Annotated in this window: 55 protein-coding genes and 1 pseudogene (1 of these 56 only partly in view); 30 read left to right on the forward strand and 26 right to left on the reverse strand. The window is 68.1% G+C overall.

Annotated elements, in window-relative coordinates:
* The 3 genes and pseudogenes from FV217_RS22670 to FV217_RS03290 form a co-directional block, all read left to right on the forward strand.
* Positions 1-460, forward strand: a pseudogene (locus FV217_RS22670) (translation initiation factor 2); the annotation flags it as partial.
* Between the two features lie 168 nt (positions 461-628).
* Positions 629-2,161 carry a heme biosynthesis HemY N-terminal domain-containing protein gene (locus FV217_RS03285; RefSeq protein ID WP_147814274.1) on the forward strand — a complete coding sequence of 511 codons (1,533 nt, stop codon included), beginning with the start codon at positions 629-631 and terminating at the stop codon, positions 2,159-2,161.
* 96 nt (positions 2,162-2,257) lie between these two features.
* Positions 2,258-3,361: a hypothetical protein gene (locus FV217_RS03290; RefSeq protein ID WP_147814276.1), complete on the forward strand. Its 1,104-nt coding sequence runs from the start codon at positions 2,258-2,260 to the stop codon at positions 3,359-3,361.
* Between the two features lie 59 nt (positions 3,362-3,420).
* Here FV217_RS03290 and FV217_RS03295 read toward each other — a convergent pair whose 3' ends face one another.
* From FV217_RS03295 to FV217_RS03305, 3 genes are all read right to left on the reverse strand, one after another.
* Positions 3,421-3,759: a DUF1491 family protein gene (locus FV217_RS03295; RefSeq protein WP_147814278.1), complete on the reverse strand. Its 339-nt coding sequence runs from the start codon at positions 3,757-3,759 to the stop codon at positions 3,421-3,423.
* Between the two features lie 49 nt (positions 3,760-3,808).
* Positions 3,809-4,510: a peptidoglycan-binding domain-containing protein gene (locus FV217_RS03300; protein ID WP_147814280.1), complete on the reverse strand. Its 702-nt coding sequence runs from the start codon at positions 4,508-4,510 to the stop codon at positions 3,809-3,811.
* Positions 4,511-4,571: 61 nt separating this feature from the next.
* Positions 4,572-6,461: a PAS domain-containing sensor histidine kinase gene (locus tag FV217_RS03305; RefSeq protein ID WP_147814282.1), complete on the reverse strand. Its 1,890-nt coding sequence runs from the start codon at positions 6,459-6,461 to the stop codon at positions 4,572-4,574.
* 364 nt (positions 6,462-6,825) lie between these two features.
* Here FV217_RS03305 and FV217_RS03310 point away from each other — a divergent pair, with 364 nt between their 5' ends.
* Complete coding sequence (locus tag FV217_RS03310; protein WP_147814284.1) at positions 6,826-7,110, forward strand: hypothetical protein; 285 nt, start codon at positions 6,826-6,828, stop codon at positions 7,108-7,110.
* Between the two features lie 19 nt (positions 7,111-7,129).
* Here the strand turns inward: FV217_RS03310 and dgcA are convergent, their stop codons facing one another.
* Together dgcA and dgcN are read right to left on the reverse strand one after the other, a co-directional pair.
* Positions 7,130-8,113, reverse strand: coding sequence for an N-acetyl-D-Glu racemase DgcA (gene dgcA, locus FV217_RS03315; protein ID WP_147814286.1), 984 nt, complete (start codon positions 8,111-8,113; stop codon positions 7,130-7,132).
* Between the two features lie 3 nt (positions 8,114-8,116).
* Positions 8,117-9,133 (reverse strand): N-acetyltransferase DgcN, encoded by a 1,017-nt coding sequence (dgcN, locus tag FV217_RS03320; RefSeq protein ID WP_147814288.1) that lies wholly within the window; start codon positions 9,131-9,133, stop codon positions 8,117-8,119.
* Between the two features lie 316 nt (positions 9,134-9,449).
* Between dgcN and hslV the strand changes: the two genes are divergently transcribed.
* The 3 genes from hslV (at position 9,450) to hslU (ending at position 12,848) form a co-directional block, all read left to right on the forward strand.
* The gene (gene hslV / locus FV217_RS03325) at positions 9,450-9,980 is read left to right on the forward strand and encodes an ATP-dependent protease subunit HslV (RefSeq protein WP_147814290.1); all 531 of its coding nucleotides are present in this window, start codon (positions 9,450-9,452) and stop codon (positions 9,978-9,980) included.
* A gap of 47 nt (positions 9,981-10,027) precedes the next feature.
* Positions 10,028-11,086, forward strand: a complete 1,059-nt coding sequence (locus FV217_RS03330; RefSeq protein WP_246682708.1) for a hypothetical protein — start codon at positions 10,028-10,030, stop codon at positions 11,084-11,086.
* A 448-nt stretch (positions 11,087-11,534) separates the two neighbouring features.
* Positions 11,535-12,848: an ATP-dependent protease ATPase subunit HslU gene (gene hslU, locus FV217_RS03335; protein ID WP_147814292.1), complete on the forward strand. Its 1,314-nt coding sequence runs from the start codon at positions 11,535-11,537 to the stop codon at positions 12,846-12,848.
* 158 nt (positions 12,849-13,006) lie between these two features.
* On the opposite strand, the gene FV217_RS03340 is transcribed toward hslU, so the two are convergent.
* From FV217_RS03340 to FV217_RS03355, 4 genes are all read right to left on the reverse strand, one after another.
* A complete protein-coding gene (locus FV217_RS03340) occupies positions 13,007-14,068 on the reverse strand; it encodes an MBL fold metallo-hydrolase (protein ID WP_147814294.1) in 1,062 nt (353 codons plus the stop codon).
* Between the two features lie 57 nt (positions 14,069-14,125).
* Positions 14,126-14,335, reverse strand: coding sequence for a hypothetical protein (locus FV217_RS03345; protein WP_238230464.1), 210 nt, complete (start codon positions 14,333-14,335; stop codon positions 14,126-14,128).
* 103 nt (positions 14,336-14,438) lie between these two features.
* On the reverse strand, positions 14,439-15,533 hold the full coding sequence (locus FV217_RS03350; RefSeq protein WP_147814296.1) for an aromatic ring-hydroxylating dioxygenase subunit alpha: 1,095 nt from the start codon (positions 15,531-15,533) through the stop codon (positions 14,439-14,441).
* A 382-nt stretch (positions 15,534-15,915) separates the two neighbouring features.
* A complete protein-coding gene (locus tag FV217_RS03355) occupies positions 15,916-16,284 on the reverse strand; it encodes a hypothetical protein (RefSeq protein WP_348641946.1) in 369 nt (122 codons plus the stop codon).
* Here FV217_RS03355 and FV217_RS23290 point away from each other — a divergent pair.
* The 6 genes from FV217_RS23290 (at position 16,283) to rimM (ending at position 19,958) form a co-directional block, all read left to right on the forward strand.
* A complete protein-coding gene (locus tag FV217_RS23290; protein ID WP_246682713.1) occupies positions 16,283-16,420 on the forward strand; it encodes a hypothetical protein in 138 nt (45 codons plus the stop codon). The two genes, FV217_RS03355 and FV217_RS23290, sit on opposite strands and share 2 nt — an antisense overlap.
* Positions 16,421-16,648: 228 nt before the next feature.
* Positions 16,649-16,870 (forward strand): glutathione S-transferase, encoded by a 222-nt coding sequence (locus tag FV217_RS03360; RefSeq protein WP_147814300.1) that lies wholly within the window; start codon positions 16,649-16,651, stop codon positions 16,868-16,870.
* Between the two features lie 14 nt (positions 16,871-16,884).
* Positions 16,885-18,450 carry a signal recognition particle protein gene (gene ffh / locus FV217_RS03365; protein WP_147814302.1) on the forward strand — a complete coding sequence of 522 codons (1,566 nt, stop codon included), beginning with the start codon at positions 16,885-16,887 and terminating at the stop codon, positions 18,448-18,450.
* Positions 18,447-18,782, forward strand: coding sequence for a chorismate mutase (locus FV217_RS03370; RefSeq protein ID WP_147814304.1), 336 nt, complete (start codon positions 18,447-18,449; stop codon positions 18,780-18,782). Before ffh ends, FV217_RS03370 begins: the two co-directional genes overlap by 4 nt.
* Positions 18,782-19,144, forward strand: coding sequence for a 30S ribosomal protein S16 (rpsP, locus tag FV217_RS03375; RefSeq protein WP_147814306.1), 363 nt, complete (start codon positions 18,782-18,784; stop codon positions 19,142-19,144). The genes FV217_RS03370 and rpsP overlap by 1 nt, the downstream gene beginning before the upstream one ends.
* 259 nt (positions 19,145-19,403) lie before the next feature.
* Positions 19,404-19,958 carry a ribosome maturation factor RimM gene (gene rimM / locus FV217_RS03380; RefSeq protein ID WP_246682709.1) on the forward strand — a complete coding sequence of 185 codons (555 nt, stop codon included), beginning with the start codon at positions 19,404-19,406 and terminating at the stop codon, positions 19,956-19,958.
* 12 nt (positions 19,959-19,970) lie between these two features.
* On the opposite strand, the gene FV217_RS03385 is transcribed toward rimM, so the two are convergent.
* Both FV217_RS03385 and FV217_RS03390 read right to left on the reverse strand, forming a co-directional pair.
* Positions 19,971-20,765: a DUF4239 domain-containing protein gene (locus tag FV217_RS03385; RefSeq protein WP_147814310.1), complete on the reverse strand. Its 795-nt coding sequence runs from the start codon at positions 20,763-20,765 to the stop codon at positions 19,971-19,973.
* A 65-nt stretch (positions 20,766-20,830) separates the two neighbouring features.
* Positions 20,831-21,586: a methyltransferase domain-containing protein gene (locus tag FV217_RS03390; protein ID WP_147814465.1), complete on the reverse strand. Its 756-nt coding sequence runs from the start codon at positions 21,584-21,586 to the stop codon at positions 20,831-20,833.
* Positions 21,587-21,672: 86 nt separating this feature from the next.
* On the opposite strand from FV217_RS03390, the gene trmD reads away from it, so the two are divergent.
* The 4 genes from trmD (at position 21,673) to FV217_RS03410 (ending at position 26,028) form a co-directional block, all read left to right on the forward strand.
* A complete protein-coding gene (gene trmD, locus FV217_RS03395) occupies positions 21,673-22,380 on the forward strand; it encodes a tRNA (guanosine(37)-N1)-methyltransferase TrmD (protein ID WP_147814467.1) in 708 nt (235 codons plus the stop codon).
* Positions 22,381-22,631: 251 nt separating this feature from the next.
* The gene (locus tag FV217_RS03400; RefSeq protein ID WP_147814312.1) at positions 22,632-23,804 is read left to right on the forward strand and encodes a phosphoserine transaminase; all 1,173 of its coding nucleotides are present in this window, start codon (positions 22,632-22,634) and stop codon (positions 23,802-23,804) included.
* A 171-nt stretch (positions 23,805-23,975) separates the two neighbouring features.
* Positions 23,976-25,568 (forward strand): phosphoglycerate dehydrogenase, encoded by a 1,593-nt coding sequence (gene serA / locus FV217_RS03405; RefSeq protein ID WP_147814314.1) that lies wholly within the window; start codon positions 23,976-23,978, stop codon positions 25,566-25,568.
* 268 nt (positions 25,569-25,836) lie between these two features.
* Positions 25,837-26,028 (forward strand): DUF1902 domain-containing protein, encoded by a 192-nt coding sequence (locus FV217_RS03410; RefSeq protein ID WP_147814469.1) that lies wholly within the window; start codon positions 25,837-25,839, stop codon positions 26,026-26,028.
* A gap of 192 nt (positions 26,029-26,220) precedes the next feature.
* Here FV217_RS03410 and FV217_RS03415 read toward each other — a convergent pair whose 3' ends face one another.
* The gene (locus FV217_RS03415; protein WP_147814316.1) at positions 26,221-26,535 is read right to left on the reverse strand and encodes a DUF2853 family protein; all 315 of its coding nucleotides are present in this window, start codon (positions 26,533-26,535) and stop codon (positions 26,221-26,223) included.
* A 179-nt stretch (positions 26,536-26,714) separates the two neighbouring features.
* Between FV217_RS03415 and mtnA the strand changes: the two genes are divergently transcribed.
* From mtnA to FV217_RS03460, 9 genes are all read left to right on the forward strand, one after another.
* Complete coding sequence (gene mtnA, locus FV217_RS03420; RefSeq protein WP_147814318.1) at positions 26,715-27,812, forward strand: S-methyl-5-thioribose-1-phosphate isomerase; 1,098 nt, start codon at positions 26,715-26,717, stop codon at positions 27,810-27,812.
* Between the two features lie 346 nt (positions 27,813-28,158).
* Positions 28,159-29,445, forward strand: a complete 1,287-nt coding sequence (locus tag FV217_RS03425; protein WP_147814320.1) for a flagellar hook-length control protein FliK — start codon at positions 28,159-28,161, stop codon at positions 29,443-29,445.
* A gap of 12 nt (positions 29,446-29,457) precedes the next feature.
* Entirely contained in the window at positions 29,458-30,123 is a 666-nt protein-coding gene (locus FV217_RS03430; protein ID WP_147814322.1) for a flagellar hook assembly protein FlgD, read from the forward strand.
* Positions 30,124-30,241: 118 nt separating this feature from the next.
* A complete protein-coding gene (locus tag FV217_RS03435; RefSeq protein WP_147045024.1) occupies positions 30,242-30,517 on the forward strand; it encodes a DUF1153 domain-containing protein in 276 nt (91 codons plus the stop codon).
* Between the two features lie 189 nt (positions 30,518-30,706).
* Positions 30,707-32,320 carry a flagellar basal-body MS-ring/collar protein FliF gene (gene fliF / locus FV217_RS03440; protein WP_147814324.1) on the forward strand — a complete coding sequence of 538 codons (1,614 nt, stop codon included), beginning with the start codon at positions 30,707-30,709 and terminating at the stop codon, positions 32,318-32,320.
* Between the two features lie 39 nt (positions 32,321-32,359).
* Positions 32,360-33,412, forward strand: coding sequence for a flagellar motor switch protein FliG (gene fliG, locus FV217_RS03445; RefSeq protein WP_147814327.1), 1,053 nt, complete (start codon positions 32,360-32,362; stop codon positions 33,410-33,412).
* Positions 33,409-34,017 carry a FliH/SctL family protein gene (locus tag FV217_RS03450; RefSeq protein WP_147814329.1) on the forward strand — a complete coding sequence of 203 codons (609 nt, stop codon included), beginning with the start codon at positions 33,409-33,411 and terminating at the stop codon, positions 34,015-34,017. The genes fliG and FV217_RS03450 overlap by 4 nt, the downstream gene beginning before the upstream one ends.
* 12 nt (positions 34,018-34,029) lie before the next feature.
* Positions 34,030-34,377: a flagellar motor switch protein FliN gene (gene fliN, locus FV217_RS03455; protein ID WP_147814330.1), complete on the forward strand. Its 348-nt coding sequence runs from the start codon at positions 34,030-34,032 to the stop codon at positions 34,375-34,377.
* Positions 34,378-34,423: 46 nt separating this feature from the next.
* Positions 34,424-35,788: a sigma-54 dependent transcriptional regulator gene (locus FV217_RS03460; RefSeq protein ID WP_147814332.1), complete on the forward strand. Its 1,365-nt coding sequence runs from the start codon at positions 34,424-34,426 to the stop codon at positions 35,786-35,788.
* Between the two features lie 9 nt (positions 35,789-35,797).
* On the opposite strand, the gene FV217_RS03465 is transcribed toward FV217_RS03460, so the two are convergent.
* Positions 35,798-36,082 (reverse strand): hypothetical protein, encoded by a 285-nt coding sequence (locus FV217_RS03465; protein ID WP_147814334.1) that lies wholly within the window; start codon positions 36,080-36,082, stop codon positions 35,798-35,800.
* Between the two features lie 134 nt (positions 36,083-36,216).
* Positions 36,217-37,554, reverse strand: a complete 1,338-nt coding sequence (locus FV217_RS03470; protein WP_147814336.1) for a capsule biosynthesis protein — start codon at positions 37,552-37,554, stop codon at positions 36,217-36,219.
* A 248-nt stretch (positions 37,555-37,802) separates the two neighbouring features.
* On the opposite strand from FV217_RS03470, the gene FV217_RS03475 reads away from it, so the two are divergent.
* A complete protein-coding gene (locus FV217_RS03475) occupies positions 37,803-38,171 on the forward strand; it encodes a (2Fe-2S) ferredoxin domain-containing protein (protein ID WP_187272415.1) in 369 nt (122 codons plus the stop codon).
* Between the two features lie 11 nt (positions 38,172-38,182).
* On the forward strand, positions 38,183-39,253 hold the full coding sequence (locus FV217_RS03480) for a lysylphosphatidylglycerol synthase domain-containing protein (protein ID WP_147814470.1): 1,071 nt from the start codon (positions 38,183-38,185) through the stop codon (positions 39,251-39,253).
* A 22-nt stretch (positions 39,254-39,275) separates the two neighbouring features.
* Here FV217_RS03480 and FV217_RS03485 read toward each other — a convergent pair whose 3' ends face one another.
* The 12 genes from FV217_RS03485 to FV217_RS03540 all read right to left on the reverse strand — a co-directional run bounded on the left by FV217_RS03485 (position 39,276) and on the right by FV217_RS03540 (position 53,599).
* Complete coding sequence (locus tag FV217_RS03485; protein ID WP_147814338.1) at positions 39,276-39,857, reverse strand: biliverdin-producing heme oxygenase; 582 nt, start codon at positions 39,855-39,857, stop codon at positions 39,276-39,278.
* Complete coding sequence (locus tag FV217_RS03490) at positions 39,854-42,472, reverse strand: histidine kinase dimerization/phosphoacceptor domain -containing protein (RefSeq protein ID WP_147814340.1); 2,619 nt, start codon at positions 42,470-42,472, stop codon at positions 39,854-39,856. The genes FV217_RS03485 and FV217_RS03490 overlap by 4 nt, the downstream gene beginning before the upstream one ends.
* Positions 42,473-42,568: 96 nt before the next feature.
* Positions 42,569-43,951 (reverse strand): dihydrolipoyl dehydrogenase, encoded by a 1,383-nt coding sequence (locus tag FV217_RS03495; protein ID WP_147814472.1) that lies wholly within the window; start codon positions 43,949-43,951, stop codon positions 42,569-42,571.
* Between the two features lie 5 nt (positions 43,952-43,956).
* Positions 43,957-44,763 carry an SDR family oxidoreductase gene (locus tag FV217_RS03500; RefSeq protein ID WP_147814342.1) on the reverse strand — a complete coding sequence of 269 codons (807 nt, stop codon included), beginning with the start codon at positions 44,761-44,763 and terminating at the stop codon, positions 43,957-43,959.
* A 195-nt stretch (positions 44,764-44,958) separates the two neighbouring features.
* Positions 44,959-45,741, reverse strand: coding sequence for an ethanolamine ammonia-lyase subunit EutC (eutC, locus tag FV217_RS03505; protein WP_147814344.1), 783 nt, complete (start codon positions 45,739-45,741; stop codon positions 44,959-44,961).
* Positions 45,738-47,120 carry an ethanolamine ammonia-lyase subunit EutB gene (locus FV217_RS03510; RefSeq protein ID WP_147814346.1) on the reverse strand — a complete coding sequence of 461 codons (1,383 nt, stop codon included), beginning with the start codon at positions 47,118-47,120 and terminating at the stop codon, positions 45,738-45,740. Before FV217_RS03510 ends, eutC begins: the two co-directional genes overlap by 4 nt.
* Positions 47,121-47,179: 59 nt before the next feature.
* Positions 47,180-48,040, reverse strand: coding sequence for a transglutaminase family protein (locus FV217_RS03515; protein WP_147814348.1), 861 nt, complete (start codon positions 48,038-48,040; stop codon positions 47,180-47,182).
* Between the two features lie 85 nt (positions 48,041-48,125).
* Positions 48,126-48,728, reverse strand: coding sequence for an LUD domain-containing protein (locus FV217_RS03520; protein ID WP_147814350.1), 603 nt, complete (start codon positions 48,726-48,728; stop codon positions 48,126-48,128).
* Positions 48,725-50,290 carry a lactate utilization protein B gene (locus FV217_RS03525; protein ID WP_147814352.1) on the reverse strand — a complete coding sequence of 522 codons (1,566 nt, stop codon included), beginning with the start codon at positions 50,288-50,290 and terminating at the stop codon, positions 48,725-48,727. Before FV217_RS03525 ends, FV217_RS03520 begins: the two co-directional genes overlap by 4 nt.
* Positions 50,287-51,030 (reverse strand): (Fe-S)-binding protein, encoded by a 744-nt coding sequence (locus tag FV217_RS03530; RefSeq protein WP_147814354.1) that lies wholly within the window; start codon positions 51,028-51,030, stop codon positions 50,287-50,289. Before FV217_RS03530 ends, FV217_RS03525 begins: the two co-directional genes overlap by 4 nt.
* Before the next feature lie 126 nt (positions 51,031-51,156).
* On the reverse strand, positions 51,157-52,917 hold the full coding sequence (gene poxB, locus FV217_RS03535; RefSeq protein WP_147814356.1) for a ubiquinone-dependent pyruvate dehydrogenase: 1,761 nt from the start codon (positions 52,915-52,917) through the stop codon (positions 51,157-51,159).
* An 82-nt stretch (positions 52,918-52,999) separates the two neighbouring features.
* A complete protein-coding gene (locus FV217_RS03540; RefSeq protein WP_147814358.1) occupies positions 53,000-53,599 on the reverse strand; it encodes a cysteine hydrolase family protein in 600 nt (199 codons plus the stop codon).
* Between the two features lie 205 nt (positions 53,600-53,804).
* Between FV217_RS03540 and FV217_RS03545 the strand changes: the two genes are divergently transcribed.
* Positions 53,805-54,698: a methyltransferase domain-containing protein gene (locus FV217_RS03545; RefSeq protein WP_147814360.1), complete on the forward strand. Its 894-nt coding sequence runs from the start codon at positions 53,805-53,807 to the stop codon at positions 54,696-54,698.
* 332 nt (positions 54,699-55,030) lie between these two features.
* Positions 55,031-55,821: the beginning of a glycosyltransferase gene (locus FV217_RS23190; RefSeq protein ID WP_210245117.1), read on the forward strand. Its footprint extends 2,533 nt past the window's final position; 791 of the gene's 3,324 nt are visible here — the first part of the coding sequence; its start codon is at positions 55,031-55,033; its stop codon lies off the right edge, out of view.

Consider the following 55,821-nt stretch of genomic DNA (forward strand, 5'->3'; position numbering starts at 1 on the left):
GGCGGGCCTCGCACCGCTCTCGGCCTTCGCCGACACGGGCGCCCCGACCGCCGCGGCGCTCGCCGAGGCGTTCAAGCCGATCGCCGAGAAGATCGCGGCGGCCCGCCGCTCGGCCCGCGCAGCCTCGCTCGCCTCCAGCGGCAGCATCGGCGACCGCCTGATGAGCATGGCGGAATCGGTGGTGCAGGTGAAGCGCGTGGCCCCGGGCGGCGGCTCGGCCGGCGGAACGGGGGCAGCGCCGGCAGCCGACGACGAACCCGAGGCCCGGGTTCAGGATGCGCTGGATGCCGGCCGTCTCGGTGATGCCGCCAAGGCCTTCGAGGCGTTGCCCGACGACGTCCGGGCTCAGGCCAAGGATTTCGGCGCCCGGCTGAAATCCGCTGCGGACGCCCAAGCAGCGGCGCGGTCGCTTCAGGCCGACGCGTTCAAGGCGCTGTCGGCGCCGGCGGCCGCTCGTTGAGCGTGATCTTGCCAGTTCGCAGCAGCGCTCCGATCGCGGGGCGGTGCATCACGGCAGGGGCCGAGGGGGCAAAAGCCGCCCCGCTCCCTGCCCATCATCCCATTCAAAGCCTCGGCGCCGACGATCCCGCGGGATCCGGCTCCCGGACGCCCAGGAGTTCTTGACCGAATGTGGCGCGCTCTCGTCTTCCTCGCCCTCCTGGCGCTCGCCGCCTACGGCGCCGTCTGGGTTGCCGACCATCCCGGCACGGTCACGATCGTCTGGAGCGGCTATCAGATCGGCGTCAGCCTCGCGGTCGCCCTCGTCGTCGTTGTCGTGGCGGCCCTGGTCATCGGTCTGATCCTGGCGGTGGTGCGCGGGGTGATCGGCCTGCCGTCCTTCCTCAGCCGCTCGACGCGCGAACGCCGCCGCGCCAAGGGCATGTCGGCGCTCTCGCGCGGCATGATCGCGGTGGGCTCCGGTGATCCGCTCGCCGCCAAGCGCCACGCGGGCGATGCCGAACGCCTGCTCGGCGCGCAGCCGCTGACGCTCCTGCTCAAGGCGCAGGCGGCCCAGATCTCCGGTGATCGCGATGCGGCCGAGACGGCGTTCCGGAGCATGGCCGACGATCCCGAGACGCGGGTGCTCGGCCTGCGCGGCCTCTATGTCGAGGCCCGCCGCCGGGAGGACGAGCCGGCGGCCCGCGCCTACGCGACGGAAGCGGCGCGTCTCGCCCCGAGCGTGACCTGGGCGAACGAGGCCGTGCTCGAGGCGCAATGCGCCGACGGCGACTGGTCGGCCGCCACCGAGACGGTGGAGCGCCGCGCCTCCCTCGGCCTGCTGGACAAGCAATCCGCCCGCCGCCAGCGCGCGGTCCTGCTCACCGCCTCCGCGCAGATCCACGAGGCCGGCGAGCCGGATACGGCTTTGGCCCAGGCGCAGAAGGCGGTGAGCCTCGCGCCGGAACTGGTGCCGGCGGCCTGCATCGCCGGGCGGCTGCTCGCCCGGAAGGGCGATCTGCGCAAGGCGGCCAAGGTGGTGCAGACCGCCTGGAAGGCCGAGCCGCATCCCGATCTCTCCAAGGTCTATCTCGGCCTGCGCCCCGGCGACTCGACGCAGGACCGCCTCGCCCGCGCCGAGACCCTGGCGCGGCTCTCGACCTGGCATCCCGAGGGCCGCCTCGCCGTCGCCCAGGCGGCGAGCGAGGCGCGGGAATTCGCCAAGGCGCGCGAAGCTTTGGCTCCCCTCGTCGCCGACCGCCCGACGGTGCGCACCTGCATGATGATGGCGCGGATCGAGCAGGCGGAGCACGGCGCCGACACGGGCCGTGCCCGCGAGTGGCTGTCGCGTGCCGCCCGCGCCCCGCGCGATCCGGCCTGGATCGCCGACGGCATGACCTCCGAGCGCTGGGCGCCGGTCTCGCCGGTCTCGGGCCGCGTCGACGCCTTCGTCTGGAAGACCCCGCCTGAATTGCTGGCCGGTCCGGAGGACGGCGACGAGGAGCACCAGCCGTCGCCGGGCTACGCCTCCCACGACACCAAGGCACTCCCTTCGGCCTCGGGCGGCATCGCGAGCGCCAGCTGGACGCCGAAGCCGAAGGCCGATCCGGTCTCGGGGAGCGCCTATCTGACCGACCGCGGCACGCCGCCGGTGCTGCCCGTCTTCAAGCAGGGTGAGCCGGCAGGCAGCGGGGAGGCTCCGCCGCTGCGCGGCCTGTCGTGAGTGCTGCCGGGACAGTCTCGATTCGGCGGGCTTAAAGCTCGATTCACGTAAACTCGCCTAACGTGAGCTTAGCGAGTTCTGCGTAATCGAAAGCCCATGACCTCATCCGTCATCGACGCGCCGGACGTGACCGGCCTCATCGAACTCTCGCGCGATCCGGGACTCGATCTGAAGCCGGTCATCCTGCGCGTGCAGACCGACCTGTTTCTGGCCGCACCGATCCGCGACCGGGCGGTGCTGTCCTCCTTCGCCTCCCTCGCGGGCGGGCTGATCCCGATCGTCGACGACGAGACGGCCCTGACCGTCGCGACGAAGCTCGCGCCCTGCCCCGAGACGCCGCAATCCGTCCTGGCCGCACTCGCCGCCCGCGGCAGCCCCGTCTGCGAAATCGTGATCGACACGGCCGTCGTCATCGGTCCGACCGTCATCACCGCCGCGCTCTCCTCGGGTGCCGACATCGGCAAGGCCATCGCCGCCCGCGAAGAGCGTGACCGCCTGAACGCACCGGATCCCGAGATCGCCGATCTCGAGCGCGCCCGTGATCCCCACGCCCGCCTCGATCGCGCGACCCTGGACCGCCTGATGGTCCGCGCCCGACGCGAGGCGGACCTCGCCGCGCCCCTGCTCGGCCGCCACGATATCGCCGCCGCCGACCTCGCGCCGCTCTGGCTGCACGCCGAGCCGCCGCAGCGCGCGAAGATCCACGAGGCCGCTGCCGCCACCGCCGCCCTGCGTTCCCACCCGCAGGCTCCGCGCGACATCGGCGTCGTGCTGACCGGGCTCTCGCGCGGCGGCGACGTGAAGGGATTCCTGGCGGCGCTCGCCGAAGGCCTCGGCTTGCCCGGCGGCTTCCTCGGCTCGGCCCCGAACCCGTCCTCACGCTACGATCTGCTGACCCTGGCCCTGCGCGCCGCCGATCTCAGCGAGGCGGAGGCCGTCTACGTCTTCCTCACGCTCAACCCCACCGTCGCCCGTTCGGCCGACCGGGTGTTCGAGCTGGTCCAGCTCTTCCGGTCGCTGACGCGCCCGGCCGCCCGCGATCTCCTCGGCGCGATCCTCGACGTGAGGCTGCCGGAACGGGTCTCGGGCGCGGAGCACCGGCCCTACTACGCCCCGGATGCCGCCAAGCCACGCCAGGCTGCCGAGCGCATCTCGTCGCGCAACATCATCCTGCCCGGACGCCTACGCCAGTCGGTCTGAGCATCGGCTCGAAACGTGGCCGCCGGTTTTCGGGACACGTCGACGGGTCCAGCGAAAGATCAAGCCATCAGTTCGAGCCCGTGGCGGCCGTCCCGGTCGTCGATCTCGATGATCCAGAGGTCCTCGTCGAAGCGGACCTCCTTGGCGATGCGGGCTTCGACGTCGGGGCTGTCCGCGCCCGTCAGCATCACGGAGAAGCGCCGTTCGCCGTCATCCGCCGCGATCAGGGCCTGAGGGGCCGGCCCGTAGAGGTCGGCGGTCCCGTCCAAGCGGTCGACCTTGACGAAGATCGCCCCGGCTTCGGGCGATCCACGCCGTCGCTGGACGGCGGGAATGCCCTCGACGCCGAGACGGCGCAGATGTGCGGAGACCCAGAAATCGGCGCGGAGGCGAGGCATGGCACGGCGATAGCGCGTCGCCGGCTGCGTTGCACGCCCCCAGGCGGGCTCAGCCCTTGGCCGAGCCGGCCTTGGAGGCGAGTTCGCGGAGCGTGCGGCCGGAGGCCTCGCCGGTCACCGGGATCTTGCGGTCGCGCTCGAACTTCTCGATGGCGGCCTTGGTGGCCGGCCCCATGACGCCGTCCGCCTTGATTGTGCCGTAGCCGAGCTTCGACAGGGCGCGCTGCGCCTGTGCGACCTTGTCGACGGCCTTCGGCGTCACCGACGCCGTGGTGTCGCCGGCGGAACGCAGGATGTCGCCGATGGCGTCGCGTGCGGGCGCCTTCTCGGCATGTTTGGGCTCCGGCTTGTCCTTCGATGCAGGCTCGGCGGACGTCTGCGCGACCTGAACAGGCGCTGCGGGCGCCTTCGCCACGGGAGCCGGCTCGGCCCTGGCGTGCTGCGCGACCGGCTGCGGCAGGATCGGAGCCGGATGGCGGCCCGCCTGGAAGCCCAAGGCATTCACCGTCACGTACCCGACGGCCGCCAGGGCCGCCAGGGAGCCGAGCGTCTCGCCCGGACGGGTCGTGCACACCCGGCCCGTCCAGCGGCCGAGCGCGACGACCGTCGCCAGGAACTCACTGGGCGTGGAGCCGGTCGCCGCCGCGCGGGAGGCCCGGCGCGGCGCGGCCTTGGCCGCCGACTTGCCGGGACGCATGTCGCGGGGGACGACGATCTCGCGCTGATCCCGCTGCGTGGTTGGTTCGCGCATCAAAGCGCTCCCTCGATGGTTCGGACAGCCGGGGCGGTGGATCGCCGTCGGCGCAGAATGGTCAACCGGCCCGCCTGAGGGGCATCGCGCCCGACAGTGGATCGTCGTCGAACAGGCCGATCGGCAGCCGCACCACGGTCGGAGCCGGGCCGGAGGACGGCGCCGCACCGCGGAGGGTGGTCCGGATCGGCGCGGGCTCCGACGGCGTCGCGCCCCGCCGTGGACCGAGCGGCAGCGTCACCGAGACCGTCGTGCCCTGGCCTGGCGCGCTCTCGATCGAGATCGAGCCGCCATGCAGGCCGACGAGGCCGCGCACCACCGAGAGGCCGAGGCCGGTGCCTTCGTGCGCCCGCTCGTAGCCGCCATTCGCCTGGAAGAAGGGGTCGCCGATACGGGGCAGGTCCGCCTCGGCGATGCCGCTGCCGGTGTCGCTCACCACGAGGTCCAGATAGCTCGCGCCGCGCCGCACGCCGACGTCGATCCGCCCGCCCTTGGGCGTGAACTTCACGGCGTTCGAGATCAGGTTGATCAGAACCTGCCGGCAGGCGCGGGCGTCGGCGTTGATGGCGCTGCCGCGCGGGATCGCTCCACGCACCAGCCGGACGCCGGCATCGTCGATCTTCAGCTGCATCAGGTCGCAGCAGCCGCCGACCAGTTCGCTGACGTCGAGCGTCTCGGGCTCGAACTCGAAATGACCGCTCTGGATGCGCGACATGTCGAGCAGCGTGTTCACGACGCCGAGCAGGTGCCGGCCCGAGGAGGCGATGATGTCGGCGTATTCCTTCCCGCGGTCGGCCGTGATCGTGCAGGCGCCCTCGCCCCCGAGTACTTCGGAGAAACCGATGATGGCGTTGAGCGGCGTGCGCAACTCATGGCTGACGGTAGCGAGGAAACGGCTCTTCACGGCGTCGGCGCGCTCGGCGTCGGCCCGGGCCTTGTCGAGCTCGGCGGCGTGGCGGTGATGCTCGGAGACGTCGCGGGTGACGGCGACGACGGTAGCCGCGTTGGCGCCGCCCTGGCCGGCCTCGATACGATGGGCGCGCATTTCCGCGAAGATCGAGCGGCTGCCGTCGGCACTCGGCGTGTCGAGATGCAGGCGGAAGGGCACCGTCGTGGGCTCGCCGCTCACCGCGACGTCGCTGATCGCCTTCAGCAGGGCCGGCCGGTCGCCGATATGGACGCGGTCGAGCAGGCCGAGACCGCGCAGGCGGCTGGGTTCGACGCCGACGAACTTCGCCGACGAGGCGCTTGCCTCCAGGACGCGGCCGTTGGCGTCGTGCCAGGTGACGAGGTCGTCGATGGCCGAGAGCAGCAGCCGGTCGCGCGCCTCGTTGTCGCGCATTCGTGAGCGCCACTCGCCTTCGCGGCGCAGGTGCTCGATCGCCTGGGCCGAGATGTGGCCGATCGCCGTGATGGCGAAGAGCGGCATGACGATCGCGCTCGGCCAGTCGATGGCCTGTGCCGTGAGATCGAACTGGCCCGAGAAGGCCACGGCGACGGCGCCGAGCGCCGCGATCACCGCTGCGGCGACGGTGGCGCGGATGGAGCCCGAGACCAGCGCTTCGAGCGGGATGGCCACGAGCCAGAGAGCCGCGGCCGAATTCGAGCCGCCCGTGAGTGCTGCAAGGCAGACCACGACGCCGGTGAGACCGGCCGAGGACAGGGCGTGGGCGATCCACAGGATGCCGGTTCGCGAGAGCACGGCGGCGGCCAGAACCGGTAGGAACAGCGAGGCGATCCCGAGCGCCTCGATGCCGCTCGGCACCCCGCGCCACAGCAGATACGGTGGCAGCGCCGCCATCATCACCGCGCCGGCCGCGAGCCGCGAGACGAGGAACCGCTCATGCCTGAAGCGCATGCCGGGCTCATCGAGAGCCGATTCATGGACGAGGCCCGCCAAGCGGGCATCGAACAATGATGCCAAGGTATTGTCGATACGCAAACTCGCCACGCGCAACGCTGTCGGCCGTGAACGACGACCGGACTCCGCGTCCCTCAAGCACATTGGTTCAACTGACGCAGACCGTCGCAGACCCGGTTTAAGTGACGATGAAGCGAAAGCGTTGGATCGAGTCGGCATGCCGCCGATGATGACTGCCGGAGGCTTCGGGACGATGTCGCCGCGGGACTTGTCCACAGCCACGCGCCTCGCTTTTCGGCGATTTCCGAAGGGCGATGCGATCCGGAGAAGGCTTCGTTCACCACGCCCGCGCTTTCCCGGCGGCGGATCGGATGGGCTTCACCGCCGGGTGAGATGGTGGCGCTCGAAACGGCCGTCGTCCGAGGGCGACACCCCGCATCCGGAAGGTGGCACCATGTCGTTCATCCTGCGCGCTGCCCTTGTGATCGGCGCGCTGTCCTACTTCGCGTTGCAGCGCGACGGCGGCGCGCGGCCGACCGAGGACCTCAAGGCGATGGCCGAGCGCCAGGGCGCGCAGCTCTCCGCGCTCGCGGGTTCGCTGCCGGCCGAGATGCGCGCCGCCGCGACCGAGGCCGTCACCGCCGAAGTGCTCAAGCGGCTTTCGTCCGAGACCGCCTCGCGCGACACGCTCCTCGCCGTCGACCGCCGCCCGGACTGGCGCGGGAGCGACCTGCGCTGACGCGGAGGGGCTCGACGCGCTACCCCCACAAGTCCGGCAGCGGCGGATGCACGAGGCTGCCCTCGTAGAGCAGGCCCGGCTCACGGTCGCGGGCCAGCAGCAGCGGGCCGTCGAGATCCACATAGGCGGCTTGGCCGGCGAGCAGCATCGCCGGGGCCATGGCGAGCGAGGTCCCGACCATGCAGCCGATCATCAGCGTCAAACCGCGCGTGCGCGCCTCCTCGGCCAGCAGCACCGCCTCGGTCAGACCGCCGGCCTTGTCGAGCTTGATGTTGATGGCGTCGTAGCGCCGGGCCAGCGCGTCGAGCCCTGCCCGGTCGTGCAGGCTCTCGTCGGCGCAGATCGGGATCGTGCGGTCGATGGCCTCCAAGAGCGCGTCCTCGCCCGCCGGCAACGGCTGCTCGATCAGCCCGACGCCCGCCGCCGCGCAGGCCGCGAGGTTTTCGGTGATGGTCTCGGGCCGCCAGGCCTCGTTGGCGTCCACGATCAGACGTGACTCCGGCGCGCCGCGGCGGACGGCGGCGATGCGGGCCGGGTCGCCCTCCCCGCCGAGCTTCACTTTGAGGAGTGGGCGATGCGCGGCCTTGCGCGCAGCCGCCTCCATGGAGGCGGGCTCGCCGAGGCTCAGCGTGTAGGCCGTCGTCACGGGTGACGGCGCGCTCAAGCCCAGTGACTGCCAGACCGGAGTGCCCGTGCGCTTGGCTTCGAGATCCCAGAGCGCGCAATCGAGGGCGTTGCGTGCGGCGCCCGGCTTCATCCGCTCCAGCAGGTCGTGTGGCGACAAGCCTTCGGCGACGGCGCTCGCCTGTTCCTCGATCAGCGCGCCGACGCTCTCCACCGTCTCGCCGTAGCGGGCATAGGGCACGCATTCGCCGCGCCCGCGAATGCCGCCGTCCTCGATCGTCGCGACGACCACGACGGCCTCGGTGCGGCTGCCGCGGGCGATGGTGAAGGCGCCGGCGATCGGGAAGCGCTCGACGGTGACGGTGAGGCGGCGTGCCATGGCTCAGGCCTTCACTGGAAACTCGGCTGCGATCCGGTCGACGATGCCGGCGACGCCGAAGCGGACCGGGTCGGTCGCCGGGAGATCGTGCTCCTTGCCGAGCGCGTCGAGGAGGCGGCGCGCCTCGGCCTCGTCCAGCGCCTGCGTGTTCACGGCGATGCCCACCGGCCGGATCCCCGGATTGGTCAGCCGCCCGCAGGTGATCGTCAGAGCGATGACGTCGGCGATCGACGGCAGCGGGTGCTCCACGCCGCGCATGGTGGTGCGGGTCGGCTCGTGGCAGATCACGAAGGCGTCGGGCTGCGCCCCGTGCAGCAGGCCGAGGCTGACGCCAGCGAAGGATGGGTGGAACAGCGAGCCCTGGCCCTCGATCAGGTCCCAGTGCTCCGGATCGGCGGCGGGCGCGATCCACTCGACGGCGCCGGAGATGAAATCGGCCACCACGGCGTCGATGGCGACGCCGCGGCCGGAGATGAACACCCCGGTCTGGCCCGTCGCACGAAAATCCGCATCGAAGCCGCGCTCGCGCATGCCGCGCTCCAGCGCCAGCGCCGCGTATTTCTTCCCCGCCGAGCAATCCGTGCCGACGGTGAGCAGCCGGCGGCCCGGCCGCCTGGTGCCCTTGCCGGTGGCGAAGGTCTCGTCGCTGTGGCGGACGTCGTGGAGCTGGCGGCCGTTGGCGCGCGCCGCCTCGGCGATCTCGGGGATCGAGCCGAGGCGCACGTGCAACCCGCTCGCCACGTCGAGCCCGGCGTCCAGCGCCGCCACGATCCCGGAGACCCAGTGCTTCGGTAGCGTACCACCCGCGTTGACCACGCCGACCACCATGGTGCGGCAGCCCTTCTCGACGGCCTCCGCGAGGCTCAGGTCCGGGATGCCGAGATCGGCGGCGCAGCCCTCCATGCGGATCTGGCCGATGCACCATTCGGGACGCCAGTCGGCGATCCCGTAGGCGGTCTTGGCGGCCAGCCGGTCGGGCACGTCGCCCAGGAACATCAGGTAGGGCGTGGCGATCTGCATGGTTCACGTCCGTCGATGAGGAAGGCCCCGTCGTAGCGCGTGGGCTGCGACGGGCCGGTGTCGATCCGCTCGAGCATCGGACCGAAAGGTGGTGACCGGCTTTCGGAAAGTCGGATGCTGAAACAAGAACCAAGAGCATCGTCCCGGATACGATATCCGGGACGATGCTCTTGGCGCGAGCTATACGAGAGCCGGCGCGCCGGTCACAGGGGCTGCGTCTTGGATGCGCCGCCGCCAGCGCCTACCTCCCGCAGACAAACGCAGCCGATACGGACACCCTCCATTGCCTCACGCCGACGCAAGCGCCACGCCGTCCATGCATGCCACCACCATCCTGATGGTGCGCAAGAACGGCCGGGTCGTCATCGGCGGTGACGGTCAGGTCAGCCTCGGGCAGACGATCGTCAAGGGCAACGCCCGCAAGGTGCGCCGGCTCGCCAAGGGCGCGGTGATCGGTGGGTTTGCCGGCGCGACGGCGGACGCCTTCACGCTGTTCGAGCGGCTGGAGGCGAAGCTCGAACAGTATCCCGGCCAGCTCACCCGCGCCTGCGTCGAGCTCACCAAGGACTGGCGCACCGACCGCTACCTGCGCCGCCTCGAGGCGATGATGGTGGTGGCCGACAAGGATGTGAGCCTGCTGCTCTCGGGTGCCGGCGACGTGCTGGAACCCGAATACGGCGTCATGGCGATCGGCTCGGGCGGCAACTATGCGCTCGCCGCAGCGCGCGCGCTGGAGGACCAGGACCTCGACGCCGAGGCGATCGTGCGCAAGGCGATGGCGATCGCCGCCGAGATCTGCGTCTACACCAATGGCAATCTCGTGATCGAGAGCCTGGACGAGAGATGACATCCGCGCCGGGAGCCGAAACGGAGAGCGACCGGCCCGATGGCATAGTGCGCGCCCTGATCGCGCGTGGGGTCGCTGACGCGATCATCACACCGAATCAGGCGAAGCGGCTGTTCGCCCTGGCCCTGGAAGCGCGGGCCGATCCGGAGGTCGACTTTGCGGAGATACCGCAGGACGACGAGCGTCTGCGTTTCGTTACGGGGTTCGCGGACATCTTCGTCACGCTCGGGATCGCCCTTTTCCTCGGAGCGGCGGCCTATCTCGGTGCGGACCTGCTCGGTGCGACGCGCGCCATGCCGCTCGTCGCGCTGCTGTCCTGGATTCTGGGCGAATTCTTCTCGCTGCGGCGGCGGATGGCGCTTCCCAGCATCGCTCTGCTGGGCGCCTTCGCCTACGCGGTCTTTACGGCCGCCCGTTCGGGGCTCGGCAGCTTCGATGGGCTGATGGGGCCGTTCCTCGGCGAACGGTTCAGCGGCCTGCCCGTGACCGGTGCGGCGGCGGAAGTCACGCTCGTCTTCGTCTCACTGCATTATTGGCGCTTCGGCGTGCCGATCACCGTCGCCGCCGGTATGCTCGCGCTTCTCACGACGATCATAGCGCCGCTGCTCGCCTATCTCGGTGCGGAGCCGCCGGTGCTGTGGACGCTGCTCGTCCTGGCCGGGCTCGCGAGCTTTGCGGTTGCAATGCATTTCGACCTCTCGGATCGCGAGCGGCTTACGCGGCGCTCGGACATCGCGTTCTGGCTCCACCTGCTGGCGGCACCGCTGATCGTCCATCCCGTGCTGCAGACGGTGACCGCGGGAAACGCGGCCACGACCGGATCCGGTACGGCCTTCGCCGTGATCGCGATCGTCCTCGCACTGAGCCTTGTCGCCCTGGTCACGGACCGTCGCGCAATCCTGGTCTCGGGCCTGCTCTATGCCGGATACGCGATCGGCGGCCTGATCCAGGAATACGGTGGTGCCGGCCTCTCGCTGCCTCTGACGCTGCTCACCCTGGGTGCGTTCGTCCTGCTGCTCAGCGTGGGCTGGCAGAGCTTGCGCCGGACGCTGCTGCGACTGTTGCCGGAGGATCTGGCCCGACGGATGCCGCGTCCACGCGATTGACCGGGCCGTCAGGTCGTCGTCACGTCCTCCATCGTCCCGGTAACGATCCTGTGCCGGGCGCCTTCGTGCCCCTGCTGAATGCCGGCACATCACGATGAGGGTCGAAGGCCCCCGATTTCCTACAGGCTGCGGCTTGGGCTGGGAGGGATAAGGGGCCGACCGATCCGATCATCCTGGGCCGTCTCGTAGAACGGAACCTTGCTATCGAATAGGACAATAAGCATATCATCGTCACGGTGTCAAGACCGGCGAAAACGGTCGGCTCGCACGCGCGGCCAATCTCAGGCAATCCCGAGCGTGGGACGGCATGGGACATGCGGGACAGGTGGTCCTGTGTCCCACCCGTGAGGCCTCGGGGAGCGGGCGTCTGGAAACGCCGTGCCGGCCCGCTTAGATCTGGCGCGGGATCGACCGCTCCAGCGGCGCATCCAGGCCCTTCAGGAGTCCGATGACCACCTTCTCTCCCCGCGAGATCGTCTCCGAACTCGACCGCTTCATCGTCGGCCAGAACGACGCGAAGCGCGCGGTCGCCATCGCGCTCCGCAACCGCTGGCGCCGGCAGCAACTCACCGGCCCGCTGAAGGAAGAGGTCGCGCCGAAGAACATCCTGATGATCGGCCCCACCGGCTGCGGCAAGACCGAGATCGCCCGGCGGCTGGCGAAGCTGGCGGGTGCGCCGTTCCTCAAGGTCGAGGCGACCAAGTTCACCGAGGTCGGCTATGTCGGCCGCGACGTCGAGCAGATCATCCGCGACCTCGTCGAGGTCGGCATCGGCCTGCGGCGCGAGGTGAAGCGCCAGGAGGTCAAGGCCAAGGCCGAGGCGGCCGCCGAAAACCGCATCCTCGACGCACTCGTCGGACCGACCGCGAGCGAAGCCACCCGCGCCTCGTTTCGCAAGAAGCTGCGCAACAGCGAACTCGACGACAAGGAGGTCGAGCTCGAACTGGCGCAGGGCGGTCCGCAGGGCATGCCGATGTTCGAGATCCCCGGCATGCCGGGCGCCTCGATGGGCGCGATCAACATCGGCGAGATGCTCGGCAAGGCCATGGGCGGCGCGCGGGCCAAGCCCAAGCGCATCGCGGTGAAGGACGCCTATGCGCCCCTGCTGGCGGAGGAATCCGACAAGCTGGTCGACGACGACGCGCTGACCCGCGAGGCGATCCGCGAGGTCGAGAACAACGGCATCGTCTTCCTCGACGAGATCGACAAGATCTGCGCCCGCGAGAGCCGCGGCGGTGCCGACGTCTCCCGCGAGGGCGTGCAGCGCGACCTGCTGCCGCTGATCGAGGGCACCACGGTGGCGACGAAACACGGTGCGGTGAAGACCGACCACGTGCTGTTCATCGCGAGCGGCGCCTTCCACGTCTCGAAGCCCTCCGACCTGCTGCCCGAATTGCAGGGCCGGCTGCCGATCCGGGTCGAGCTGCAGCCGCTGACGGTGGAGGATTTCAAGCAGATCCTCACCACGACGGAGGCGAGCCTGCTCAAGCAGACCGTCGCCCTGATGCTGACCGAGGGCGTCACCCTCGACTTCACGGACGACGCCGTCGATGCGCTCGCCCGTGTCGCTGTCGAGGTGAATTCATCGGTCGAGAACATCGGCGCGCGCCGGCTGCAGACCGTGCTGGAGCGGGTGATCGACGAGATATCCTTCAGCGCCACCGATCGCTCGGGGGAAACGCTCAGGATCGATGCAGCTTACGTGCGAGATAGTGTCGAGGATCTGGCTGCGAATGCCGATCTCAGCCGGTTTATTCTTTAAGTCTGAACCGGTCCGCCGAAACAGATGCATTTTCCGTCATTGCGAGCGACGCGAAGCAATCCAGGGCAAACTCATAAGCCGCATTGTAATGGCCCTGGATTGCTTCGCGTCGCTCGCAATGAAGAGGAACGCTCCAAGGCGATGACACGGAAACCGTATCACCCTTCCCAAACCTGTCCCGGCCGCAACGGCAGAAACACCTCCTGCCTCAGGCCCGCCGCGCCGAGCGCCGCAGTCAGCGCTTCTGCCGGACGCTCGATGCCCTCGTCGGTGAGCTTGAACGTGCCCCAGTGATGTCCGAGCGCCTGTTCGGCGCCAAGCAGCCTTAATGCCTCAACCGCATCGGCTGGGTTCATGTGCTGGGGCTGCATGAACCAGCGCGGCTCGTAGGCGCCGATCGGCAGCGTCGCGAGGCGCGGCGGGCCGAAGCGGGCACGGATGTCGCGAAAGATCGTGCCCTGACCGAGACCGGTATCGCCGACATGGTAGTGGACGCCGCGCGGCGTCGTCAGGACGAAGGCGCACCACAGGGCCATGCGGCGATCGTTGAGGCCGCGGGCCGACCAGTGGTTCGCTGGAGTGAGATGCACCGTCGTGCCGCCGCCGAGATCGACCGACTCGCCCCAGTCGCGGGTCTCGACGTTCATGGTCTCGTCGTAGCCGCGCAGGATCGCGTCGTTGCCGAGGGGGGCGACGATCAGCGGCTGGTGCTCCTGCCAGAGCCGCGCCATCGTCGGCCCGTCGAGGTGGTCGTAGTGGTTGTGGGTGATCAGAACCACGTCGATCGGCGGCAGCTTTTCGTAGGCGATGCCCGGCGGGTTCACGCGCTTGGGCCCCGCGAAGCGCACCGGGCTCGCGCGCTTGGCGAAAACCGGGTCGACCAGGATGTTGCGGCCCGCGACTTGGAACAGGTAGCTCGCATGGCCGATGAGCACGACTCGGAGACCGTCGACGCGCTCTGGCGGAATGTCGGCCGGGAACGGGCTCGGGGCGCTCGCGGGCCAGGGCTCGGTCTTGGCGGTCATGCGCCAGCGGGCGAGGTCCGAGAAATTCTTGTCCGGCGGCTGTTCCGGGGCGTGGAAGCGCACGCCGTCGAAATGGTCGCTGATAGGGCCGCGATAATAGGGGTTCGCGCTGCGCCGGTGCGCGGCATAGCCGACGCCGCCGAGGGTCATCACCGTGGCCGCGCTCGCGGCCGTGATCAGGCGTCGCCGTGTCATGTCACCCAAGATGGCGGCCAAGCGCGGCCGTTCAAGCGCTTCGACCCAGACGCCGCATCAGGATGGGAGCGCGGTGCGGTTTGCGACCGTGGCGAGGTCGTCAGCGAGGGCCCGGATCTTCTCGCGGGCGTGTTGGGCCACCTCTTCCTTCGAGCGGTTCTCCGTCGGCACCACCACGACGCCGTTGATGCGACCGTGCTCGGCCAGCAGCGTGAAGTTGAAGCGGCCCGATCGACTGCGGCGTATGACGTAATGCGGAGACGCCACGCAAAAATCCTCCCCGTCGTCCTGCGCAAGCGCTCATGGGGATACGGTAGCCGACCGGCGAAAGTTTCAGCGCTGCAAAGGCTTCACGCAACCTTGATGACGCTCAAGAGCGCCAGCGCAGCTCCTGCCGGCTGAGAGGGTTCTCGAAGCTGCGGCCGGCACGGGCCGCTTCCAGCGCCTCGCGCTTGAGGCGGAAATACCATTGCGACGGCAGGTCACCCTGGCCGAGCAGGACCATGGTGGGCTTGCGGTCGAGGCCGGCCTGGGCGTGCTGGAGCACCTGCTGGTCCTGCGTCAGGAACTGCCGCATCAGCGGCCGCGCGATGGGCTTAAGCAAATTCAGCGCCGGCATGCTCCAGTACATCGCGTTGGTGAGCATGGTGCGGTTGTTGGTGAGCGGCGTGGCGAAGGTGTAGTTCGCCATCCGCTTTTCGCCCGCCACGATCCGCTCAAGGCGAATGCCGGGCAAGCGGAACTCGATCTCGACTTCCGGCGCACCGCCGAGCAGCTTGTAGATCGGCGAACTCGTCGTGGTGGCATGGCTCGACATGACGAAGCCGTGCGGCACCGGCTGGAAGGTTTTTACTTTTTCCCGCAACTCCTTGGAGGGGCGGAACCACCAGGAATCGTGAACGAAGGCGACGTGTCCGGGATCGACGAGGCTCAGCGTCGTCAGGTCGAAACTTGCCTCGACTTCGAGCTCCACCACGAGGCTGCCGGCGGGCTCGAAGCCGAGCTCGGGTACGGCGGGCAGGTCTGTCGCGCTTGCCGGCCCCAGATAGGGGTTCACCCACAGGAATCCGGCGCTCTCCAAGATGGGGAAGCGCTGGACGGCAATCCGCGAAAAATCCGAAGCGTCCTTTTCGGAGAGTGTCGGCACGTCGCGGCAGCGTCCGTCGGTGCCGAAGCGCCAGCCGTGGAACGGGCACATCACGGTGTCGCCGTCGAAGCGGCCCTTCGAGAGGGCCATGCCGCGATGCGGGCAGCGGTCGCGCATGGCGAAGAGCGCGCCAGCGGCGTCGCGGCCGACGACGATCTGCTCGCCGTTCAGCTCTACCGGCCGCATGCCGCCGGGTTTCAGCGTAGGCGCCTGCCCGACGCAGTACCATGCATTCGGCAAAGGCTCGCGCATCGCCTTCGGGTCGAGGGCGGCGTCGGATACGGTTTCGTCTGCGGCGCGCGTCGTCGCGGCGAGCATGGAGCCTCGTCGTCCTCTCGGCGGCACCCCGTTCGGTGCGCTCGCGCCGTCATACGCCGCCGTCGAAAGGGTTGCCAGCAGACGCGATGTGCGGCGCGGCGAGAGAACGCAGCCGGGGGGCTTTACGAAGCCGGGCCGGAGTCCCTACCTTCGAATTCCCAGAAACGAACGAAAGGAGGTGATCCAGTGTCTCATTGTCATCAGCCGCTGTCATCGGCGACCAAGACCTGGACCGTTACCTCCGGCGAGAGCATCTAGCCCTCGCGGGACACGCGAACAGGTTTCGTCGGACCGCGGTTCGGCAATGGAAGGGCCGCCCTCACCGGGGCGGCCCTTCGTCGTTTTGAAGCCTTCGAGTCTAATTCGGTAGGAAACGGTTCTGTCAGCGGGTCTGGCCGCTGAACAGGGGCTGCATCAGCGCTTCGCAGCGAGCCTTCCAGAGGTCGCGCTCGCCGCGCAGATCTTCCATCTTGGCGATCTCGTCGCCGATATGGGCGCGCAATTCGCGGACTTCCTGGGCGAGGAGAAGCTGAAGTTCATCGCGCCGGTCGGCCTCGAGCCGGAGCTTGGCTTTCAGCATCATGTTTTCGGCGATGAGCTCGGCGACCTCGTCGTCCTGGGCCTCGGTCTTCTCATTCGGCACCACGAGACGGGGCGCCCAGCCCGAGGTCTTGCTCTCGAACGCCTGGGGGGCGACCGGCGGCGGAACCTCGGCCTCGGCTTGGCGGCCTTCGGGAGCGGTCGCACGCATGGCGGCCAGCCAGTCCCGCAAGGGACCGGATTGGGTCGACGGCCGGCTCACGGTGTCGTGGAAGGAAGCGTTACGAGCAGGTTCCGACATCGGCTGGATCCTCGATTTCCAGGCCATGTCATCCCAACATGCTTAAGGAACGGTAAAGGTCGAGACCGGCCCCACTGTTCCGGATCGGTACCTTGACTTGGCGGCGCTGCCGGCCTAACGCCGCCACCTATCCGACGCCATGTCGTCACTACGAGAAGCCGCCCGGCCCGAGAGGCCGGAGGTCAACGCCCGACAGCGCGTCTGCGCCCTCGGGCGAGCTTCGCGTTGGCGATACGGCGTCCCCGGCGATTTATCGAGGAGCATGCCGCCGCCCATGGCGCCTGCACAGGACACCAGCCTTCGCATCGAGGATGCGGTCAACGAGCATTGCCCCTGGTCGGGCGAGCCGATCGCGGCCGACTCGCTGACGCTCTACAACGGCGCCGTCGTCGGTTTCTGCAATCCCGATTGCCGTGACAAGTTCGCTCGCGCCGTGGCCGGCTTCGAGGATGCGCTTCAGGCGCGCCGCGCGGCCAATGCCGGCGTCTATCAGTAGGGCCTGAGATCAGCATGTTCGAAGGCCTGTCCGACCGCCTCTCCGGCATCCTCTCCGGGCTCACTCGCCGCGGTGCGCTGACGGAGGCCGACGTCACCGCCGCCATGCGCGAGGTGCGCCGCGCCCTGCTCGAAGCCGACGTCTCGCTGGAGGTGGTGCGCAGCTTCACCGAGGCGGTACGCGAGAAGGCGGTGGGCGCCGTCGTCGTGAAGTCGGTGACGCCCGGCCAGATGGTCGTGAAGATCGTCAACGACGAACTCGTGGCCATGCTCGGCACCGAGGCCGGCATCATCGACCTCAACGCCCCGGCTCCCGTCGCCATCCTGATGGTCGGCCTGCAGGGCTCGGGTAAGACCACCACGACGGCCAAGATCGCGCGACGTCTCTCCGGCCGCGAAAAGCGCCGCGTGCTGCTCGCCTCGCTCGACACCCGCCGACCAGCGGCGATGGAGCAGCTGGCCATCCTCGCCAAGCAGGTCGAGGTCGAGAGCCTGCCGATCGTTGCCGGCCAGTCGGCGGTGCAGATCGCGCGGCGCGCCATGGAGGCCGCTCGGCTGGGCGGCTTCGACGTCGTCATGCTCGACACCGCCGGCCGCACCACGGTCGACGACGCGCTGATGGCCGAGGCCGCCGAAGTCAAGGCGGTCACGAACCCGCACGAGGTGCTCCTCGTCGCCGACGCCCTCACCGGCCAAGATGCGGTGATCACTGCCCGCGCCTTCGATCAGCGTATCGGCATCACCGGCATCGTCCTGACCCGCATGGACGGCGACAGCCGCGGTGGCGCGGCGCTCTCGATGCGCGCCGTCACCGGCAAGCCGATCAAGCTCGTCGGTACCGGCGAGAAGGTCGACGCGCTCGAAGAGTTTCACCCGGCCCGCGTCGCCAATCGTATCCTCGGCATGGGCGACATCGTCTCCCTCGTCGAGAAGGCGGCCGAGACCATCGACCACGAGCAGGCGCTCCGCACCGCGGAGAAGATGCGCAAGGGCAAGTTCGACCTCGACGACCTGTCGATGCAGCTCGGACAGATGGAGAAGATGGGCGGCATCGGCGGCCTGATGGGCATGCTGCCCGGCATGGGCGCCATGAAGAAGCAGGTCGAGGGCGCCAACCTCGACGAGAACATGTTCAAGCGCCAGCGCGCCATCATCTCGTCGATGACCGCGCAGGAGCGTAAGAATCCCGACATCCTCAAGAACTCCCGCAAGAAGCGCATCGCCGCGGGGTCGGGCACCAAGGTAGAGGAGCTGAACAAGCTCCTGAAGATGCACCGGACCATGGCCGACATGATGAAGGCGATGGGCTCGGGCAAGCGCGGCATCGGCCAGGCTCTGGGATCGATGTTCGGCCTCGGCGGCGGTGGCATGCCGGGCGGGCTGCCGGGCGGCATGAAGATGCCCCCCGGCATGCCCGAGCCGACGCCGGAGCAGATCGAGCAGATGCAGAAGCAGTTCGGCGGCAAGCTTCCGCCGATGCCGCCGGGCCTCGGTGGCGGCGGCAAGATGCCTGGCCTGCCCGGACTCGGCGGTCCGAAACTTCCGGGCCTCGGCGGCTTCATGCCGGGCAAGAAGAAGTGAGCATCCTGTCTGCCCAGGGCGTCGACCCCGAACTCGTGCGCCTGCGCGACAGCATCGACAATTTCGATGCGGCGCTGATCCACCTGCTCGCCGAGCGCTTCCGCTGCACGCAGCGGGTCGGCGAACTGAAAGCTCGCAAGGGCATGCCGGCGTCCGATCCCGACCGGGAGTCGCGCCAAGTGACCCGGCTTAGAAAACTCGCGGTCGATGCCAAGCTCGACCCCGACTTCGCCGAAAAATTCCTGGCCTTCGTGGTCAAGGAAGTGATCCGGCACCACCACACGATCGCGCAGAACGCCGATCTGAAGACCGAAACCGAAAGGAACGACTGATGTCCCTCAAGATTCGCCTCACCCGCGGCGGCGCCAAGAAGCGCCCCTACTACCGCATCGTCGTCGCCGATGCCCGCGCGCCCCGCGACGGCCGCTTCATTGAGAAGGTCGGCGCCTACGACCCGATGAAGGCCAAGGACGATCCGGCCCGCATCGTTCTCGACAACGAGAAAATCGCGTCCTGGCTCGCCAAGGGCGCGCAGCCGACCGATCGCGTCCTGCGCTTCCTCGACGCCGCCGGCCTCGCCAAGCGTCCGGCCCGTAACAACCCGCAGAAGGCCGAGCCCGGCGAGAAGGCCAAGGAGCGCGCCACCAAGCGCGCCGAGAAGCTCGCCGCCCCGGCCGAAGACACTGTGGCGTAACCTGCGCCGACCTACCCTCCCCCTATGCGGGGGAGGGTGACTGCGGAGCAGGCGAGAGAGGTGCAGCGCGACGTTGCCGGAAGGTGCGTCCTTGCAACCGCCTACTGCCTATCCGAAACCGTCGTTCCTCTCTCCCGACCCGCTACGCGGGCCACCCTCTCCTGTAGAGGGGAGAGGGTTTTGCACCCCACCACCGAGACCGACCCCCATGGCCCGTCGCCCCGGCTCACCATCGCGCGCCGCGAGCGAACAACGGGCAGTGCCCAAAGAGCTCGTGGCGTTGGGCGAGTTCGGCCGCGCGCAGGGCCTGCGCGGTGAGATCCGGCTGAAATCCTACACGAGCGATCCGCTCGCCATCGCCGGCTACGGCCCGCTGCTTGCGGCCGACGGGCGAACCTTCGTCCTCACCGACGCCAAGCCTGCCCCGGGCTCCTCCCCCGACCTCCTCGTCGTCCGCGTCCAGGGCGTGAAAGACCGCACCGGAGCCGAGGCGCTGACGCGTGTCGTGCTCTACTGCTCGCGGGACAAGCTCGGGACGCCGGAGGACGAGGACGAAATCTTCGCCGCCGATCTCGTCGGCCTCGACGCGGTCGATGCCGCAGGCACGGTGATCGGCACCGTCCTTGGCGTGCCGAATTACGGCGGCGGCGATCTCCTGGAGATCCGCCCGGCGCTCGGCGGCGCCACTGCGCTCCTGCCTTTCACCAAGGCCTTCGTGCCGACCCTCGACATACCCAACCGGCGCATCGTCATCGATCCGCCGGAAGACCTGTTTGCGCTGCCAGGCCCGAAGCCCGCCGACGAGCCGGAGTGATCCGGAAGCCTGTTAAGGCGTCTTAACCTCCATGCTGGCCCGCGCCGCGCGCAACGCGTCCGGTCCGAGCGCCAGGGGTCCGTCGAAGGGCCGTTCGTGCAGGGCGACCAGCCCGAGCGTCGAGATCATCGCCGCTGCGAAGAGCAGCAGCACTGTCGCCTGCGCCCGCGGTTTCTCCAGGTGGATGAGTGCAAGGGCGACGAGTGTCAGCCCGGCGAGCACCAGCAGCGTGAGCCACTTGGTCTCGTCGTCCTTGGCCTCCGCCAGCGACAGCCGATCGCCGCGCGCCGAACGCAGGTTCATCACGGCGTCGAGCAGGGTCGATTGGGCGGCTGGTCCAGCCTCTGGGCCGACCCGCGGATCAGCCACGGCCTGAAGCAGGCGAGCCAGGGCCAAGCCCACACGCTGGGACGAGCCGCCACGCTCGGCCATCGCGGCCCATTCCTCCCCGATCACCGCGTCGAGATACTCGGCCAGCGAGGCGCGAATGCCGCTCATATCGGAGGCCGTCGCGATACTGAGGTCGTAGACGGCGCGCGCGTTCGCCCGCTCGGACTGCACCACGCGCGAGGCCTGCCGCTGCCGCTCCCAGGCATCGTTCGCGACGAAGCCCGTCAGCAGGGCGAGCATGACGGAGATCGCGCTGAAATACGGCGCCACGATCCCCGTGCCGCACGACTGCATCAGCGGTCGCGACCGCCGCCAGACCGTCAGCAGCCACAGCACGGCGCACAGGCCGAGGATCGGCACGGCAAGAAGGGTGAACATCAGCCAGACCGGCTGGTCGAGCCACAGACTGAGGATCATGGGAGCGTCCCGAGCACGAAGCCGGGCACGCTATCCGCGAAAAGCTCGCAAGCCGTGAACGGCGATCAGTGCTTCTTGCGAGCCCGCGTCGTCTCGTCCTTGCACGGCGTGATCGTCGCCGGGTCGGGCCGCGCCTCGGGGGCCGGTGCCTGGAAGATCGCGAGATAGCCGACGCCGCCCTTGAGCGTCTTCAGGCTCACCTCCTTGTAGCCGGCGGCGGCAAGTTCGCAGCGTAGCAGTTTTGGCGGCGTGCCGTGCTTCGAGGGGATGTCGTTTGCGTCGACGATGCCGACCCGACCGCCCGGCTTCATCGCGGCGGCGAGGTTGTGGAGCAGGCCGTAGGGCTGCGCGATCTCATGGTACATGTGCACCATGATCGCCGCATCGAGCGAGGCCGGCGGCAGGCGCGGGTCGTGCGCCTCACCGTGCACCACCGTGATGTTGCTCTGGCCGCTCGCCTGCACCCTCTTCTCGAGTTCGGCAAGGTAGTCCGGGGTGATGTCCTCCGCGAGTATCCGGCCCGTCGCACCGACGCGTTTCGCCAGCGGAAACACGTAGTAGCCGTTGCCGGCACCGACATCGGCGACGGTCTGGCCCTCGCGAATGTTCATCAGCGCCGCCACCTGCCCGACCTCGTCGGCCTTGTTGCGCTCCTTCTCCAGCGCCCATTGCGCCGAGACGATCTCGGCCACCGGGCGATCGGGCTTGGGGAACTTGTCCGCTGGCACACCGGGCGGCGCCATCGGCTGGATGTCCTGCGCGACGACGGCGCCCGTGGCGAGTGCAGCTGTCAGGGCGACGATGGCGAACGGGCGAAACATCATCGGTCGAACATAACGCAAAGGAGATGCAGATGGCGGGCTCGCGCGCATTTGACGCCCGCCCGCACGACGCGTCATGGGAGGCGATGACCACCGACACCGTGCCCTGGCGCGCCACGATCCTCACGCTCTATCCAGAGATGTTTCCCGGCCCCCTCGGGATCTCGCTCTCGGGCGACGCGCTCGGGCGCGGCACCTGGGCGCTCGAAACCCGCCAGATCCGCGAACACGGGATCGGCCGCCACCGCAGCGTCGACGACACCCCCGCCGGCGGGGGCGCCGGCATGGTGCTTCGCTGCGACGTCCTCGCCGCCGCGATCGACGCGGCCGCACCCGCCGACGATCCCCGCCCGCGCATCCTGATGTCGCCGCGCGGAAAACCGCTGACGCAGGCGCGGGTGCGTGCGCTCAGCGCCGGGCCGGGCGCGGTGATCGTCTGCGGCCGCTTCGAGGGCGTGGACGAGCGGGTGATCGCGGGACGCGGGCTCGAGGAGGTCTCGATCGGCGACTACGTGCTCTCGGGCGGCGAGATCGCGGCCCTGGTGCTGATCGATGCCTGCGTGCGCCTGCTGCCCGGCGTCATGGGCAAGCTAGCATCCGGCGACGAGGAGAGTTTCGAAGCGGGCCATCTCGAGTATCCGCACTATACGCGACCGCGTGAGTGGGAGGGGCGCGCCATTCCGGATGTGTTGAGCGGCGGAAACCATGGCGCCATCGCGAAATGGCGTGAGGCTGAGAGCGTGCGGCTGACGCGCGAGCGGCGGCCGGATCTGCTGGTGAGCTGCAAGATTTAAGCGTCGGCGCTGCCCACTCCACCATGCTTCGCATGGTCCCCCTCGCGCACGGGGCGAGAAATACGCTCGGCGCCAACTCCTCCCCCAACGGGGGAGGTGGCCGCGAAGCGGACGGAGGGGGCGCGCGATGCCGAAGCCACGGCAAGCGAATGTCCAAAACCACACCTTGCATTCGCCCAAAACCTCCGCCATCCCCGTCGGCGGGACACCTCCCCCCAACGGGAGGCGCCCATCTGTAAGGATGGACTGACATGACAGACCGGCCCAACACGCGCCCGCGCGTGCCTAACTTCTCGTCCGGACCCACGGCCAAGCGCCCCGGCTGGACCCTCGATGCGCTCTCCGGTGCCGCCCTTGGGCGCTCTCACCGGTCGGCGCCCGGCAAGGCCAAGCTTCGCGAAGCCATCGACCTGACGCGCACGGTGCTGCGCGTGCCAGACGATTACCGCATCGGCATCGTGCCCGCCTCCGATACCGGCGCCGTCGAGATGGCGATGTGGTCGATGTTGGGCGAGCGCCGCGTCGAGGTGATGGCCTGGGATTCCTTCGGGGCCGAGTGGGTCACCGATGCGCTCAAGCAACTCAGGATCGACCCGATCGTGCGGACCACCGAGCACGGCGTGCTGCCGGCGCTCGACGCGATCGACACCAAGAACAACGACGTCGTCTTCACCTGGAACGGCACCACCGCCGGCGTGCGCATCCCGCACGACGACTGGATCGCCGACGACCGCGACGGCGTCACCATCTGCGACGCCACCTCGGCGGCCTTCGCGATGCCGCTCCCGTGGCACAAGCTCGATGTCGTCACATATTCCTGGCAGAAGGTGATGGGCGGCGAGGCGGCGCACGGCATGCTGATCCTCTCCCCCCGCTCGGTCGCGCGGATCGAGAGCCACAAGCCGGCCTGGCCGCTCCCCAAGATCTTCCGGATGACCAAAGGCGGCAAGCTGATCGAGGGCATCTTCCAGGGCGACACGATCAACACGCCCTCCATGCTCGCGGTCGAGGATTATCTCGACACGCTGAAATGGGGCCAGTCGATCGGCGGCCTCGACGCTCTCCATGCGCGGGCCGACGCAAACGCCAAGGTCGTCCACGATTGGGTGTCGCGCACGCCCTGGATCGGCCACCTCGCCGTCGACCCGTCGACCTATACGAATACGGGTGTCTGCCTCGTGATCGCCGACCCCGACGTGCTCGCCCTCGGCGACGCGGTGGTGGCGCAAGTCGCCAAGGGCATGGTCGAGCGGCTCGACAGGGAGGGCGTCGCCTACGACCTCGGCGCCTACCGCGACGCCCCCCCCGGCCTGCGCATCTGGTGCGGCGCGACCGTCGAGGCCTCGGATCTCGAGGCGCTGACGCCGTGGCTCGACTGGGCGTTCTTCGAAGAGAAGAAGGCGCTGGCTGCCGCTGCGGCGTAGCTCGACGCGCTCAACCCTCTCCCCTCCGCGGGAGAGGGGGAACGCCCTCTCAGGAAACGACGCTCCCCCTCTCCCGACCCTCGCTGATGCGATGGCCACCCTCTCCCGCAGAGGGGAGAGGGTTTGTGCGCGGATGCGTATCGCTCCTTCCCTTTCGAGCCGGAGGCCACCATGCCCGCTCCCAAAATTCTCATCTCCGACGCCCTGTCCGAAGCCGCCGTCCAGATCTTCCGGGATCGGGGCATCGAGGTCGATTTCCAGCCGAACCTCGGCAAGGACAAGGAGGCGCTGGCCGCCATCATCGCGAATTACGACGGCCTCGCCATCCGCTCGAACACCAAGGCGACGGCGAAGCTCCTGGCCGAGGCCGCAAGGCTCAAGGTGATTGGCCGTGCCGGCATCGGCGTCGACAACGTCGACGTGCCGGCGGCCACCGCCAAGGGCATCATCGTGATGAACACCCCCTTCGGTAACTCGATCACGACGGCGGAGCACGCCATCGCGATGATGTTCGCGCTGGCCCGCCAGATCCCGCAGGCCGACGCCTCCACCCAGGCCGGCAAGTGGGAGAAGAACCGCTTCATGGGCGTCGAACTGACCGGCAAGACGCTCGGCGTCGTCGGCTGCGGCAACATCGGCGCGAACGTCGCCGACCGGGCGATCGGCCTGAAGCTGAAGGTGATCGCCTACGATCCGTTCCTGTCGCCGGAGCGCGCCGTGGCGCTCGGGGTCGAGAAGGTCGAGCTCGACCAGTTGCTGGCCCGCGCCGACATCATCACGCTGCACGTGCCGATGACGGACAAGACCCGCAACATCCTGTCGGAGGAGAACCTCGCCAAGACCAAGCGCGGCGTGCGCATCGTCAACTGCGCCCGCGGCGGACTGGTGGACGAGCAGGCTCTGCGCGCGGCACTCGATTCCGGCCACGTGGCGGGCGCGGCCTTCGATGTGTTCGTGACGGAGCCTGCGACCGAGAACGCCCTGTTCGGCCATCCGAACGTGATCTGCACGCCGCATCTCGGCGCCTCGACCGCGGAGGCGCAGGAGAACGTCGCCCTGCAGGTCGCCGAGCAGATGTCCGATTATCTGCTGTCGGGCGCGATCTCCAACGCGGTCAACTTCCCGTCGATCTCGGCCGAAGAGGCGCCGCGCCTCAAGCCCTTCGTCAATCTGGCGGAAAAACTCGGCTCGTTCCTCGGCCAGCTCACCGAGGCGCCGATCAAGGGTATCCGCATCACCTACGAGGGCGCGGTCGCAGGCATGAACACGCGCGCCCTGACCTCGGCCGCGGTGACCGGCGTGCTGCGCCCCTTCCTCGCCGACGTGAACATGGTCTCGGCGCCGGCGATCGCGAAGGAGCGCGGCATCGTCGTCGACGAGATCAAGCGCGAGGGCGGCGTCAGCGAGTTCGACTCGGTAATCCGCATCACGGTGGATGCCGAGGACATGCCGCGCGACGCCGCCGGCACGGTCTTCCACGACGGCAAGCCGCGCGTCATCGAGATCCGCGGCATCGAGATCGAGGCGGCGCTGACACCGCACATGCTCTACGTGCGCAACCACGACCGTCCGGGCTTCATCGGCAGTTTCGGCAGCGTGCTCGGCGAGGCTGGGGTCAACATCGGCACGTTCAACCTCGGCCGCGAATCCGAGGGCGGCAACGCCATCGCCTTCGTCGCCGTGGATGCACCGGTGCCGCCGGAGGTCTTGGCGAAGATACAGGACATCCCGCAGGTGAAGCGGGTGCGGCCGGTCAGTTTCTGAGTGACGCAGGCGCTTGTGCCGGGCCCGGTGAGAGACGCCGTGTCCGGTATCGCATGACGATGGAGTCCCCATACGCCCCCCTTTCGGCGGCGCTGAAATTTGCTAGCGTTCTCTTGCTCACGGGTGACCACGTGCCGAAGAGTCGGGATTGGAGGCGTGATCCCAACCGCGCCGGCTACTCAGTCGCCCTCCCTTGTGGCGCCCGTGGGTACTTTCCTGTGGTGTAGCGCCGCGCGCGCTATTGGGGCACATGCCCGCGATCGACGAAATGCGTCTACACGCTCGCCTAACCTGCACGTGGGACGACGAAGCCTGCGTCTGGTTCGTGAACCAATCCAACATACCAGGGCTCGCGGCCGAGGCCACGACCCTTCAGGCACTTCGTTTGAAGCTGCCGGGAATGATCCGAGATCTGTTGGATATTGATCCACTGGATCACGAAGTCGGTTTGATCTCGTAAAATAAAAACTGTGAGCGGATAGTCCCGCGCGCAGCAGTTTCACCGCCCGCGTCTATCCCAATCGGTGAAGTATATCACTCACGTCTTCGCGAGTGCGGCGAAGCAACCCAGGGCCAAATCTCGAGACGTCGGGAGATTGCCCTCTGGCTGCTTCGCGGGGCTTGAAATGACGACGAGTTAGACCGTCACCCGTCATGCGAACATATCGAGCTTGCCGTAATGCTCGGCGAGCAAATAGTAAAACGTCAGGCGCGACTTGGTGCGGTCGGCCTTCATCTTCTTGCAGGTCGCCTCGATCGACGCATCGAGGTCGTCGCCCGAAAGCCCGAGCTTCTTCTCCAGAAAGTTCTTGCGGACGGTCTCGCGCTCGGCCTTGTCGGAGCAGGCGACGTATTTCGTGTCGGGCTTCGACAGGACGAGCCGGTAGGTCTTCGTCAGGCCGGCGACGGCCTTCTCGTTGACCGGCGCCTTGGCGTATTTCTTCACGTCCTCGAGATGGTCCGACATCGCGAAACTCTCCTCCGGCCGTGCGCGGCCACCAGCAGAATGCCGCAATTTGCGGTGATGCGGCAGGGGTAGGTGCGCCCGTCCACAATCAAGCGTTCGGACGAGCCGCACGATAACGTGAAACGTCAGGCCGGCCGCCGCTTTTCGTCCCGGTTCGACAGTCCAAGGTTCAGCGAGTCATGAAGATCGACGGCCGGCACTACCGCACCATCTTTCCCGATGCCGGCGGCACTTCCGTTCAGGTCATCGACCAGACCCGCCTGCCTTTCGCCTTCGAACTGCAGCGCCTCGCGACGATGGAGGATGCTGCGCGGGCGATCCGTACCATGGTTGTGCGCGGAGCGCCGCTGATCGGCGTCACTGCCGCCTACGGCTTGGCGCTCGCGATGCGCGAGGATTCCTCATCCGAGGGCATCGAGCAGGCGGTCGCGACGCTTGCCGCCACGCGCCCCACGGCGATCAACCTGCGCTGGGCTCTCGACCGGGCAGCCTCCGTCCTGCGCGGCGTGCCGGACAATGAGCGCGCGGCCCTGGCCTTCGAGGAGGCCGCGCGGATCGCCGACGAGGACGTGGCGAGTTGCCGGTCGATCGGCGAGCACGGCGCGCGCATCCTCTCCGACATCGCAGTCGCCAAGGGCGGCCGCATCGACGTCCTGACCCATTGCAACGCCGGCTGGCTCGCCACGGTGGATTGGGGCACGGCTCTGGCGCCGATCTACGTGGCGCACGATGCCGGCGTACCGGTCCACGTCTGGGTGGACGAGACCAGGCCGCGCAACCAGGGCGCGGCACTCACCGCCTTCGAGCTGAACGCCCACGGCGTGCCGCACACCGTGATCGCCGACAATGCCGGCGGTCACCTGATGCAGCATGGACAGGTCGACCTCTGCATCGTCGGTTCGGACCGCACGACGGCGAGCGGAGACGTCTGCAACAAGATCGGCACCTACCTGAAGGCGCTGGCCGCGCACGACACACGCGTGCCGTTCTACGCCGCCCTGCCCTTCTCGACGATCGACTGGACGTTGAACGACGGCGTCGCCGAAATCCCGATCGAGGAGCGCGATGCCCGCGAGGTCACGCATCTCACCGGCCTCACCGAGGATGGCGGATTCGCGACCGTGCAGGTGGTCTCCCCCGGCAGCCCTGTCGCCAACCCCGCCTTCGACGTCACCCCGGCCCGGCTCGTGACCGGCATCATCACCGAGCGTGGCGTGGCGCAGGCAAGCCCGGAGGGCTTGCTAGGGCTGTATCCGGAGCGTCGCAAGCCTGCGTAGCCTGCCGGCGGATCGCGTAGGTCTCCATTGCCGTTCCGCCGTCGGGTCGCCGGAACCGGCCCTGGCGGCGGCGAAACGACATCTCCGTCGTTTCAGCGAAAGCTTGCTGCCGGTTGTCTCCCAACCGAGGCACGCCGCACCCTTTCGACATCGACCTGACGTTCCAAGAACTGCACGGCTTCGCAGGTCTCAAACCGGCACGCTCGGAAGAATCTGCCGGCCTCCGGCAATCCCGTCCGGGCATGGTGACGAAGTGGTTTGAAATAAATCAATTATTGCAATGACTTGTTGGTAACTCGACCTGGCTCGGCCCTTGCTGCTCACTCGGTGAAGGAGTGCTTGACGCATGTCGCTGACGTTGAAGGATGTGGTGGAGAGCCGGGTGCAGCAGCGCGCATCGGGCGTGCAGCGCGACCTCGCCGAGACGCGCGATCCCGCGCAGACCCGGCGCGAACGCTTCTCGCTCGAAGAGTCCGACCGGCGCGCTGCCCGCGACAGTCAGATCCGCTCCTCCTCCGCAGGAATGAAAACGGCGGCGACGGACATGTCGAAGGCCGATGGGTCGAAGACGAGCGAAAGGCCGGCGCAGGCCGATCGCTCGGCAGCCGCGGGAGCGGATCGCGCGACGCGCGCCGAGACATCGACCAAGCCGGCGTCTCCCGGCCCGGCTGCACTCACTCCACCGGCCAAGCCGCAGGTCGATACGACGGCATCCGCACAATCGGAGGCCGAGGCGACCAAAAGCGCACCTGCAGAGCTGGACTCTTCGACTGGTGATGCCGAGAGCAAAACTGCGGCTACCGCCGAGACGGCCGTGACGTCGCCGATGATGGCGATCTTCGTAGCGCCACTCGCCGAGGCTCCACCGCCGTTGCCGACGGCCTCCAAAGCCACCGCCTTCGATCCGGACGAAGAGTCCGGGATCGAAGCGGCAGACGGTGCGGCCAAAGGTGCGGGATCCCTCGGTCCCGGCACCGGCAAGACCGTCGGCCCGGCGGTCGCGGTAAAACCCGAGTTCGAAGCGGCGCTAGCCGAGATCGCAGCCGGCGCACCCGGCGGCGACACGATGCCGTCGATCGCCGCGTCGGGCACGGATCCGGCGGCTGCGACTGCGCCCTCCTCCTCGCCCGACGTGAAGGCCGCGTCCGCGTCCAATGTGGCCGCTCATCTTCAGGCTTCGCCTTCGTCCGCGCCGATTCCGCTCGGCGCGGTGCCGATGACCATCGGGCTTCGGGCGCTCGGGGCATCCAGCCGCTTCGAGATCCGGCTCGACCCGAAGGAACTCGGTCGGGTCGACGTCTCGATCGACATCGACAAGGACCAGGGCACCGTCGGCGTACGCCTCGTCGTCGATCGGCCGGAAACTCTCGCTCTGCTCCAGCGCGACGCGTCCACCCTTCAGCAGGCCCTGTCCCAAACCGGATTCGATGCGAGCGCCGGTGTCAGCCTGTCGCTTCGTGGCGACGAGGCCGGGACCGGGCGCAACGGCCGTGAAACCGGCGACGACGCCCAGTCCCGCGGCGGCGCCCAGGCAGACCGACCCGGCCTTCAGGGCGGACCCGACCACATCCCGATCGACCTCGTGCCGCTCCGCGCCCTGCGCGGGATCGGCCGTGTCGATATCCGCATCTGAGGAGACACGATCATGGCATCGGGCATTTCAAATATCGCCGGCGCGGCCTCTTCGACGGCGAGCACGAGCTCAAAGGCGATCGCCGGCAACTTCCAGCAGTTCCTGACGCTGCTGACGACGCAGCTCAAGAATCAGAACCCGCTCGACCCGATGGACACCAACCAGTTCACGCAGCAACTGGTGCAGTTCGCAGGCGTCGAGCAGCAATTGAAGACGAACGACAGGCTCGACTCGATCCTGACCAATTCCAAGGCCTCGGCCTCGGCCACCGCGTCGAGCTTCATCGGCAAGACGGTCACGGCGGACGGAACCAAGACCACGCTTTCTGACGGCAAGGCGAGCTGGACGCTCACGCCGGCGCGCGCTGCGACGAAGGCCTTGATCACGATCAGCGATTCGGACGGCAACGTGGTCGCCACCAAATCGACGACGCTCGCGGCGGGCAGCCAGAGCTTCGCCTGGGACGGGCGCGGCTCGTCGGGCCTGACGCAGAAGGACGGCACCTATGCCATCAAGGTCGATGCCCTCGATGCGACGGGCTCCACCGTCGCGGTCGACACCTCAGTGACCGGTACGGTGACCAGCGTCGATCTCAGCGGCAGCGAGCCGGTCCTGGCCGTCGGTACTGCCAAGCTGTTGCTGTCGACCGTGAAAAACCTCGCGGCGGCGGGCGCTTAGCGTGTTGTCCACATGGTCCGGTCAAAAACGAATCAATTCTGAACGGTCCGCTTCAACATATTTTAAGCGGACGCAAGTAGGTTTGATCTCGACAGGTCAGTCGAGTGTAGAGCGTAGCATGACCGAGACACCCCGCCCGAGAGTTAAGTATGTCATCGGGCCCGACGGCTCTCCGCTGACCATCGCGGACCTGCCACCGGTATCGACCCGCCGATGGGTCATTCGCCGAAAGGCGGAGGTCGTGGCCGCCGTTCGCGGCGGGCTGTTGAGCCTCGAAGAGGCCTGCCAGCGTTACACGCTGACCACCGAAGAATTCCTGAGCTGGCAGTTCTCCATCGACCAGCACGGCCTTGCCGGCCTGCGCACCACGCGCATCCAGCATTATCGCCATTGAGGTCTCGGCTGCGGGCGCCGTTCTCGGTGCCACGGGCGACGAAGCGAGCCGCGTCCGCATCAGCTGGCGCGGTTCTTTTCGTTCCAGGGGGCGAATGAAGCTTTCTTAACCAGCCGCTAACCACGCACCCGGCAAATCTTGCCGGGCGGGGCGTTCGGCGCCGCGATCTGTCTCGCAGGCGTCCAGCGCGTGAAGTCGGTCCTCGAACTGGTGACGAAGCTCGGGCCGGCGCGGCTCGCCGCCATGGCCGCGGTGACGCTCACCCTCGTCGGCTTCTTCGCCTTCGTGATCCTGCGGATGTCGCGCCCCGACATGGGCGTGCTCTTCGCCGACCTGTCGATGCAGGATTCGGGCGCCGTGATCCGTGACCTCGATGCGCGCGGCATCACCTACGAGACCAAGGGCGATGCCGGCCAGACCATCATGGCGCCGCGCGCCGACCTCGCCCGTCTGCGCATGGACCTCGCCGGCAAGGGCCTGCCGGTGCAGGGCGGCGTCGGCTACGAGATCTTCGACAAGGGCGACGCGTTCTCCTCGACCAGCTTCGTCCAGAACGTGAACCACCTCAGGGCGCTCGAAGGCGAACTCGCCCGTTCGATCCGCGCCATCGGCCGCGTCCAGGCTGCCCGCGTCCACCTCGTCCTGCCCGAGCGCCGCCTGTTCGAGCGCGACCGCGACGCGCCGAGCGCCGCCATCGTGCTGAAACTCGTCGGCGACCTCGATACGTCGCAGGTGCGCGCCATCCGCCACCTCGCGGCCTCGGCCGTCGAGGGCCTGAAGCCCGAGCGCGTGTCGATCGTCGACGAGCGCGGCCGGCTGCTCGCCGACGGCGCCCGCGGCGCGGAGGCCGAGGGTGCGGTCGGCTACGAGGAGAAGCAGACCGGCATCGAGCGCCGCCTGCGTTCGCAGATCGAGGAGATCGTCGCCGGCATCGTCGGCCAGGGCCGTGCCCGCGTGCAGGTGTCCGCCGATCTCGACGTCAACCGGATCGAGAGCCGTTCGGAGACCTACGACCCTGAGAGCCGCGTCGTGCGCTCCAGCCAGACCCGCAGCGAGAATTCGCTCAGCGGCGGCGCCGAGGGGCAGGTCAGCGTCGGCAACGAGTTGCCGGGCGCCAACCAGCCTGCCGCGCAGCCGAACCAGAAGGACACGGCGCAGAAGAACGAGGAGACTACGAATTACGAGATCTCCCGCGTCACCAAGACCGAGGTGATCGAGGGCGGCCGCGTGAAACGACTCTCCGTGGCGGTCCTCGTCGATGGCGTCTACATGCCCGGCACCGACGGCAAGGCGACCTACCAACCGCGCCCGGCCGCAGAGATCGAGCGGATCTCTGCGCTGGTGCGCACCGCGATCGGTTTCGACAAGACCCGCGGCGATCAGGTCGAGGTGGTCAACCTGCGGTTTGCCGAGGCGCCCCCGGCACCGGATTTCGTCGAGCCGAGCTTGGTGCAGTCGCTGCTCAGCCCGTCCAAGGAAGACGTGATGCGCTGGGTCGAGCTTGCCGTGCTGTCGGCCCTGACCCTGCTCGTGCTGATGGCGGTTGTGCGTCCGCTTCTGAAGCGCGTCCTCGAATCGGAGGCCCCGACGGTGATGCTGGCTGGTCCGGCCGGTATGGCGCTCGCCGGTGGCGAAGTCCCCGTCGCGGCGATCGCCGACCAGGGACAGGCCGCCAAATTTCTCGAACACGCCAAGCTGAACGGAAAGATCCAGGCCGAGACCGTCGAGCGCGTGGTCGACATGGTTCGCGCCAACCCCAACGAGACCGCCGAGGTCCTGCGCAACTGGATCCACGACAACTGAGATGCGTGCTTTTCCGTCCAGCCTTGAAAGGAACCGGCGATGGCTGCCGGCATAGATTTCGGCGCGCTTGCCAATGCCGGGTCGGGCGGCGGCTTCGAGCAACTCACCGGTGCGCAGCGCGCCGCGACGCTCCTGCTGCTTCTCGGCGAGCAGGAAGGCGCCGCGATCTGGCGCCTGCTCGACGAGGAGGAGGTCAAGAAGGTCTCGCACGCCATGGTGCAGCTCGGCTCGCTCGAGGCCGAGACCATCGAGCGGCTGATCGTGGATTTCGTGTCCCGCCTTCCGTCCGGCGGCGGTATCACCTCGAACTACGAGCGTACCGAATCGCTCCTGCTCAAGATCTTCCCGCCCGAGCAGGTCTCCTCGATCATGGCGGAGATCAAGGGTGCCTCGGCCAAGCGGGTCTGGGGCAGCCTGACCCAGATCGACCCGGACATCCTCGCCGCCTTCCTGCGCAACGAGTACCCGCAGACCGTTGCCGTCGTGCTCTCGAAGGTCCGCCCGGACTATGCGGCCCGCGTCCTCACGATCCTGCCGGAGGAATTCGCCATCGACGTGCTCAACCGGATGCTGCGCATGGAGACGGTGCAAAAGGAGGCGTTGCGCCACATCGAAGAAACGCTGCGCGTCGAGTTCGTCTCGACCATCGCGCAGAGCACCCGCCGCGACGCGCACGAGCTCATGGCCGACGTCTTCAACGCCTTCGACCGGCAGACCGAGACGCGATTCCTGGCGGCGCTCGACCAGGGCAATCGCGGTTCGGCCAAGCGCATCCGCGAACTGATGTTCACCTTCGAGGACCTGCTCAAGCTCGACGCCGGCTCCGTGCAGACGCTGATGCGCACGGTCGACAACGACACCCTCTGCCGGGCCCTCAAGGGCGCCGAGGAGCGCGTGCGCGGCTTCTTCCTCGCCCAGATGTCGACCCGCGCCGCCAAGAACCTGGGTGACGAGATGAGTTCGATGGGGCCGATCCGGCTGAAAGAGGTCGACGAGGCCCAGGCCAAGATGACCGAGCTCGCCAAGGACCTCGCCGAGAAGGGTGAGATCATGATCGCCAAGAATGGCGGCGAAGAGGAGCTGGTCTATTGAACGCCAAGTCGTCGACCAAGCCGTTCCTGTTCGACACGGATTTCCGCCGCCCCAACGCGCAGGGTGCCGCCAAGGAGGCGGCCGCCGTCGCCGATGCCGAGGCGCGCGCCTATGCCCGCGGCCTGGAAGAGGGACGCGTCCGCGCCGAAGCGCAGGCCCAGGCTCGGCTCTCCGACGCGCTGAACAGGCTCGGTCTCGCTGCCGCCGGCCTCATCAACCAGTCCGACGCCCGCGATGCCGAGCGTGAGGACCAGGCGCTCACCTTCGCCACGGCGCTGGCGCGCAAGCTCGCGGGCGATGCCCTTGCCGCTAGCCCTTTGGCTGCGGTCGAGGAAGCGGCACGCGCCGCTCTCCAACATGTGCGCGGCGTGCCGCATCTCGTCGTTCGCGTGAACGAGGCGATCGTCGACGAGGCCGAGGCGCTGGTGAAGCGGCTTGCGCGCGAGCGCGGCTTCGAGGGCCGCCTCGTTGTCCTCGGCGAACCGGACATGCCCGAGGGCGACGCCCGCATCGAATGGGCCGATGGCGGCATCGTTCGCGAGCGCGCAAGGGTCGAAGCGGCGGCGCTCGACGCCGCCGGCATTCTCTCATCACGACACGGCTGAGGCAGCGCGATCATGGCAAGCGACAATTTCCATCTGCCGCAGCTCGGCGACCTGGACCCATCTTTCGACGGTGTGGGTCCGGAATCGGTGCTCGATGCGCCGACGACCCCGAAGACCGCCTCCGACCTCGAACAGGTCTTCGACGTACCCGTGGTCGTCTCCGCCGTGCTCGGCTCCTCGCGCATGCCGATCGGCGACCTGCTGCGCCTCGATGCCGGAGCCGTGCTCGAACTCGACCGCAAGGTCGGCGAGGCGATCGACATCTTCGTGAACAACCGTCTCGTCGCTCGTGGCGAAGTCGTGCTCGTCGAGGACCGCCTCGGCGTCACCATGACCGAAATCATCAAGAACGATCACTGAAACGACGCCCGCCTCGCAGGGCCCTCGTCAACTGGGAGATTGAGCCATGCGGCTCCTCATCGTCGGACGGCTCACGGGCGAGCTCGTCACCGCCTCCAAGATCGCCATGAACCGCGGTGCCGCCGTCACCCACGCGGACGGCATCGACCAGGGCCTCGCGACGCTGCGCGCCCGGGGCGCCGACCTCGTGATGGTCGAAGTCAGCCTCGACATCCGCCGGTTCGTGACCGCGCTCGCCGACGAGCGCATCCGGACGCCGGTGGTGGCCTGCGGCATCGCCTCCGACGCCAAGGCGGCGGTCGCGGCGATCCAGGCGGGTGCCAAGGAGTACATCCCGCTGCCGCCCGACCCCGAGATGATCGCCGCGGTTCTGGAAGCGGTCGCCGCCGACGGCCGCAGCTTCGTCTGGCGCGATCCCGCCATGGAGCGCGTGGTCAAGCTCGCCGAGCAGGTCTCCCGCTCCGACGCCTCCGTGCTGATCACCGGCGAGAGCGGCACCGGCAAGGAGGTCCTGGCGCGCCACGTCCACGCCCGCTCGAACCGGGCGAACAAGCCCTTCGTCTCGGTGAACTGCGCCGCGATTCCCGAGGCGCTGCTCGAATCCGAACTGTTCGGCCACGAGAAGGGCGCCTTCACGGGGGCGGTCGCCCGCCGGATCGGCCGTTTCGAAGAGGCCAACGGCGGCACGCTGCTTCTCGACGAGATCTCCGAGATGGACGTGCGCCTGCAGTCGAAGCTCCTGCGCGCGCTGCAGGAACGCGTGATCGACCGGGTCGGCGGCTCAGCGCCCGTGAAGGTCGACATCCGGGTGCTCGCCACCTCGAACCGTCACCTTGCCGAAGAGGTCAAGAAGGGCACCTTTCGCGAGGACCTGTACTACCGATTGAACGTCGTGCACCTGCGCATCCCGGCGCTGCGCGAGCGGCCGGCCGACATCCTCGAACTCGCCGGATTCTTCGCCAAGAAATATGCCGAGGCCAACGGCCTGGCGGTGCGCCCGCTCTCTCGCGACGCACTTGCACTGATTACGAAAAGCCCTTGGCGCGGCAACGTGCGCGAGCTGGAAAACACCCTTCACCGCGCCGTGCTGCTCGCCTCCGGGGCCGAGATCGGCCACGATGCGGTCCTGACGCCCGAGGGCGATTCCATCGGCGGTGCAGCCGGGCCGGCCGAGCGCGCCGCGCAGGTCGCCGAAGCAGCGACCCGTGGCCTTGTCGGCCGCACGGTGGCCGACGTCGAGCGCGACCTGATCCTCGACACCCTCGACCATTGTCTCGGGAATCGGACGCACGCAGCCAAGATTCTCGGCATTTCGATCCGGACACTGCGGAACAAGCTCAACGAATACGTTCAGTCCGGGATCGGCGTCGCGGAGCCGGGCAGCGTGCGGGCCGTGGCTGCCTACGGGTAGGCCGCTCGTTCAACGGCGCTTTCCGGCGCGAGCCTCGGCCTCGGCATCCTGCAGGGCGGCGGCTTCCCGCATCTTCTTCATGGTGAGGAAGCGGACGACGTCGGACTCGATGTCCCGGATCGTCTCCTCGACGAGGTGCAATTGTAGGCTGCGTTGCGGATGCCCGGGCTCGAGGTTCTCGCGCTCCTGCAGCCTCAGCACGGCCTGGCGCACGACGCTGTAGACCGACTCGCGCTCCTCCCGGCCCATCGACGGGTTGACGGCGCGCGCGACGAGGTCTGTGAAATCCGACATGGGTTTTACGGCAAGGACGCAGGGCGAACGGTTCGAGGCCCGAACCCGCTTCTAGTGCACCGGCCGGCCTCTCCGAAAGGACGTGCCCGTCATTCCGGCGGGTACGGGGCGGGTGCCCCTGGCAGGGGTCTTGGTCAGATCCGCTGGTCCTTGACGCCGCTGAGCAGAAGCGACCCGGCGCTGCATAGCGCGAAGCAGCAGAAGAAGGTCACCATCAGCGTGTAGCCGCGCTCCGGATAGATCGACGAGGCCGGCAGCGAAGGCGGCACGAAGACCGCCAGATAGACCTGCTGCTTGTTGGCCGAGATCCGGGCCTTGTCCAGCATCAGGTGGAGCGACTCGTTGAGCTTTTCCGCGATCAGCTGCTCGATTTTCAGACCCTCGAATTCGAGCAGCGCCTGCGTGATGTTGTTCGGCGTGCCGGCCGCAAGCCCCTCGTTGGTGAGCTGGTCCTTCAGCCGCTTGATCTGGCCGTCGATCGCCGCGACCGTGGCCACAAGGGTCTGGACGCCGCGGGATTTCTCGTCGAGGCGCGAGTCGCGCAGAACCTGCAGGTCGTTCTCGGCCTTGAGCTTGTCCTTGTTCAGCATCCCGATGGTCTGAAGCGTTGATTCCGCGGTCTTGAGCGGATCGATGATGCCCCAGGTGTTGCGGAAGCTCTGGAGTGCGAGGCGCGATTTCTTCAGCCGCTCCTCTGCGGCGCGCGCATCCGTCTCCGCATGGGCGATGAGATCGGCGCGCGCACGCCGCGAGATCTCGTTCACCAGTTTCTCCGACCGGGCGATCACCAGCTCGGCGATCGCCACCGAATCCTCCGGCTTGAAGGTCCGCACGCTCAGGGTGATGACGCCCGAGACCGCCTCGATGTGGGCGTTGACGTGCTTGGTCCAGTATTTGGCGAATTCCTCGATCGGTTGTCCGTCGCGGTAGCGTGCCCAGAAATCCGCGTCCGATCCCGAGAACATCTTGGAGACCTGCAGCACGGACTGCGCGGCCTCCGCCATGGTGCGGCTGTGCACGAAATCGCGGACGATGAAGCTGTCCTGGCTGTTGTGCTTCTGGATGAGGCTGGCGAACTCGCCACCGCCCGAGGTCTCGCCCATGGGCTCGACGTCGCCGCGCACGGCGAATTTCGCCTGGGCGACGTATTGGTCCGAAGCGAACACGAACAGGTAGAGCGCCATGATCGCGGTCGGCAGGACGATGAAATAGGCAAACCGCTTCGCCAGCACCACCTGGAGCCGCTCGGCTGGTTTCGGCGCGCGCTGCCGCAGACCCGGCAGTTGCCGCCAGTTCACGCGCTCGCGGGCGCGGCGCAGCAATGCCAGGGCACCGCCTTCCTTGAGCGGTTCGAGGGTCTCGATGTTCCGGCGCAGTTCGGGCACGGAGCGGCGCGCCAGATCCATCAGGCCCTGCAGACCCTCGCTCGGTCGGACCTTGACCTCGCGCTCTTTGACCTCGTCGGCGTTCATAGAATTGGGTCCCTGCGGATCCACCGGCGGGCGCGAGCGGCGGCGACCCGTCGCAGGCCGCGACGCATCGCGGTGCTTTTGTCGGAAAGCCGTGGCCACATCTCTCTCAAGTCTCGTCTTTTTCGGCCCTTTTTGTGGCGCACGCGTCGCTGCTGCATTCCCGGCAGGATTGCGTGCGACTCGTGCTTTCGCGATAGGGCGCGGGAGTCTCCGCTACCGGAACCGCACGCCTTCCGAAGGATCGACGCTTGGGCAAGGACCACCAGGGAACCGCTGCCGCCGGTCTGGGCGCGACGCCGCGGGCTGCAAAGGCCGATTTCGACGACCTCGTCGTGGTCTGCTCGAAATGCGCCAAGCGTCAGGGACTGCCCAAGCGCGCGTTCGGGCGTTCGCTCAAGCGTGCGTTCAAGCGAGAGACGCAGGGGCGCAGGATGCGCGTCGTCGAGACCGGATGCCTCGGCCCCTGCCCGAAACGGCTGATCGCCGTGGCGACGCATGATTCGATCAGCCGCAGCCGCGTCCTGCTGCTCGATCCGGCCCTCCCCCCGGCAACGGTCCGGGGCCTTCTTCCGGAGACTGGCCGCACCGGACCGGAATCGAAAGACATCCCGTCGTGAGTACTGGTCCGATGGCCCGGATCGGCCGCGCGCTGCTGCGTCGCCTGCCGCTCGTCGGTACCGTGCTCGGTCTCGCGCTCGGCGTCTGGCTGATCGCGACGAACGACGTTGCCGCGATCGGAGCGGCGTTCGGCCGGATCGGGCTCGTCGGCCTCGCGGGCGTGGTGCTGGTGCGCGTCGGCGTGATCCTGCTCTGTGGGATCGCCTGGGCCCGAGTCCTCGACGGTCTGTCGAGCGTGGAGGATGCAGCCTTCCTGATCCTTCGGTTCGTGCGCGAGGGCATCAACGTGCTGCTGCCGGTGGCTTCGGTCGGCGGCGAGGTCGTCGGCGGGCGTCTCCTGACCTTCTGGGGCGTCACGGGGGGGCTCGCAGCCGCCTCGATCCTCGCCGACATGTTGCTTCAGGTCGCCACCGAGATCGCCTTCACCCTGACGGGCGTCCTCCTGCTCCAGCAGGTGGAGGGAGAGGCGGCGGCCTCGCTCGCGCTCTTCACGCTCGAGGCCCTCGGCGTAGCGATCGTCCTGCTCGGAGCCTTCTTCGCGTTCCAGCGGCTCGGCGCGGCCAAGCTCGTGGAACGCGGGCTTACCACTCTCGGACGTCAGGTCGCCGGCACGGCCACGCCTGGTCAGGTGCCGGAAGAATCCGGACTCGGCGTGCAGCCGGCGCTCGACGCGGTCTGGGCGCGGGGCCGGCGCGGCCGCCTCGCGCAGGGGTTTATGCTCCACCTCGCCGCCTGGGGGCTCGGAGCGGCGGAGATCTGGATCGCGCTGACCTGCATCGGCGTCGAGATCAATGCCACCGAGGTGATCGTGCTGGAATCACTGTCGCAGGCGATCAAGTCGGTAGCCTTTCCGGTTCCGAGCGGGCTCGGCGTTCAAGAGGGCGGCTTCGTCGTTGTCGGCGCCCTGTTCGGCATCGACGCCGGCACGGCCATCGCACTGTCGCTCGCCAAGCGGGTTCCCGACGTCGTACTGGGCCTGCCCTCGCTGGTCGCCTGGCAGATGCTGGAGGCTCGCCGCGCGACGATCCTGCCGCCGTCTCGCGCCGAGAACCCCGACGGCGTCTCGCCGGGGGGCTCGTAGCGCCCCGATTCAGGTGTCGGGCTTACGATGCCGTCACGGCTCGAACGGCTTCCGCGCGAGCCAGCCACGTCCTCAGCGCATCGAAGGTCGCGATCCCCGCTACCAGCGCATCGTCGCCGTCGAGCCCGTCGAGACGGGCGCGGAAGGCGTTCCACATCCGGCCGGTGGCGCGGCCGTGTCCGCGGTAGTAGCGGCAGGCGGCCTCGGCATCGGGGCCATGGCGCTCGGCGATCGAGCGGCCGATCACCTGTCCACCCAACGTCGAGCCTTCGAGCACGTAGAGCGCACCGTAGGCCGACGCGCGGCTCGTCAGGGCGATCGGCGAGACCGCCGGAAGTCCTGCGATATCCGTCGCGCCGAGCCCGAGCCGGTTCAGATCCGCATCGAGCGCCTGGAGTCTACGCCGCGGCCCGAAAAAATCCTCGTCGTCCAGCATGCGGCCGATCGCAGGTTCGAAACCGGCATGGAACCCACGCATCAGCGCGAGCAGGTCGCGATATCCCTGAAGTGTGGCGGTGCGCGCCTCCCAATCGAGGTCGCGTTCGAGGGCCTGATGCGCCCCTGCGGTCGCCGCCCGAAGCCGTGCGTGGAGCCCCTCGGTCACGCGTAGACGACGAAGCAGGCGCCGGGCACGTTCTCGACCTCGATCCGGGCGTTGATCTGGTCCAGCATGGCCCGCACCAGTTTCATCCCGAGGCCGGTACCCTTGGCCTTGCCGGTGTCCCAGTCGGGAGGAAGCCCCTCCCCGTCGTCGCAGACCTTGAGCTTGACGCCGCTCTCGACGGCCGAAACGCTTACGTTGACCCGCGCTCCCCGCTCCGGGCCGCCCGCATATTTGAAGGCGTTGGTGACGAGTTCCGTGGCGATCAGCGAGAGTGAGACCGCCTTCTGATAGGGCACCATCAGCCCGGGATCGGCAGTGAGCTCGACGACGTGCTGGTTACCGGCGAGGCCCGCGAGATCCTTGCACAAGTTGTCGATGGTCTGACCGAGATCGACCTCCTCGACGCTGCCGGCCTGATAGAGGCTGTCATGCACCCGCGCGACGCTCATCACGCGGCCGGAGGTCTCCGAGAAGGCCTGCCGTGCGGCCGGGTCGGTGATCTGGCGCCGCTGCATGTGCAGGAAAGCCGAGACGATCTGCAGCGAGTTCTTCACGCGGTGGTCGATCTCGCGCGTGAGCAGATCCTTCTGCGCGAGCAGCCGCTCCTTCTCGACGAGAAGATCGGTCAGTTCCTCGATCTTGCGCCGCTGGCGCAGGACGACGCCCTCGACCGCCTGGGCGAGCTGTTCGGCGAGCGAGACCTGCCAATCCGCGAACGGCGTCGCGACGCCGCGGCGTTCCTCGACCCAGCGCTCGAAAGAGCGGCGCGGCAGCACCGCCACCGACCCCGAACCGGCGATGACCGGCTTTCGCGGATCGCCGCCCCAAGTGACCGTGCTCGGCACCTCTGGGCGGAACCAGAGCAGGAGGTGCAGCCGTTCGGCATCGACGAAGGCCGCGAGCAGGCCGCTCGCCGTAGCCGCATAAGCGCCGCCACGGGCATGGGCGCTGCTCAGGGCATCGGTGGTGTAACTCGGCTGGCCTTGCGGCAGGGCCTCCCTCAACCAATCCGCGAGCGCCAAGACCTCCTTGTCGGTCGGGCAGGCCCCGATCAGGCTGACATGGCCCTCCGAGACGATGCCGGCGCCGCCGACATCGAACAGGTCGAGCAGCGTGGTCGAACCGACTGTTAGCGCCTGGACGAAGTCGTCCGTGCGCGTCAGCCCGCGCACGAGCCGCCCCTCGATGTCGAGATGGGTCTGCTGCTCGGCCCAGCGGCGATGCGCCTCGATCTCCTGCACGCGCATGGCGAAGGCGTCGGTGAGGACCGTCGAGGCGGCCCGCGTCTCGGGCGCGACGTAATGCGGCTGCCGGTGATGGCCGATCATCAGGCCCCAGAGCCGGCCCTCGACGAGGATCGAGATCGACATCGAACCGTTCACGCCGAGATTGCGCTGATATTCGAGATGGATCGGCGAAAGCGTGCGGTTCTGGGCGAAGGTGAGGTCGATCGGCCCGTTGCCGGCTGCCTTACCCGCCACCAGCGGCACCGGCACGCAGTCGCGGTCGATCACGAAGCGGCTCTTGGCCTTGTGATAGAGCGCGCGGGCCTGGGCCGGAATGTCCGAGGAGGGGAAGCGCAGTCCGATCAGTGGGCGCTGCCAGCCGGGGATCATATCCTCGGCGATGGCCTCGCCGTTCCAGTCCGCGTCGAAGCGGTAGACGAGGACGGATTCGAAGCCGGTGAGGATCCGGATCTCGCTCGCGACGATCCGCGCCGCCTCGTCCAGGCTTTCGGCCCCGCGCAGGCGGACGACCGCCAACTCGGTCTCCAACGGGGTGGCCGAACCGAAATCGTCAGGACGGTCGGGCGCGCGCTCCAACTCGACGATGACCCGGCCGCTCCGCACATGTGCGACGGCGTAGAAGCGGTCGTCCGGCCGACTGGCGAGGGTCACCGCCTGCCGGAGCAGCCGGCCGTCTTCCAGGCTTCCCGCTGCGACGCCGGCCTGGACCAGCGCCACGAAACCGGCCGGAAGGACCTCGCTCAGGTGCCGCCCATCGAGCGCCGTGCCGTCGTCATCGAAGACGTCGGAGATGTTGGCGCTGTGGACGAGGATCGCGAGCGTCTCGGCATCCGCCGCGAGCATGACGGCGTTGGGCTGGATCGAGCCCGGGATGTGGATCGGCTCGCGTTCGCACAGGCTCGGATCGACCGGCTCGGCCCGGACGCGCCGGCCAACGGCCGCCATCACCGCCTCGCGCGAGCGTCCCGCGCCGATGTTCTCGAGGGCGGCGATCACCAGCCAGTAGCGACCAGGCGTCGCCGACGCGCGAAGATGAATGCGTGCTCGCAGTGGTTGCGGCATTCGCCCGAACACGAACTCGAAGGTCTCGTCGAGGCGCCCGCGCCGAAGCCCGCTCAGGAAACGACCGTGAAAGCTCGGCACGTTCGTGCTCGGCACGATGTCGCGGAAGTAGTGACGGCCGACGACGGCGCTTGCCGAGAACCCCGAAAGGCTCGCGGCGCCCTCGCTGAATGACAGCACCCGGCCCGCCGCGTCCAGCGCGATCACGCCCTGGTCGAGACGGTCGAGCGCCTCGGGCGACAGGGCGTCGAGATCGACGGACTTCCCGAGGACGTCCTGGATCCTGTTGTGGGGCGGGTCGATCATTCCGGCCCCGGTATGACCGCGCCCGCCCTCTCGCGCAATCCTCAGAAGGTGACGGTTCCGGCGACACGACGAGGATGCTTCCGCACAACTTCGTGCTCAACCTGCAGTTTTCCGTATGATATCGGACGGAGCGGTCCGGAGGCCTTCTTCCAGGGTCAGGTGGTAGAACGGCCTGTCGAGCAGGTCTTGCGCCGTGTGTCCGTCCTGGATGGCAAAGGACAGGATGTGCGCGAGGTGCTCGACGTCGGGACCGAGCATCTCGGCGCCGAGCAGGCGGCCGCTCCGGTCCGCGTAGACCCGCATGCCGCCCTGGTTGCGGCCCATGACCTGGGCACGACCCTGGTCGCAGAAATCCACCTTGCCGACGAGGTCGCCGCCCAGGTCTCCGATCGCCGCGATCTGCGGCTCGGTGAAGACCATTGCGAGCTTCACCCAAGGCCTTGGGTTCTCGATCGATCCTTTGTCGGACCGTGCCAGCACAGCGGCGTTGCGGCCGGCGATGCGGCCCTGGCGGCTCGCCTCGTGCAGAACCGGACGGGCCGCGTTGGCGTCTCCGGCAATAAGGATCGAGTCACCCTCGCAGACGAGCGAGTGTGGATCGAAGGCGGGCATCCCGTCCTCGTCGAGGGACAGGCCGGTGCTGGCGAGCCCGATGCCGCGCACGTTCGGAGGGCGGCCCGTGGCGGCCAGGACCCGGGCGAACGACGCCGAGCCCTTTCCGCCATCCTTGTCAGACCAGTGCAGCGTAACGCCGCCCTCTGTCGCCTCGGCACGTTCGACGGTCGCCCCGAGATGGAGCGCGATATCCTTCCCGAAAATGTCGCGCGCCGCCTCGGCCAGATCGGGATCCGCGATCCCGCCCAACGCACCGGCGGGATCGAACAACGCGGTCTTCACGCCGAGCCGTGCCAGCGCCTGCGCCAGTTCGATCCCAACAGGCCCCCCACCGAGCACCGCGATCGATTCCGGCAGATCCTCGATCTCGAAGAGCGTGTCGGTGGTGAGCAGACGTTCGCCGAGGCCCTCCAGCGGCTTCGGCACGCTCGGGCTCGATCCCGTCGCGATCACGGCCGCCTTGAAGCGCAGGCGGATCGCGTCGTCGATGCGAAGGGTCGTCGCGTCCTCGAACACCGCGCGGCCGGTGATCCGGCTGCCTTCCGGAAGTTTCTCCAGCCCCTCGAACACGCTGTCGACGAAGCAGTCGCGCTGTTGGCGCACGCGCCGCATCACGTCTCGGCCGTCGACCCGCACGTGCTCGACATGAATACCGAAGCGGTGCGCCGCGCGGGCTTCATGGGCCGCATTCGCCGCCACGATCAGCAACTTCGAAGGCATGCAGCCGACTCGCGCGCAGGTGGTGCCGCCCGGCCCCTGCTCGATCAGAATCGAGGCCGCGCCCGCATCGAGGGCGGCGCGGTGCGCAGCGATGCCCGCGGTGCCGGCGCCGATGACCGCGACGTCGCAGGACAGCTCTCTCATCGGACTCACGACGCCATCGTGAGGACGGCGCCGCCATCGACGCGGAGGTTCTCGCCGGTGATGAAGCTCGCCTGCTCCGAGCACAGGAACGCGACCGCCGCCGCGACCTCCTCGACCCGTCCGCGGCGCTTGGCGACGATGCCGGGACGCTTCTCGTCCAGGAAGGTCTCGATCGCCCGGTCGAAGGACACGCCCATCTCCTCGGCGCGCTTCTCCATCATGGCGTCGGTCATCGGCGTGGCGATGTAAGCGGGGGCGACCGAGTTCACGAGCACGCCGTCCGGCCCGTAGGCCTTCGAGAGGCCCTTGGTGAGGTTCATCAGCCCGGCCTTGGCCGCGCAATAGGGCAGCTCCTCGACATAGGGCTGCACGGCGTCCTCCGAGGTGAACAGCACGATCCTGCCCCAACCGGCCTCGCGCATGCCGGGGATGAAGGCCCGAGCCATCCGCACCGCACCCATCAGGTCGGCCTGGATGGTCTCCAGCCAGCCCGCGTCGTCGATCTCCAGAAAGTCACCGGTGGCCCCGGTGACGCCGGCCGCATTCACGAGGATCGTCGGCTTCTGTCCAAACGCCGTGTCTGCGAACGCCCGTAGCGCGACCGCGCCGTCGTTCGAGGACAGATCGGCAGCGAAGGCACGGACTTCGCCCAATGCCGAGAGACGCTTGGCGGCGTCCTGCACCGCTTCATCCTTGATGTCGGACAGGACGATTTTGACGCCTTCGCGCAGCAGGTACTCCGCGCTGGTGTAGCCCATGCCGGAATCGCCGCCCGTGACGACGGCGACGCGGCCGCTGATGCCGAGATCCATTCGAAACTCCACTAGATCGTGAGAGGTACGGAGCCCGCGCCGATAAGGCGGCTTGCGGCTTCGTGACGGCCCGAAGCGCGCTTGGCGCACCGGCCTGACATTGCGTCGCCAACACCACGGCGATGCGAACGTTCCAGGCTTGCCGGCACTGCGGCACCGAGGACGGGATTACGCTTCGGGTACGCGCGGCCCTTGCTAAACCGAGGTGTCCGGCAATGACGCCCGCTCCGGCGGCGCATCGAGCGCGGCGTCGCTCTCGTCCTTCAGGTTCACGCCGCTGAGCCCCCGCGAAAAAGCCTGCGCGATCAGCCAATGCAGTTTGAATGCCGCCAGGTCGTGCGAGAGCCCCGCCGGGCGGACGTTGGAAATGCAGTTGCGCTCGGCATCCGAGCGGCCGGGTCTCGGGTCGAAGGTCAGGTAGAGGCCGAGGCTGTCGGGCGAGGAGAGCCCCGGACGTTCGCCGATCAATACGGCCACCGCCCGCGCCTTGAGGAGCGTTCCGATCTCGTCGCCCAGCGCCACGCGCGCCTGGACGGACACGATGACCGGCCCGAGGCTCCAGCCTGCCTTGTCGACGAGCGGTTTCAGTGCGGCGAGCATCGGCGCAGCCCCCTCGTGGACGGCGCGGGCGGAGAGGCCGTCGGCGACGACGATGGCGAGGTCGACGGGGCCGTCGGCGGCCGCGGTAAGACGGTCGCGGCTCTCGGAAGCGAGGCGGCGGCCGTAGTCGGGCCGGCGCAGATAAGTCGCGCGATCCTCGGCCTGGGAGGCGACGGCGAGGACGGGCAGGCCGAGCGCTTCGATCGCAGTGGTGATCGCCTCGGCGTCCATCGGCGTGTGCACGGCATCGCGAGCCTGGGCGTGGGCGAGGCCGAAACCGAGCACCTCTCGCGTCGGCAGCCCGGCCCCCGCGCGGCCGAGTCCGATCCGGGCCGGCGTCAGCCGTGCGAGTCTTTTCCAGAGATCGTCTTCGCTCACGCGGCGAGATCCGGTGCGGCCGTCAGCAAGGCGGTACCGGCATTGCCGGACAGCAGAGCACTCTCCCCGTCCGTCAGCCCGATCTCTTCGAGCCAAGCCGCGAATTCCGGTGCGCGCTTCAGGCCCAGCACCTCGCGGATGTAGAGCGCATCGTGGAACGAGGTGGACTGGTAGTTCAACATGACGTCGTCGGCGCCGGGCACGCCCATGACGTAGGTGCAGCCGGCCGCGCCGAGCAGGGTCAGGAGCGTGTCCATGTCGTCCTGATCGGCCTCGGCGTGGTTGGTGTAGCAGACGTCCACGCCGAGCGGCACGCCCATCAGCTTGCCGCAAAAATGATCCTCCAGCCCAGCCCGGATGATCTCCTTGCCGTCGTAGAGATATTCGGGGCCAATGAAGCCGACCACGGTGTTGACCAGCAGCGGCCGATAGACCCGTGCCACGGCGTAGGCCCGCGCCTCCAAGGTCTGCTGATCGATGCCGTGGTGGGCGTCGGCCGAAAGCGCCGAGCCCTGCCCGGTCTCGAAATACATGCAGTTGTCGCCAATGGGTCCGCGCTTCAGCGCCAGCGCCGCCTCGTGCGCCTCCTTCAGGATCGGTAGCGTGACGCCGAAGCTCGCATTGGCCTTCTGCGTGCCCGCGATCGACTGGAAGACGAGATCCACCGGCAGGCCGCGGTTCATCGCGTCCAGCGTCGTGGTGACATGGGTGAGCACGCAGGATTGCGTCGGGATCGCGAGGCGCTGGATCACGTCGTCGAGCAGGCCGAGCAGGCTCGACAGCGTGCGGATCGAGTCCGAGGCCGGGTTGATGCCGATCACCGCATCGCCGCAGCCATAGGACAGCCCGTCGAGGATCGAGGCGGTGATGCCCCTGGCGTCATCGGTCGGATGGTTCGGCTGCAGCCGCACCGCCAGCGTACCGGGCAGTCCGATGGTGTTGCGAAACTTCGTGACGACTTGGGCTTTGCGGGCCACCAGGATCAAATCCTGGTTACGCATGATTTTCGAGACCGCCGCCGCGATTTCCGGCGTCACCGCCGGGGCGATGCGCGCAAGCGTCTCGAAAGAGGCCGTCAGCAGAAACTCGCGAAAATCGCCGACGGTGAGGTGGGCGATCTCGGCGAAGGCGGCTTGATCGTGCGTGTCGAGGATCAACCGGGTGACGTCGTCGATTTCGTAGGGGATCAGCGGCTTGGCCAGGATCTCCGACAGCGGCACCTCGGCAAGGCACCAGCGCGCGGCCACGCTTTCTTCAGCCGATTCCGCTGCAATGCCTGCCAGGCGATCGCCGGATCGAACCGGCGTCGCCTTGGCCATCAGTATCGCAAGGTCGGCAAAGACGTGAGTGCGGGACCCGACGAGGTGGCGATAGGCCATCCGGTGTCTCCTGATGTCACGGGATCACAGGATGGCAGGATCGTGCTTCCTGTCGAGCCTCACACCGCGCCGGCATGCGGCGCGGGCTCTTCCGTCGAGATCGCGTCGACCGTGCGCTCGGTCGGCTCGGAGCCGCCGTCGGCACGGTCGATGCGGATCTGCATGTTCGTCGGCTCCATCTCGCCGTAGGGCGTGCAGAAGGCGATCTCGGCGGCGTCGCGGCCGACACCGATGCGCACCAGGCCGTCGAGATGGGCCTGCCGCGTCGCGTCGAACAGCCACCAGCGCCCGTCGAGATAGGCCTCGAACACTGCATGGAAGTCGGCCGGCACGAGGCCGTAGGCATAGACCGAGACGAAGCGAGCCGGGATGCCGAGCGCCCGGCAGAACGCCGTGCCGAGATGCGCGAAATCGCGGCAGACGCCGGCGCGCTTCAGCAGGGTCTCGTGGGCGGTGGTCTCGCCGTCGCTGGCGCCGCGCTGGTAGGCGATGTGCTCGTTAATCCAGGTGCAGATGTCGTTCACCCGCCGATGCCCCTTGGGCAGATGGCCGAATTCGGCCTGGGCGAAGGCGGCGAGGCGGTCCGAGGAAACGAAGCGGCTCGGCAGCAGAAAGGGCAGGATGTCGAGCGGCAGCTCGGAGACCGGCGTCTCGTTGACCGTCGCCGGATCGGCGCGGTGAACCGTCAGCTCGACCTCGGCATTGTATTCGAGGGACAGCGGGCCGGGAGCGACGTTGAGACCGATGTAGCGGTTCTTCATGTCCGGCGTGGCGTAGACGCGGCGCTCGATGTCCGGCGCGAAGGTCAGGATTTCGCTCTTGATCGCGAGGCTCTTCAGATGCGCGACCTCCACATTGAAGATGAACGTCGTGGGGGCCTTCACCTGATAGGCGAGGCTGCAGCCGAGTTTGAAGCGCACGTCGGTGTCCGGAAGTTTGGGAGTTATCGGGGGCATGGTGAAAACACCATACTCGCCAACGCCTTCGCCCTGTTTCGGCTCCCGCTCAAGCTGCCTTAATTTTGCGCTGCAACAGGACGACGGTCAGCGAGCGCACGCCCTGTGCCCCATGGATGAGCACACCCTCGATATCGGCCGTCGCGGAGGGCCCGGTGTGAAGCACGGCATAGGCCGAGTCGGCGAATTCCGGCCGGTGATAGGCGGCTTGAACGGTGTCGACGATCTCGGCGGGATCGAGCAGGACAATGAGGTGCTGTGCGAGATAGGCGACGGAATTCACGATCAGTTCGCGCTCGGTGAACAGCACCGAGCCGGACTCGGCGATACCGAAGGCGGCACGCACCACGGCGACGTCGACGTCTTCGAGGTCGGCGGGCTTGGCCACCGCCGCGAGATCGCGGTTTCCCATGATCTCCGGTACGGCCGAGGCGATGACATTGGCACAGTCGAGACGCTGGCGGACGGGGGCCAGCGGGTCCGGATCGCCGGCCTTCTCGATGCGGCCGCCCATGCGCTTCAGCCGCTCGCCGAACTCTTCGACGAGATCCGCACCGACCAGCGGCGCGAAGGCCGGGAGGGCCGGCAGCGGGAAATCGCCCTTCGGCCGGTTCGCGCGGATGGCGGCGAGCGTCGTCTCCCGGCTCGTCATTTCGCGCCGTCCTTCATGCGGTTCTGCTTGTACCAGCTGTGGAAGCTCTGTTTCGGGGTCTCGGGCATCTCGCGGCCCTTCCCCCAGGTGTTCAGCGGGTTGTAGACGGCGAACCGCGGCAGCGCCCGAAGCGCGGAATCGGCCGTGCCGATCGCGGCGCGATAGGCGGCCGGGCGGCTCAGTACGGCACCGGCGGCCTTCATCATGCCCTGCTTCAGGAGCGGGATCTGGTGCTCCTCGGCGAGCACCTTGCGCCAGGCAAAAATCTGCTCGTGGATGTTGATCTTGACCGGGCAGACGTTGGTGCACGACCCGTTCATCGTCGATGAGAACGGCAAGGTCGAATACTTCCGCTTGTTGAAGGTCGGGTCGATGATGAGCCCGATCGGCCCCGAATAGGTCGCGCCGTAGGAGAGGCCGCCCGAGCGCCGGTAGACCGGGCAGGTGTTCATGCAGGCGCCGCAGCGGATGCATTTCAGCGAAGTCCAGAACTCCTCCATCCCGAGCCGGGCCGAACGGCCGTTGTCCACCAGCACCATGTGCATTTCCGAGCCGGCCCGCGGCTTGCGGAAGTGCGAGGTGTACTGCGTGATGGTCGAACCGAGCGCCGAGCGGGCGAGCACGCGGATGAACACGCCGAGATGCTCGACCCGCGGGATCAGCTTCTCGATGCCGATCGAGTGGATCTGCAGCTTCGGCACGTTGCCGGAGAGGTCGGCATTGCCCTCGTTGGTGCAGGTGACGACCGTGCCGGTCTCGGCGATGGCGAAGTTGCAGCCGGTCATGCCGGCATCGGCCTGGAGGATGTGCGGACGCGTGGTCATCCGCTGGCTCTCGGCGAGGTAGTGGGCGTCGTCGTTGGTCGGATCGGTGCCCAGCGTCCGGGCAAAAACCTCGGCGACGTCGATCCGGGTCTTGTGGACCGCCGGCATCACGACGTGGCTCGGCTCCTCGTCGTCGAGCTGCTGGATGCGCTCGCCGAGATCGGTCTCGATGATGTCGATGCCGTTGGCCGCCATGTAGTGGCGAAACCCGCACTCCTCGGTGAGCATCGACTTCGACTTGATCAGCGTCTTGGCGCCGTGATCCTTCAGGATGCCGTGGACGATGCGGTTGTGCTCGGCTCCGTCCGCCGCCCAGTGGACATGCACGCCGTTGGCCTTCGCCGCCGCCTCGAACTGTTCGAGATATTCGTCGAGATGGCTCAGCGTGTGCGTCTTGATCTGCGAGGCGAGCTCGCGAAGCTCTTCCCATTCGGGAATGGCCTGGGTCGCGACGTCGCGCTTCTTGCGGACGTCCCAGAGGCGCTCGTCATGCGCCTTCTGGTGGAGCGGCGCGGCGAGGAAGCGCTCGGCCGCCTCGGCCTGATCAATCGGCCTGTCGCCGCGGATCTTCGCGCCGCGGGGCTGCGGCTCGCGGGTCGCCGGTGCGCGGATGGGCTTCGAGGCGGCCTCGGCGTGTTGCAGCCGCTGGCCGTCCTGGCCACGCGCGCTTTCGTCGCTTGCGGGCTGGACGTCCGGATGTAGCGCGTCCTCGTTCGGGCGCAGGTCGTCGGCGCTCATGCGACCGCTCCGTTCAGCACCTGGGCGATGTGGATGAACTTCTGCGGCAGGCCGAGCCGCTCGGCGCAGCCCTTCTGATGCATCAGGCAGGAGGAATCGGCCGAGACGACGTAATCGGCCCCCGCCCGCGCCTGATCGCCGACCTTGTCGTAGCCCATCTTGGCCGAGACGGCCGGTTCGAACACCGAGAAGGTGCCACCGAAGCCGCAGCACTCGTCGGGCCGCGTGAGGTCGACGATCTCGATGCCCCTGACCTTCTTCAGGAGGTCGAGCGGCTTCGAGAAGAACGGCGCATTCAGCTCGGAGGGCCGGGCGTGGTGGATGCCGCGCAAGGAGTTGCAGTTGTTGTGGTAGGCGACCTTGTGCGGAAATTCCGCCCAAGGCAGCTCCTCGATCTTCAGGACATCGTGCAGGAACTCGACGAGTTCGAAGGTCTTCGACCGCACGGCCTTCACCGCGTCCGTCTGCGGAATCGCGGTGAGGTGCTCGCGGACCTGATGCACGCAGGAGCCGGACGGCGCGACGACGTAGTCGAACTCCGTAAAATTCTTCACGAACAGGGCTTCGGTCGCGGCGGCCTCGGCGTGGCAGCCGGTGTTGGTCATCGGCTGGCCGCAGCAGGTCTGGTCGTAGGGGTATTCGACCTTGAGCCCGAAGCGCTCCAGCAGTTCGAGCGTCGCGATCCCGACCTCGGGCTCGAAGGCATCGACGTAGCAGGGCACAAACAGGCCGATGCGCATGATTGTCCGACCCGATGGCGGCTTGGTCGCCTTCTAACACCAAAGCCGTCATTCCTGGTTCCGCTGCGCGGCCTCTGAATGACGGCTTCGGATCCGATAGACTGGAACCTTTGTAAGCTACCCGTTCTACCGAAGCAGGTTCGTCTTGGCGAGGTCGAGCACCGAATCCCCGCGCCCGCTCATCACCGCCCGCATCACGTAGAGGCTGAAGCCCTTCACCTGCTGCCCGTCGATCTTGGGCGGCATCGAGAGTTCGTTGCGGGCGACCACCACGTCGAGGAGCGCCGGGCCGTCATGCGCGAAGACGTCGCGGGCGGCGCTCTCCAACTCGGCCGGATCCTCGACGCGCACGCCGTGAATGCCGGTGGCGCGGGCGACGGCGGCGAAGTCGGGGTTCTCCAGGGCAACGCCGGTCTCTATGTAGCCGGCGGCTTTCATCTCCATCTCGACGAAGCCGAGGGAGCCGTTGTTGAACACGACGATCTTGGCCGGCAGCCCTTCTTGGCGCAGCGTCAGCAGGTCGCCCATCAGCATGGCGAAACCGCCGTCGCCCGAGAGCGAGACCACCTGCCGACCGCGGTCGTTCGCCTGCGCGCCGATCGCCTGCGCCATGGCGTTGGCCATCGAGCCGTGCACCCAGGAGCCGAGCAGGCGGCGCCGGCCGTTCATCTTGAGGTAGCGCGCCGCCCAGACCGTCGGCGTGCCGACATCGGCGGTGAAGATCGCGTCGTCTGCGGCCGTCTCGCTCACCACCTTGGCGAGGTATTGCGGATGGATCACGGGCCTGTCGCGCTTGAGGCCGAACCAGCCGCGGGCGGGTTTTGGGGTTGCGAGTTCGTCGAGATCCTCGCGGGCCTTGGCGTAGTGCTTGAGGCTGTCGTCGAGGAAGGCCCGGTCGGTCTTGGCGCGGAGCTTCGGCAACAGCGCGTCGATGGTCGCGCCGACATCGCCGACAAGGCCGAGATCGAGCCGGCAGCGTCGGCCCAGATTCTCCGGCCGAAGGTCGACCTGCGCGATCTTGGCCTTGGTCGGGTAGAACTGCCGGTAGGGAAAGTCGGTGCCGAGCATCAGCAGGACATCGCAGCTCATCATCGCCGCGTAGCCCGAGGAAAAGCCGATCAGGCCGGTCATGCCGACATCGTAGGGGTTGTCGTACTCGACATGCTCCTTGCCGCCGAGCGCGTGGACGATCGGGCTTTTCAAATTTTCGGCGAGCCGCAAGAGATCAGCGTGTGCCCCGGCGCAGCCGCGGCCACAGAGAAGCGTCACGCGGGACGAGCCGTTTAGTAGTTCGGCGAGCGCGTCGAGATCGGGCTCGGCCGGGCGCACGATCGGCTTACGCGGTAGCAGCCCGGCGTTCGGCGCGATTCCGCGGGTCGGGGCCTCTTTCAAGGCGACATCGCCGGGGATGACGACGACGGCGACGCCGCCCTGGCCGATCGCGGCGCGCATGGCCGCCTCCAACACCTGCGGCAACTGCGACGGGTCGGAAACCAACTCGCAATAGTGGCTGCACTCGCGGAACAGGTTTTCCGGGTGCGTCTCCTGAAAATAGCCCGAGCCGATCTCTGCCGACGGAATATGCGCGGCGATGGCCAGCACCGGCGTGCGGGTGCGGTGGCAGTCGAACAGGCCGTTGATGAGGTGGAGGTTGCCGGGGCCGCAGCTGCCTGCGCAGACGGCGAGTTTGCCGGTGATCTGGCTCTCGGCCCCGGCGGCAAAGGCCGCGACCTCCTCGTGCCGGACATGGACCCAGTCGATGTCGTCGCGCGTGCGGATCGATTCCGTGATCGCGTTCAGGCTGTCGCCGACGAGGCCGTAGATGCGCCCGACGCCGGCCTGGGCGAGGGTTTCGACGATGAGGTCGGCGACGTTGGCGTTCGGCATGGGTCCGGCTCCTGTATCAACGAGCCGAACCGATGGAGGCCATGCCGTGTTCCGCGCCGCAGCATTGCGAGGCGCATCGACGTCAGTCCGGGATGTCGCTCTGCTTCCGCGCGACCACCGCGAAAAGGTCGCCGAGGGCGGCGAGGCTCGCGGCCTGCAGGGCGGAGGCCGACACGACCGAACCGTCGGTGCCCGGCAGGTCGCGTGTCGCCGTGGTACTCGCCACCACCGTCGGGCTGAAGCCGAGGCTGAAAGCGCTGCGGGCGGTCGAGTTCACGCACATGTGGGTCATGAAGCCGGCGACGATGACGTTCTTGACGCCGGCCTTCTCAAGGCGCGCCTGCAGATCGGTGCCGACGAAGGCGCTCGGATAGGCCTTGGTGATCACGGCCTCGTCGCCCTGCGGCGCAACCTCGTCGCTGATCTGGCCGATCGGCGCCGCGATGTCGTAGGGCGAACCGGCTCCGGCGTCGTGGCGCACATGGATGATCGGGATGCCGGCCTTGCGGGCGCGCTCCAGCAGCGCCTTCGCCTCGACGATCGCCGGTTCGACGCCCTCGAGTCGCATCAGGCCCTCGCGATAGGTGTTCTGCAGGTCGATCATCAGCAGCGCCGAGTCCCGCAGGGGCGCCGGGCTGGGGCTCAGTCCGGAGACGTCGCGAAGCGTCTTGAGATCCGACATCGGCTGGAGTCCTCGCGGATTTTCGGGGAGGCCGGGGGTAGCCCTGGTGCGGCGCAGTGAACCTCGCGCGGCGCGACGAACCTCTAACAGCCGCGTCTCGGCCCGTCATCCATTGCATCCGATTCCCACGTGGCGCAGGGCTTCACGAATTGGAAACGTCTCGTGTATCTGTCTGCAGGCGGGGGGCGTACAGCACGGGTAACTCGTGACACCGCTCAAGAACGGCCTGTTCTACGGGCTCGGACTCGCCGCACTCGTTGGCGCGAGCCTGCGCCACCGCATCGGCGGCTATCGCAATCCGACCGATTTTTCGCCGGACGATTGGCCCAAGGCGATCGCGCACGTGATCGACATCGTCGCCGACTGGCGTCGTCATCTCGACGCCGCCGATGGCCGTCTTCCGAGCCTCGCCGGTCTCGACGTTCTCGAACTCGGCCCGGGGGCGACCCTGGGCACCGGCGTTCTGCTGGTCGGCCTCGGTGCGCGCTCCTATCGCGCCGTCGATGCCTTCGCCTTGGCCGATCATACGCCTGCGGCGTTCTACCGTGTGCTGGCCGATGCCGAACTGCCAGACGAGGTCGATCGCGTCCGGCTGAGGGAAGCCGCCGACGCGCTGGATGGTGGCCTGACGGACCCGGTTGCCTACGTCATCGATCCCGATTTCGACATCGTGCGCGCCGCCCAGGGCAAGCGCTTCGACCTGATCGTCAGCAACGCCGCCTTCGAGCATTTCGACGACATCGACCGGGTCCTCGCCCACATCACGCAGGTCGCCCGACCGGGAGCGACTCTGGTCGCCGGAGTCGATTTCCAGACCCACACGCGCGGCGTCCGCGGCAGCGATCCCAACAGCATCTACCGGTTCTCGCCGGACCTCTACCGAAGCCTCGCGTTTCCCGGTCAACCGAACCGCTGCAGGCCGGCCGACTATCTGCGGAGTCTCGAACGTCTCGGCTGGATCGATGCCGAATGCCGTGCCGTCGCCGTTGCGGATGAGGAGTACCGCGACTGGAGTACGGACGGTCTCCATGAAGCCTATCGCGACGACGGGGCGAGCATGGACGTGCTGACCGGTATGGTGCTCGCCAGAATGCCCTGAAGTGATGTCCGGCTCGATTGCTTCGGGCCGGCACCTTCAAGTGTCTGTCTCAACGCGCGTCTTTTCGACCAACTGAGATCCGCCTGGCAGGAATGCGCTTCGATGGCATCGGTGTCGTCCACAGCGATTTCCAAGAGAGGCCAGAAAACGAGAGTACTGGTTAAGCCGCTGCATTTTCGTTCGCCCGCGGTCGAGCGTTCTCTGTTTATTTCGGTAAAATTTACTTAAGTACGAAGTTGCTTCCACCCGAGTTGTCGTCTTCGGGATAAACTTGGCCGTTGCGGAGTTATTCGCATTGTTGGCGGCACGGCGTCGGCCGCAGGATGAGGGGCATGGGTAGCAGACCGACAGACGGCGCGCCGAGCGGATGCGGAGCCGTATGCGTTGCCGGCGGCGGGGACGTCGCGGTCACGGTGGTGATCAAGGCGCTCAACGAGGAGGCGCATGTCGCGCGTGCCGTCGCGAGTGCCTGGACAGCCCTGGCGGTCGTGGCCGAGGCCGGCTTTGGCGCGGGCGAGGTGATCCTCGCCGACAGCCGCTCGACCGATCGCACCGCCGCCATCGCTGCGGCTGGCGGAGCACGCGTCGCGCGGCTCGCCGACGACGTGCCGCGCAGTTGCGGGATCGGGCCGCAGCTCGGCTACCAGCACGCCCGCGGCCGCTTCGTCTGCCTGATCGACGGGGACATGGTGCTCGACCCCGGCTTCCTCAGCGCCGGCCTGCGCTTCCTCGGCGAAAACCCGGAGGTGGCCGGCGTCGGCGGCGGCGTACGCGACGTCAACGTCGTCAATCTCGAATTCAAGCGCCGTGCCCTGCGCGGCGCGGTCGACCTTCAGCCCGGCTCCGTCGACCGTCTCAACGGCGGCGGCCTCTACCGGCGCGAGGCGATCGAGCAGGTCGGCCATTTCAGCGACCGGAACTTGCACGGCTACGAGGAATTCGATCTCGCCGTCCGTCTGCGTGCGGCAGGGTGGCGTCTGCACCGCCTCGCCGTCCCCTTCGTGGATCATTACGGTCACGTGATTGGCGGCTACGCGCTGCTCAGGAGACGGATCGAAAGCCGCTATCTCGACGGCATCGGCGAGATGCTGAGGGCCGCGATCGGCCGCCCGCATCTGCGCAT

The sequence above is a fragment of the Methylobacterium sp. WL9 genome (assembly GCF_008040035.1).
GTDB lineage: Bacteria > Pseudomonadota > Alphaproteobacteria > Rhizobiales > Beijerinckiaceae > Methylobacterium > Methylobacterium thuringiense.

What these genes read in the sequence shown, in the direction of transcription:
- FV217_RS03540 (WP_147814358.1), bottom strand. Translation starts at nt 53,599, where the DNA reads ATGTCGGATCTCAAGACGCTTCGCGACGTCTCCGGACTGAGCCCCAGC.
- FV217_RS23290 (WP_246682713.1), top strand. Translation starts at nt 16,283, where the DNA reads ATGGCGGCCAGCCAGTCCCGCAAGGGACCGGATTGGGTCGACGGCCGG.
- FV217_RS03290 (WP_147814276.1), top strand. Translation starts at nt 2,258, where the DNA reads ATGACCTCATCCGTCATCGACGCGCCGGACGTGACCGGCCTCATCGAA.
- FV217_RS03525 (WP_147814352.1), bottom strand. Translation starts at nt 50,290, where the DNA reads ATGAGCGCCGACGACCTGCGCCCGAACGAGGACGCGCTACATCCGGAC.
- FV217_RS03465 (WP_147814334.1), bottom strand. Translation starts at nt 36,082, where the DNA reads ATGTCGGATTTCACAGACCTCGTCGCGCGCGCCGTCAACCCGTCGATG.
- FV217_RS03310 (WP_147814284.1), top strand. Translation starts at nt 6,826, where the DNA reads ATGTCGTTCATCCTGCGCGCTGCCCTTGTGATCGGCGCGCTGTCCTAC.
- FV217_RS03470 (WP_147814336.1), bottom strand. Translation starts at nt 37,554, where the DNA reads ATGAACGCCGACGAGGTCAAAGAGCGCGAGGTCAAGGTCCGACCGAGC.
- hslV (WP_147814290.1), top strand. Translation starts at nt 9,450, where the DNA reads ATGCATGCCACCACCATCCTGATGGTGCGCAAGAACGGCCGGGTCGTC.
- FV217_RS03390 (WP_147814465.1), bottom strand. Translation starts at nt 21,586, where the DNA reads ATGTTTCGCCCGTTCGCCATCGTCGCCCTGACAGCTGCACTCGCCACG.
- rpsP (WP_147814306.1), top strand. Translation starts at nt 18,782, where the DNA reads ATGTCCCTCAAGATTCGCCTCACCCGCGGCGGCGCCAAGAAGCGCCCC.
- FV217_RS03360 (WP_147814300.1), top strand. Translation starts at nt 16,649, where the DNA reads ATGGCGCCTGCACAGGACACCAGCCTTCGCATCGAGGATGCGGTCAAC.
- FV217_RS03480 (WP_147814470.1), top strand. Translation starts at nt 38,183, where the DNA reads ATGGCCCGGATCGGCCGCGCGCTGCTGCGTCGCCTGCCGCTCGTCGGT.
- trmD (WP_147814467.1), top strand. Translation starts at nt 21,673, where the DNA reads ATGACCACCGACACCGTGCCCTGGCGCGCCACGATCCTCACGCTCTAT.
- fliN (WP_147814330.1), top strand. Translation starts at nt 34,030, where the DNA reads ATGGCAAGCGACAATTTCCATCTGCCGCAGCTCGGCGACCTGGACCCA.
- FV217_RS03385 (WP_147814310.1), bottom strand. Translation starts at nt 20,765, where the DNA reads ATGATCCTCAGTCTGTGGCTCGACCAGCCGGTCTGGCTGATGTTCACC.
- FV217_RS03500 (WP_147814342.1), bottom strand. Translation starts at nt 44,763, where the DNA reads ATGGATCTCGGCATCAGCGGCCGCGTCGCCGTCGTCACGGGCGGCGAT.
- FV217_RS03340 (WP_147814294.1), bottom strand. Translation starts at nt 14,068, where the DNA reads ATGACACGGCGACGCCTGATCACGGCCGCGAGCGCGGCCACGGTGATG.
- FV217_RS03425 (WP_147814320.1), top strand. Translation starts at nt 28,159, where the DNA reads ATGTCGCTGACGTTGAAGGATGTGGTGGAGAGCCGGGTGCAGCAGCGC.
- FV217_RS03460 (WP_147814332.1), top strand. Translation starts at nt 34,424, where the DNA reads ATGCGGCTCCTCATCGTCGGACGGCTCACGGGCGAGCTCGTCACCGCC.
- FV217_RS03490 (WP_147814340.1), bottom strand. Translation starts at nt 42,472, where the DNA reads ATGATCGACCCGCCCCACAACAGGATCCAGGACGTCCTCGGGAAGTCC.
- FV217_RS03435 (WP_147045024.1), top strand. Translation starts at nt 30,242, where the DNA reads ATGACCGAGACACCCCGCCCGAGAGTTAAGTATGTCATCGGGCCCGAC.
- FV217_RS03300 (WP_147814280.1), bottom strand. Translation starts at nt 4,510, where the DNA reads ATGCGCGAACCAACCACGCAGCGGGATCAGCGCGAGATCGTCGTCCCC.
- FV217_RS03355 (WP_348641946.1), bottom strand. Translation starts at nt 16,284, where the DNA reads ATGCGTGCGACCGCTCCCGAAGGCCGCCAAGCCGAGGCCGAGGTTCCG.
- FV217_RS03410 (WP_147814469.1), top strand. Translation starts at nt 25,837, where the DNA reads ATGCGTCTACACGCTCGCCTAACCTGCACGTGGGACGACGAAGCCTGC.
- hslU (WP_147814292.1), top strand. Translation starts at nt 11,535, where the DNA reads ATGACCACCTTCTCTCCCCGCGAGATCGTCTCCGAACTCGACCGCTTC.
- FV217_RS03495 (WP_147814472.1), bottom strand. Translation starts at nt 43,951, where the DNA reads ATGAGAGAGCTGTCCTGCGACGTCGCGGTCATCGGCGCCGGCACCGCG.
- poxB (WP_147814356.1), bottom strand. Translation starts at nt 52,917, where the DNA reads ATGCCGAACGCCAACGTCGCCGACCTCATCGTCGAAACCCTCGCCCAG.
- mtnA (WP_147814318.1), top strand. Translation starts at nt 26,715, where the DNA reads ATGAAGATCGACGGCCGGCACTACCGCACCATCTTTCCCGATGCCGGC.
- FV217_RS03415 (WP_147814316.1), bottom strand. Translation starts at nt 26,535, where the DNA reads ATGTCGGACCATCTCGAGGACGTGAAGAAATACGCCAAGGCGCCGGTC.
- dgcA (WP_147814286.1), bottom strand. Translation starts at nt 8,113, where the DNA reads ATGGCACGCCGCCTCACCGTCACCGTCGAGCGCTTCCCGATCGCCGGC.
- FV217_RS03400 (WP_147814312.1), top strand. Translation starts at nt 22,632, where the DNA reads ATGACAGACCGGCCCAACACGCGCCCGCGCGTGCCTAACTTCTCGTCC.
- FV217_RS03430 (WP_147814322.1), top strand. Translation starts at nt 29,458, where the DNA reads ATGGCATCGGGCATTTCAAATATCGCCGGCGCGGCCTCTTCGACGGCG.
- ffh (WP_147814302.1), top strand. Translation starts at nt 16,885, where the DNA reads ATGTTCGAAGGCCTGTCCGACCGCCTCTCCGGCATCCTCTCCGGGCTC.
- FV217_RS03295 (WP_147814278.1), bottom strand. Translation starts at nt 3,759, where the DNA reads ATGCCTCGCCTCCGCGCCGATTTCTGGGTCTCCGCACATCTGCGCCGT.
- FV217_RS03350 (WP_147814296.1), bottom strand. Translation starts at nt 15,533, where the DNA reads ATGCTCGCCGCGACGACGCGCGCCGCAGACGAAACCGTATCCGACGCC.
- FV217_RS03285 (WP_147814274.1), top strand. Translation starts at nt 629, where the DNA reads ATGTGGCGCGCTCTCGTCTTCCTCGCCCTCCTGGCGCTCGCCGCCTAC.
- FV217_RS03510 (WP_147814346.1), bottom strand. Translation starts at nt 47,120, where the DNA reads ATGGCCTATCGCCACCTCGTCGGGTCCCGCACTCACGTCTTTGCCGAC.
- fliG (WP_147814327.1), top strand. Translation starts at nt 32,360, where the DNA reads ATGGCTGCCGGCATAGATTTCGGCGCGCTTGCCAATGCCGGGTCGGGC.
- serA (WP_147814314.1), top strand. Translation starts at nt 23,976, where the DNA reads ATGCCCGCTCCCAAAATTCTCATCTCCGACGCCCTGTCCGAAGCCGCC.
- dgcN (WP_147814288.1), bottom strand. Translation starts at nt 9,133, where the DNA reads ATGCAGATCGCCACGCCCTACCTGATGTTCCTGGGCGACGTGCCCGAC.
- FV217_RS03520 (WP_147814350.1), bottom strand. Translation starts at nt 48,728, where the DNA reads ATGACGAGCCGGGAGACGACGCTCGCCGCCATCCGCGCGAACCGGCCG.
- FV217_RS03530 (WP_147814354.1), bottom strand. Translation starts at nt 51,030, where the DNA reads ATGCGCATCGGCCTGTTTGTGCCCTGCTACGTCGATGCCTTCGAGCCC.